The 56,841-nt window shown below is 52.5% G+C and carries 60 protein-coding genes (2 of these 60 running past the window's edge); 27 read left to right on the top strand and 33 right to left on the bottom strand.

The genetic code is table 11. The annotated features are described in order from the left end of the window. Nucleotides 1-187 carry the final stretch of an efflux RND transporter permease subunit gene (locus tag RT52_RS09105; protein WP_034805287.1) on the top strand. The gene continues 2,963 nt to the left of window position 1, outside the view, so 187 of the gene's 3,150 nt are visible here — the last part of the coding sequence; its start codon lies off the left edge, out of view; the stop codon is at nt 185-187. A gap of 47 nt (nt 188-234) precedes the next feature. Here RT52_RS09105 and RT52_RS09110 read toward each other — a convergent pair whose 3' ends face one another. After that, nucleotides 235-972 (bottom strand): YwqG family protein, encoded by a 738-nt coding sequence (locus RT52_RS09110; protein ID WP_034816841.1) that lies wholly within the window; start codon nt 970-972, stop codon nt 235-237. Between the two features lie 151 nt (nt 973-1,123). Between RT52_RS09110 and RT52_RS09115 the strand changes: the two genes are divergently transcribed. The 7 genes from RT52_RS09115 (at nt 1,124) to RT52_RS09145 (ending at nt 7,713) form a co-directional block, all read left to right on the top strand. After that, on the top strand, nt 1,124-1,480 hold the full coding sequence (locus tag RT52_RS09115; protein ID WP_034816842.1) for a CidA/LrgA family protein: 357 nt from the start codon (nt 1,124-1,126) through the stop codon (nt 1,478-1,480). Next, nucleotides 1,477-2,151: an LrgB family protein gene (locus RT52_RS09120; protein ID WP_034816843.1), complete on the top strand. Its 675-nt coding sequence runs from the start codon at nt 1,477-1,479 to the stop codon at nt 2,149-2,151. Before RT52_RS09115 ends, RT52_RS09120 begins: the two co-directional genes overlap by 4 nt. Before the next feature lie 97 nt (nt 2,152-2,248). Continuing rightward, a complete protein-coding gene (gene pepT / locus RT52_RS09125; protein WP_034816844.1) occupies nt 2,249-3,487 on the top strand; it encodes a peptidase T in 1,239 nt (412 codons plus the stop codon). A gap of 56 nt (nt 3,488-3,543) precedes the next feature. Then, nucleotides 3,544-3,990 carry an SACOL1771 family peroxiredoxin gene (locus tag RT52_RS09130; RefSeq protein ID WP_034816845.1) on the top strand — a complete coding sequence of 149 codons (447 nt, stop codon included), beginning with the start codon at nt 3,544-3,546 and terminating at the stop codon, nt 3,988-3,990. Between the two features lie 112 nt (nt 3,991-4,102). Continuing rightward, nucleotides 4,103-4,978, top strand: a complete 876-nt coding sequence (locus RT52_RS09135) for a DNA-methyltransferase (protein ID WP_245175512.1) — start codon at nt 4,103-4,105, stop codon at nt 4,976-4,978. Next, on the top strand, nt 4,962-5,816 hold the full coding sequence (locus tag RT52_RS09140; protein ID WP_034816846.1) for a hypothetical protein: 855 nt from the start codon (nt 4,962-4,964) through the stop codon (nt 5,814-5,816). Before RT52_RS09135 ends, RT52_RS09140 begins: the two co-directional genes overlap by 17 nt. After that, nucleotides 5,767-7,713: an Eco57I restriction-modification methylase domain-containing protein gene (locus tag RT52_RS09145; RefSeq protein ID WP_081852685.1), complete on the top strand. Its 1,947-nt coding sequence runs from the start codon at nt 5,767-5,769 to the stop codon at nt 7,711-7,713. Before RT52_RS09140 ends, RT52_RS09145 begins: the two co-directional genes overlap by 50 nt. Nucleotides 7,714-7,896: 183 nt before the next feature. Here RT52_RS09145 and RT52_RS09150 read toward each other — a convergent pair whose 3' ends face one another. After that, entirely contained in the window at nt 7,897-8,508 is a 612-nt protein-coding gene (locus RT52_RS09150; RefSeq protein ID WP_034816848.1) for a stage II sporulation protein M, read from the bottom strand. 132 nt (nt 8,509-8,640) lie between these two features. Between RT52_RS09150 and RT52_RS09155 the strand changes: the two genes are divergently transcribed. Then, complete coding sequence (locus tag RT52_RS09155) at nt 8,641-10,266, top strand: ABC-F family ATP-binding cassette domain-containing protein (RefSeq protein WP_034816849.1); 1,626 nt, start codon at nt 8,641-8,643, stop codon at nt 10,264-10,266. A gap of 33 nt (nt 10,267-10,299) precedes the next feature. Here RT52_RS09155 and RT52_RS09160 read toward each other — a convergent pair whose 3' ends face one another. Next, a complete protein-coding gene (locus RT52_RS09160) occupies nt 10,300-11,046 on the bottom strand; it encodes a FixH family protein (protein WP_034808066.1) in 747 nt (248 codons plus the stop codon). A 275-nt stretch (nt 11,047-11,321) separates the two neighbouring features. Here RT52_RS09160 and RT52_RS16020 point away from each other — a divergent pair, with 275 nt between their 5' ends. Next, nucleotides 11,322-12,338, top strand: a complete 1,017-nt coding sequence (locus RT52_RS16020) for a polysaccharide deacetylase family protein (RefSeq protein WP_051690323.1) — start codon at nt 11,322-11,324, stop codon at nt 12,336-12,338. Between the two features lie 43 nt (nt 12,339-12,381). On the opposite strand, the gene aceA is transcribed toward RT52_RS16020, so the two are convergent. From aceA to RT52_RS09180, 3 genes are all read right to left on the bottom strand, one after another. Continuing rightward, nucleotides 12,382-13,656, bottom strand: coding sequence for an isocitrate lyase (gene aceA / locus RT52_RS09170; protein WP_034808062.1), 1,275 nt, complete (start codon nt 13,654-13,656; stop codon nt 12,382-12,384). Between the two features lie 68 nt (nt 13,657-13,724). Continuing rightward, nucleotides 13,725-14,021, bottom strand: coding sequence for a hypothetical protein (locus tag RT52_RS09175; protein WP_034816850.1), 297 nt, complete (start codon nt 14,019-14,021; stop codon nt 13,725-13,727). Further along, the gene (locus RT52_RS09180) at nt 14,018-16,204 is read right to left on the bottom strand and encodes a malate synthase G (RefSeq protein ID WP_081852687.1); all 2,187 of its coding nucleotides are present in this window, start codon (nt 16,202-16,204) and stop codon (nt 14,018-14,020) included. The genes RT52_RS09175 and RT52_RS09180 overlap by 4 nt, the downstream gene beginning before the upstream one ends. 179 nt (nt 16,205-16,383) lie before the next feature. Between RT52_RS09180 and RT52_RS09185 the strand changes: the two genes are divergently transcribed. Both RT52_RS09185 and RT52_RS09190 read left to right on the top strand, forming a co-directional pair. After that, nucleotides 16,384-16,830, top strand: a complete 447-nt coding sequence (locus RT52_RS09185) for a MarR family winged helix-turn-helix transcriptional regulator (RefSeq protein ID WP_034816852.1) — start codon at nt 16,384-16,386, stop codon at nt 16,828-16,830. Further along, a complete protein-coding gene (locus RT52_RS09190) occupies nt 16,827-17,462 on the top strand; it encodes a nitroreductase family protein (RefSeq protein ID WP_034816853.1) in 636 nt (211 codons plus the stop codon). The genes RT52_RS09185 and RT52_RS09190 overlap by 4 nt, the downstream gene beginning before the upstream one ends. Nucleotides 17,463-17,500: 38 nt before the next feature. Here the strand turns inward: RT52_RS09190 and RT52_RS09195 are convergent, their stop codons facing one another. Genes RT52_RS09195 through RT52_RS09210 form a run of 4 tightly spaced genes read right to left on the bottom strand, consistent with a single transcriptional unit; the run spans nt 17,501 to nt 20,466 of the window. After that, nucleotides 17,501-18,163 carry an NAD(P)H-dependent oxidoreductase gene (locus RT52_RS09195; protein ID WP_034816854.1) on the bottom strand — a complete coding sequence of 221 codons (663 nt, stop codon included), beginning with the start codon at nt 18,161-18,163 and terminating at the stop codon, nt 17,501-17,503. 16 nt (nt 18,164-18,179) lie between these two features. Then, nucleotides 18,180-18,791 (bottom strand): class I SAM-dependent methyltransferase, encoded by a 612-nt coding sequence (locus RT52_RS09200; RefSeq protein ID WP_034816855.1) that lies wholly within the window; start codon nt 18,789-18,791, stop codon nt 18,180-18,182. Then, nucleotides 18,791-19,795, bottom strand: coding sequence for an ABC transporter permease (locus RT52_RS09205; RefSeq protein ID WP_034816856.1), 1,005 nt, complete (start codon nt 19,793-19,795; stop codon nt 18,791-18,793). Before RT52_RS09205 ends, RT52_RS09200 begins: the two co-directional genes overlap by 1 nt. Then, a complete protein-coding gene (locus RT52_RS09210) occupies nt 19,792-20,466 on the bottom strand; it encodes an ABC transporter ATP-binding protein (RefSeq protein WP_156028804.1) in 675 nt (224 codons plus the stop codon). The genes RT52_RS09205 and RT52_RS09210 overlap by 4 nt, the downstream gene beginning before the upstream one ends. A gap of 112 nt (nt 20,467-20,578) precedes the next feature. Here RT52_RS09210 and RT52_RS09215 point away from each other — a divergent pair, with 112 nt between their 5' ends. Then, nucleotides 20,579-21,451 (top strand): ROK family protein, encoded by an 873-nt coding sequence (locus RT52_RS09215; RefSeq protein WP_034816858.1) that lies wholly within the window; start codon nt 20,579-20,581, stop codon nt 21,449-21,451. 36 nt (nt 21,452-21,487) lie between these two features. Here the strand turns inward: RT52_RS09215 and RT52_RS09220 are convergent, their stop codons facing one another. Together RT52_RS09220 and RT52_RS16025 are read right to left on the bottom strand one after the other, a co-directional pair. Further along, complete coding sequence (locus RT52_RS09220) at nt 21,488-21,982, bottom strand: hypothetical protein (RefSeq protein ID WP_034808044.1); 495 nt, start codon at nt 21,980-21,982, stop codon at nt 21,488-21,490. After that, nucleotides 21,979-23,496 (bottom strand): GGDEF domain-containing protein, encoded by a 1,518-nt coding sequence (locus tag RT52_RS16025; protein ID WP_051690325.1) that lies wholly within the window; start codon nt 23,494-23,496, stop codon nt 21,979-21,981. Before RT52_RS16025 ends, RT52_RS09220 begins: the two co-directional genes overlap by 4 nt. 221 nt (nt 23,497-23,717) lie before the next feature. Between RT52_RS16025 and RT52_RS16030 the strand changes: the two genes are divergently transcribed. Continuing rightward, nucleotides 23,718-24,155 carry a DUF6188 family protein gene (locus RT52_RS16030; protein ID WP_051690326.1) on the top strand — a complete coding sequence of 146 codons (438 nt, stop codon included), beginning with the start codon at nt 23,718-23,720 and terminating at the stop codon, nt 24,153-24,155. A 119-nt stretch (nt 24,156-24,274) separates the two neighbouring features. Here the strand turns inward: RT52_RS16030 and RT52_RS09235 are convergent, their stop codons facing one another. The 6 genes from RT52_RS09235 to RT52_RS09260 form a co-directional block, all read right to left on the bottom strand. Continuing rightward, on the bottom strand, nt 24,275-25,726 hold the full coding sequence (locus RT52_RS09235) for a glycoside hydrolase family 1 protein (protein WP_034816859.1): 1,452 nt from the start codon (nt 25,724-25,726) through the stop codon (nt 24,275-24,277). A gap of 9 nt (nt 25,727-25,735) precedes the next feature. Continuing rightward, on the bottom strand, nt 25,736-27,586 hold the full coding sequence (locus RT52_RS09240) for a beta-glucoside-specific PTS transporter subunit IIABC (RefSeq protein WP_034816860.1): 1,851 nt from the start codon (nt 27,584-27,586) through the stop codon (nt 25,736-25,738). 100 nt (nt 27,587-27,686) lie between these two features. Then, a complete protein-coding gene (gene licT / locus RT52_RS09245) occupies nt 27,687-28,538 on the bottom strand; it encodes a BglG family transcription antiterminator LicT (protein WP_034816862.1) in 852 nt (283 codons plus the stop codon). Nucleotides 28,539-28,748: 210 nt separating this feature from the next. Then, a complete protein-coding gene (locus tag RT52_RS09250; protein ID WP_200871114.1) occupies nt 28,749-29,489 on the bottom strand; it encodes an AAA family ATPase in 741 nt (246 codons plus the stop codon). After that, nucleotides 29,480-30,748, bottom strand: a complete 1,269-nt coding sequence (locus RT52_RS09255) for a HAMP domain-containing sensor histidine kinase (protein ID WP_034816864.1) — start codon at nt 30,746-30,748, stop codon at nt 29,480-29,482. The genes RT52_RS09250 and RT52_RS09255 overlap by 10 nt, the downstream gene beginning before the upstream one ends. Continuing rightward, on the bottom strand, nt 30,745-31,395 hold the full coding sequence (locus RT52_RS09260; RefSeq protein WP_034816866.1) for a response regulator transcription factor: 651 nt from the start codon (nt 31,393-31,395) through the stop codon (nt 30,745-30,747). The genes RT52_RS09255 and RT52_RS09260 overlap by 4 nt, the downstream gene beginning before the upstream one ends. Before the next feature lie 143 nt (nt 31,396-31,538). Here RT52_RS09260 and RT52_RS09265 point away from each other — a divergent pair, with 143 nt between their 5' ends. Next, complete coding sequence (locus tag RT52_RS09265) at nt 31,539-32,102, top strand: hypothetical protein (protein ID WP_034816868.1); 564 nt, start codon at nt 31,539-31,541, stop codon at nt 32,100-32,102. A gap of 31 nt (nt 32,103-32,133) precedes the next feature. On the opposite strand, the gene RT52_RS09270 is transcribed toward RT52_RS09265, so the two are convergent. Together RT52_RS09270 and RT52_RS09275 are read right to left on the bottom strand one after the other, a co-directional pair. Beyond that, nucleotides 32,134-32,841: a membrane protein gene (locus RT52_RS09270; RefSeq protein WP_034816869.1), complete on the bottom strand. Its 708-nt coding sequence runs from the start codon at nt 32,839-32,841 to the stop codon at nt 32,134-32,136. Between the two features lie 88 nt (nt 32,842-32,929). Next, a complete protein-coding gene (locus RT52_RS09275; RefSeq protein WP_034816871.1) occupies nt 32,930-34,840 on the bottom strand; it encodes an endonuclease MutS2 in 1,911 nt (636 codons plus the stop codon). A gap of 458 nt (nt 34,841-35,298) precedes the next feature. Between RT52_RS09275 and RT52_RS09280 the strand changes: the two genes are divergently transcribed. The 3 genes from RT52_RS09280 to nagE are packed head-to-tail and all read left to right on the top strand — an operon-like array spanning nt 35,299 to nt 38,139. Further along, the gene (locus tag RT52_RS09280) at nt 35,299-35,787 is read left to right on the top strand and encodes a PTS sugar transporter subunit IIA (RefSeq protein ID WP_034816872.1); all 489 of its coding nucleotides are present in this window, start codon (nt 35,299-35,301) and stop codon (nt 35,785-35,787) included. A gap of 19 nt (nt 35,788-35,806) precedes the next feature. Beyond that, nucleotides 35,807-36,655 (top strand): PRD domain-containing protein, encoded by an 849-nt coding sequence (locus RT52_RS09285; protein WP_034816874.1) that lies wholly within the window; start codon nt 35,807-35,809, stop codon nt 36,653-36,655. Continuing rightward, nucleotides 36,652-38,139 (top strand): N-acetylglucosamine-specific PTS transporter subunit IIBC, encoded by a 1,488-nt coding sequence (nagE, locus tag RT52_RS09290; RefSeq protein ID WP_034816876.1) that lies wholly within the window; start codon nt 36,652-36,654, stop codon nt 38,137-38,139. The genes RT52_RS09285 and nagE overlap by 4 nt, the downstream gene beginning before the upstream one ends. 67 nt (nt 38,140-38,206) lie before the next feature. On the opposite strand, the gene htpX is transcribed toward nagE, so the two are convergent. Together htpX and RT52_RS09300 are read right to left on the bottom strand one after the other, a co-directional pair. Then, nucleotides 38,207-39,091 carry a zinc metalloprotease HtpX gene (gene htpX / locus RT52_RS09295; protein WP_034816878.1) on the bottom strand — a complete coding sequence of 295 codons (885 nt, stop codon included), beginning with the start codon at nt 39,089-39,091 and terminating at the stop codon, nt 38,207-38,209. Between the two features lie 15 nt (nt 39,092-39,106). After that, nucleotides 39,107-39,652 carry a LemA family protein gene (locus tag RT52_RS09300; RefSeq protein ID WP_034808016.1) on the bottom strand — a complete coding sequence of 182 codons (546 nt, stop codon included), beginning with the start codon at nt 39,650-39,652 and terminating at the stop codon, nt 39,107-39,109. A 230-nt stretch (nt 39,653-39,882) separates the two neighbouring features. Here RT52_RS09300 and RT52_RS09305 point away from each other — a divergent pair, with 230 nt between their 5' ends. Further along, nucleotides 39,883-41,064 (top strand): amidohydrolase, encoded by a 1,182-nt coding sequence (locus RT52_RS09305; protein ID WP_034816880.1) that lies wholly within the window; start codon nt 39,883-39,885, stop codon nt 41,062-41,064. A gap of 12 nt (nt 41,065-41,076) precedes the next feature. Here RT52_RS09305 and RT52_RS09310 read toward each other — a convergent pair whose 3' ends face one another. From RT52_RS09310 to RT52_RS09330, 5 genes are all read right to left on the bottom strand, one after another. Next, entirely contained in the window at nt 41,077-42,399 is a 1,323-nt protein-coding gene (locus RT52_RS09310; protein ID WP_034816882.1) for a hemolysin family protein, read from the bottom strand. Between the two features lie 78 nt (nt 42,400-42,477). Further along, entirely contained in the window at nt 42,478-42,948 is a 471-nt protein-coding gene (locus RT52_RS09315) for a DMT family transporter (RefSeq protein ID WP_034816884.1), read from the bottom strand. 11 nt (nt 42,949-42,959) lie between these two features. Then, nucleotides 42,960-43,631, bottom strand: coding sequence for a Crp/Fnr family transcriptional regulator (locus RT52_RS09320; protein ID WP_081852689.1), 672 nt, complete (start codon nt 43,629-43,631; stop codon nt 42,960-42,962). A gap of 13 nt (nt 43,632-43,644) precedes the next feature. Continuing rightward, nucleotides 43,645-44,070, bottom strand: coding sequence for a DMT family transporter (locus tag RT52_RS09325; RefSeq protein WP_034808008.1), 426 nt, complete (start codon nt 44,068-44,070; stop codon nt 43,645-43,647). 111 nt (nt 44,071-44,181) lie between these two features. Next, nucleotides 44,182-44,841 carry a type 1 glutamine amidotransferase domain-containing protein gene (locus RT52_RS09330; protein WP_034808006.1) on the bottom strand — a complete coding sequence of 220 codons (660 nt, stop codon included), beginning with the start codon at nt 44,839-44,841 and terminating at the stop codon, nt 44,182-44,184. A gap of 381 nt (nt 44,842-45,222) precedes the next feature. On the opposite strand from RT52_RS09330, the gene RT52_RS09335 reads away from it, so the two are divergent. After that, complete coding sequence (locus RT52_RS09335) at nt 45,223-46,329, top strand: glycerol dehydrogenase (RefSeq protein WP_034816886.1); 1,107 nt, start codon at nt 45,223-45,225, stop codon at nt 46,327-46,329. 12 nt (nt 46,330-46,341) lie between these two features. On the opposite strand, the gene RT52_RS09340 is transcribed toward RT52_RS09335, so the two are convergent. Both RT52_RS09340 and RT52_RS09345 read right to left on the bottom strand, forming a co-directional pair. Continuing rightward, nucleotides 46,342-46,818, bottom strand: a complete 477-nt coding sequence (locus RT52_RS09340) for a hypothetical protein (protein WP_034808003.1) — start codon at nt 46,816-46,818, stop codon at nt 46,342-46,344. Nucleotides 46,819-46,876: 58 nt separating this feature from the next. After that, entirely contained in the window at nt 46,877-47,095 is a 219-nt protein-coding gene (locus RT52_RS09345; RefSeq protein ID WP_034808001.1) for a hypothetical protein, read from the bottom strand. Between the two features lie 290 nt (nt 47,096-47,385). Here RT52_RS09345 and RT52_RS09350 point away from each other — a divergent pair, with 290 nt between their 5' ends. Beyond that, nucleotides 47,386-47,721, top strand: a complete 336-nt coding sequence (locus RT52_RS09350; RefSeq protein ID WP_034816887.1) for an antibiotic biosynthesis monooxygenase — start codon at nt 47,386-47,388, stop codon at nt 47,719-47,721. Here RT52_RS09350 and RT52_RS09355 read toward each other — a convergent pair. Next, nucleotides 47,704-48,405 carry a CBS domain-containing protein gene (locus RT52_RS09355; protein ID WP_034816888.1) on the bottom strand — a complete coding sequence of 234 codons (702 nt, stop codon included), beginning with the start codon at nt 48,403-48,405 and terminating at the stop codon, nt 47,704-47,706. The genes RT52_RS09350 and RT52_RS09355 overlap by 18 nt on opposite strands. A 113-nt stretch (nt 48,406-48,518) precedes the next feature. On the opposite strand from RT52_RS09355, the gene RT52_RS09360 reads away from it, so the two are divergent. Both RT52_RS09360 and RT52_RS09365 read left to right on the top strand, forming a co-directional pair. After that, nucleotides 48,519-49,250: an AzlC family ABC transporter permease gene (locus tag RT52_RS09360; RefSeq protein ID WP_034807996.1), complete on the top strand. Its 732-nt coding sequence runs from the start codon at nt 48,519-48,521 to the stop codon at nt 49,248-49,250. Further along, complete coding sequence (locus tag RT52_RS09365) at nt 49,247-49,546, top strand: AzlD domain-containing protein (RefSeq protein ID WP_034807995.1); 300 nt, start codon at nt 49,247-49,249, stop codon at nt 49,544-49,546. Before RT52_RS09360 ends, RT52_RS09365 begins: the two co-directional genes overlap by 4 nt. Nucleotides 49,547-49,585: 39 nt before the next feature. On the opposite strand, the gene RT52_RS09370 is transcribed toward RT52_RS09365, so the two are convergent. Together RT52_RS09370 and RT52_RS09375 are read right to left on the bottom strand one after the other, a co-directional pair. Continuing rightward, a complete protein-coding gene (locus tag RT52_RS09370) occupies nt 49,586-51,064 on the bottom strand; it encodes an HD-GYP domain-containing protein (RefSeq protein WP_034816890.1) in 1,479 nt (492 codons plus the stop codon). A 114-nt stretch (nt 51,065-51,178) separates the two neighbouring features. Further along, nucleotides 51,179-52,960: a mechanosensitive ion channel gene (locus tag RT52_RS09375; protein WP_034816892.1), complete on the bottom strand. Its 1,782-nt coding sequence runs from the start codon at nt 52,958-52,960 to the stop codon at nt 51,179-51,181. A 212-nt stretch (nt 52,961-53,172) separates the two neighbouring features. On the opposite strand from RT52_RS09375, the gene RT52_RS09380 reads away from it, so the two are divergent. From RT52_RS09380 to RT52_RS09395, 4 genes are all read left to right on the top strand, one after another. Continuing rightward, complete coding sequence (locus RT52_RS09380) at nt 53,173-53,586, top strand: methylglyoxal synthase (protein WP_034816894.1); 414 nt, start codon at nt 53,173-53,175, stop codon at nt 53,584-53,586. Between the two features lie 95 nt (nt 53,587-53,681). Beyond that, the gene (locus RT52_RS09385; RefSeq protein WP_245175513.1) at nt 53,682-54,491 is read left to right on the top strand and encodes a hypothetical protein; all 810 of its coding nucleotides are present in this window, start codon (nt 53,682-53,684) and stop codon (nt 54,489-54,491) included. A 118-nt stretch (nt 54,492-54,609) separates the two neighbouring features. Beyond that, the gene (locus RT52_RS09390; RefSeq protein ID WP_034816897.1) at nt 54,610-55,125 is read left to right on the top strand and encodes a YflT domain-containing protein; all 516 of its coding nucleotides are present in this window, start codon (nt 54,610-54,612) and stop codon (nt 55,123-55,125) included. 18 nt (nt 55,126-55,143) lie between these two features. Further along, nucleotides 55,144-55,755 (top strand): YflT domain-containing protein, encoded by a 612-nt coding sequence (locus RT52_RS09395; RefSeq protein WP_034816899.1) that lies wholly within the window; start codon nt 55,144-55,146, stop codon nt 55,753-55,755. A gap of 343 nt (nt 55,756-56,098) precedes the next feature. Here the strand turns inward: RT52_RS09395 and RT52_RS09400 are convergent, their stop codons facing one another. After that, a protein-coding gene (locus tag RT52_RS09400; protein WP_034816900.1) for a 2-hydroxyacid dehydrogenase crosses the window boundary here: on the bottom strand, nt 56,099-56,841 show its 3' portion. The gene runs 220 nt beyond the window's last position; 743 of the gene's 963 nt are visible here — the last part of the coding sequence; its start codon lies beyond the right edge, outside the window; its stop codon occupies nt 56,099-56,101.

Here is a 56,841-nt window from a genome sequence, read left to right on the forward strand (position 1 = left end):
GACGGCGCTCGCGACGATTGGGGCGCTTTCCCCACTCGCCCTCGGGCTCGAGGGTGGCGCACTCATCTCGAAAGGGCTCGGTGTGACCGTCATCGGTGGACTCACAAGTTCGACGCTGTTGACGCTTCTCATCGTCCCAATCGTGTATGAGTTCTTCGCACGGTTCCGTAAGACAAAACAAGTTTAACCAAAAAGAGAGTCGACCCGATGTTGGGGTCGACTCTCTTTTGGCGTTCAGTAGCATTGCATGATAATTTCCGCTTCTTCGAAATGTTTGGCTCGGAGCGCTTCGGTCGGGATGAGGAAGTAAAGGATGCCGGCATCACCGAACATGATGTCGAGCTCTTCTGTCGAGTCCATTTGAAAGAGTAGGAACGGATTGGAGAAGCGTTCGCCGTGCGTGTCCTCAATCTCTTCGAACACGTCGTTTTGGACCGCATCCGGATGTCCGCCGATCGCATGCACTTCGCCTTCATCGAACAGTTCTTCCATCGCGACGAAATCGTCCTCCGTCATGAGTTCGAGCAACGAATCGACAATCGGGGCATAGCTCTCCTCGAACACGACGGCACGTTCGTTGAGCGCCTCACCGATTCGAACACGCTCGAGCGTCGTCTCACTCGTGTAGACAACGCGCCACAAATGTCGTTCGTCCGCATCGCCCCATGGCTGTTCGTCCAAATCGTAAAAGAAAGACAACAACCCTTCTTTCGGGAGCGGCTCGACCGATTCGCATCCAGCGAAATCGCTCAACCGGAACTGGGCCAAGAACGTCAAATTCTCCCCTGGATGATGTGCCGGACTCGGCAAATCCGGATAGCCCCCAAACTTAGAGTGTCCGATTGCGACTTCTTCCCGTGACGTCCGTGGGACAAGCTTCAAATGGATGCGTTGCTTGAACGCTTCCAAAATTTCGTTTCCATGTTCAAGCTCGCGTGATTCAATCAACCGCTTTACCGATTGTAGTTCCATCTTGCCACCTCATTCGTTTAAGATGAATGTAGTGTACCATACCGAACGTATGTACCCCTCATCTTTTTTTGACTAGCCTTTATCTTGACCAAGGCGTGAAAACTTGAGAAAATGCATACGTTTTGAATGGAATCGCGAAAGGATGTCAGTTATGCAACTTCTTATCAAATGGATGATCGGCCTTTCGCTCTTGTTCGGGCTGAGCTGGCTCGGCAATTGGATCGTCGCGACACTCGCGTGGAACGTACCCGGAAACGTCATCGGGATGGTGCTCCTTCTCGTCCTCCTGCTGACGAAGGTGATTCGCGTCGAATGGATTGAGGACAGTGCCGGCTTTTTGACGAAGCACCTCGCCTTCTTCTTCATCCCAATCGCGGTCGGTCTCATGTCGTATGGCGGACTCTTGAAAGCCGAAGGTGTCCCTCTCTTTCTTGCATTGTTAACGAGCCTCGCGGTCGGTTTGACCGTCACCGCCTTGATTGCCGGGAGACGAGGTGATGCGTCATGACACTCGTCTGGATTGCTATCACCATCGGCGTCTATGTGATCAGCCGAAAGCTGTCATTCAAATGGGCCTCACCGTTCACGAACGTCGTCTTCTTAAGCACCACAATTTTGATTGTGACGCTTCTTTTATCCGGTCAATCGTATGACGTGTATGAACCGGCGAAAGACGTCATCACCATCCTGCTCGGCCCGGCGACCGTCGCGCTCGGCCTGCCGCTCTATCGCAACTTGCCGACACTGCTCGCTCGGGCAAGACGTGCACTCGGTGCCATCGTCATCGGGACGCTCTCGACCATCGTCGTCGCCGTCTTACTCGGAAGCGTACTGAAACTGACCGATCACGTATTGATCGCCTTGTCGGTCAAATCAGTCACGTCCCCAATCGCCCTCGAATTGGCACGGCAACTACAAGGTGACGCAGCGCTCGCCGCTTCGGTCGCGGTCGCATGCGGCATTCTCGGCGCGATGCTCGGTCCGTTTGTTTTGAACACGTTCGGTGTGACCGACCCGTTCACGCGCGGCCTCGCGCTCGGGACGATCAGTCACGGTATCGGGACGGCCCAAGCCGCAACAGAGCATCCACTCTCCGGTGCGACAGGTGGGGCTGCGATGGGCTTAGCGGCGATCTTCACGTCGTTTTTGCTTCCATATTTGCTTCCATTCCTCATTTAACAATGCGAGGACCGTTTTCAAACAATTTTGATACTTCCTCAATCGCCTCCCGTGCTACACTTAAACGGATGAGAAACGATTTGGGGAGGTATTTTTTATGCAATCAAAATTAATCGAACGACTGATGACATACGCCAAAATTGACACGCAATCGGACTTCACGAGTGAAACGACACCGTCGACCGCCAAGCAATGGGATTTGATTCGTCATCTCGAAGCCGAGTTAAAGACGCTCGGACTTGAAGATGTGGCGACGGACGAGTACGGTTACTTGTTCGCGACGCTTCCGAGTAACGTTGACTTTGCCGTGCCGACGATCGGCCTACTCGCCCACGTCGACACGGCGACGGACTTCACCGGGACGAACGTCAAGCCGCAGCTCGTCGAGCATTACGCAGGGGGCGATATCGTCTTGAACGAATCGCTCGGTGTCGTCTTGTCACCGAAAGACTTCCCCGAGCTTGACGGGTACGTCGGACATACGCTCATGACGACCGACGGAACGACCCTCCTAGGTGCCGATGACAAAGCGGGCATCGCTGAGATCGTCACCGCGGTCGAGTATTTACTCGCCCACCCGGAGATTCCTCACGGACCGGTCCGCATCGCCTTCACACCGGACGAAGAAATCGGACGTGGCCCGCACAAATTCGATGTCGAGCGCTTCAACGCCGACTTCGCCTATACGATGGACGGCGGTCCGCTCGGGGAGCTTCAATATGAAAGTTTCAACGCTGCCGGTGCGGCCGTCACGTTCCACGGCACGAACGTTCACCCAGGAAGCGCCAAGAACAAGATGGTCAACTCGATGAAGCTGGCGATGGCGTTCCATAACCGCCTCCCGGCCGATGAGGCACCGGAGCATACGAGCGAGTACGAAGGGTTCTTCCACTTGAACGGGTTCTCAGGGGATGTCGAGACGACGACGCTCCAATACATCATCCGTGACCACGACAAGGCGAAGTTCGAGGCGCGCAAGGCGTTACTTGAAAAGCTCGTCGCCGAGTGGAAACAGAAGTACGGCGCAGCGCGCGTCGACTTGAAGATGGACGATCAATATTACAACATGGCCGAGAAAATCGTCCCGGTCAAACAGATCGTCGACACGGTCGCCGACGTCATGCGCGAACTCGGGATTGAACCGAAGATTGAGCCGATTCGCGGCGGTACCGATGGCTCCCAACTGTCTTACATGGGCCTTCCGACGCCGAACATCTTCACAGGCGGTGAGAACTATCATGGGAAGTTCGAGTACATTTCCGTCAACAACATGGAAAAAGCGACACACGTCATCATCGAAACGCTCCGCACATTCGCCGAGCGGGCTCGAGCATAATTTATGCGCCTCCACTGATTCTCTTCTACACTAGAGACATTGGAGGCGATTTTTTTATGAAGCATACCTTTCACATGAACCTCGACTGGACCGGTGGACGCAACGACGTCGGGACGATTGAGGCGGAACGACTGAAGACACAGATTTCGATTCCCCCGGAAATGGACGGCCCCGGCATCGGGACGAACCCGGACGAGATGCTGCTCGGAGCGGCGGCGACGTGTTACATCATCACGCTCGCGGCGATGCTCGGCCGAAGTGAGTTGACGCATCAAGGCATCACGATTGACGCTGAAGGCATCGTCGATGTGACGAACGGCGTGTTCACGTATGAGACGATTCGATACGCGACGCGCATCCTGATGCCCCAGACGGCGACCGACCGCGACATCTCGCTCGTGGAACGCATCGCGAAAAAGGCGAAGGACGGGTGCATGATTTCTCGTGCTTTGGCCGGAAATGTCACGTTCGAGCTTTCGACGACGGTCACGCGCCTCGACTGACGATGATTCATTTTGAAAGAAAACATATGTTTCATTTCAGTGTATAATGAAAAAAAGTAGTAAAGTTATTTAGAGTTTGTTACTGGTAAGTTTTTTTAAAGGAGAAATTTTCTTGAATACAATTAATGAGGTTTACGAAAACGACTTAATAAATGGTGTTTTTGAAGCAGACTGTTTAGAAAAAATGAAAGAGATTCCTGCTAAGTCCGTGGATATGATACTTTGTGATTTACCATATGGAACTACCCAAAATAAATGGGATTCTGTAATTCCATTAGATTTGCTTTGGGAAGAATACAATAGAATCATTAAAGATAATGGAGCGATCGTATTGACTTCTAATGGTATTTTTACCGCAAAACTCATTTTAAGTAACTCCAAAAACTTTAAATACAAATGGGTTTGGGAGAAATCCAAAGCAACTAATTTTTTGAACTCCAAAAAGCAACCTTTAAGAAAACACGAAGATATCTGTGTTTTTTATAAAAAACAACCAACATATAATCCCCAAATGACAGCAGGAGAAGCATATAGCAAAGGTGTGCGGAAAAATCAACTCACTGGTAGTTATGGAGACTTTCAACCTGTTCTTGTTCAAAGTGAGGGTGAACGCTATCCGACAGATATCATTTACGTTAAGACAGCTGAATCTGAAGGAAAAGTTTACCATCCTACTCAAAAACCTGTAGAATTAGGGAGATACTTAATTCGGACATATACAAACGAGGGTGACGTAGTTTTAGATAACACTTGTGGAAGCGGCTCTTTTTTAGTTGCAGCCATTCTTGAGGGAAGAAACTTTATTGGCATCGAAAAGAATGCAGATTCAGAGCTGTTTAAGAAAGATGCGATTGATTATGTCGAATTAAGTAAGCGTAGAGTTAAAGAAGCTTGGCTTTCACTAAGTAACGAAAAAAGAAAATTTATTTACCTTAAAAACGTCATCCAAGAAACAGAAGGAGTTGTTATCCTTGGCAAAGATAGTTAAAAACGAACGCAGTTGGGCAATTGATTTGATTTCTATGCTCAATATATTTCTTCAAAATAAGACTCTTAATATCAAAAAAGTTGGTGGAGAAGCTACAATCAATACTGGAAAAAAAACTATGTTTCCTGATCTTCTAATGTATGGAGATGAAAGCCAAACTCAAATACTTCAGGGATGTGAGATAAAGTTACCTGATACTCTAATTACAGATGAAGAATTCATAAAAGATGCTCAAAGAAAATCTGATACGTTAGGACTAAATAGCTGCTTGTTGTGGAATTTCACTTCGGCAGCTTTTTATGTAAAAGATGAATCTGGAATATACAATATTGAAAAACAATGGAATGATACTTCTTTTATCAAAACCAGAGAAGACGTAGAACAGTACAAAAAGGATTGGCAATCTTTAATAGAATCCATAATTTTAGAGATAAATAATTATTTTTTAAGTGGCGAATTAAAGGCGTCAAGGCTAGGAGAAGTCATTTCAGATTCTGTAATGGATACTATCATTTCAAGGAACAAAGTTTTAGTAGCCAATTATTTGGAGACAGAAAGTGTTAAGAATCGAACTTTGGCTAGTCATTTGAGCATTTGGTGGAATGAGGTTAAAAGCGAATATTTATCGGACGAGCCCAATCAATTTACGGCTTTTTCTAAACATATTCTTTTAAACTGGATAAATAAGTTCAGTTTTGCTCATGCCATAAAAAAATATCATTCCCCCGCTTTTCAAGTAGAAAGCATAAATTATTCTACCAATCCTCAAACAGGTAGTTTAATTTTTGATGAAATCAGCAGCAAATGTGATTTTTACAATATTTTTAAAAAAAATTGATTATGGTAACTATCTACCACGTGACACTTGGCATGACTTAGTAGAGTACAATTTATTTTTAAGTGAAAACGGCGTAGCTAATTTTGATCAAAGATCTCTTCAACAAGTATTAGAACAAAGCGTAAGAAATGCCAAAAGAGAAATAATTGGACAATTTACAACACCTCCCGTACTTGCAGATTTTTTAGCTAGAATTACAGTTGAAGATTTAACCTGGAACACTTTAGACCCTTGTTGTGGAACAGGAACTATCCCTAAAGCAATATTAGATTTAAAAAAAACAGGAATAGCTATTGAAAATGCTCACGTTTCTACGTGGGCCTCGGATAAATTTTCGTTCCCTCTTCAGATAACAAATTTAAATTTAACTGATATTGAATCTATAAATATTCCAAGTAGAATTTTCCAGTCAAATGTTTTTGATTTAGAACTCGGTCGCGATATTTCTATTGTTGATCCGAAGAACGGTAATATACTAAATTTAAGTCTACCTCAGTATGATGCGATTCTTTCAAATCTTCCTTTCGTTGCATTTGAGGTAATTAGTGATGATGAAAAAGTTCATTTATTAAATACGATTCGTAAATTGGAAGAAAAATGGGATATGTCTTTAGGTGCTAGAAGTGACCTCTATACATATATTGTTATTAAGTTATGGAGTTTGTTGAAAGAAGGCGGCACACTAGGGATAATTACTTCAAATGCTTGGCTAGGAACTGAGTCAGGTAAACAATTCTATCAAGTAATGCGTAAACTTTATAAAATAGAGAAGGTTATCATTAGTGGAGAGAAACGCTGGTTCTTAAACGCAAATGTTGTAACAACTATAATTATTTTAAAGAAAAAAGAAAACCTCAAAGAAATTTCAGAGTACGCAACTACCTTTATAAAATTAAATGTTCCTATCCATAGATTAGAAAATTTAGAAACGATGAGTCATGTAACAGATTCTATACTTACGAGTGCGGCGATTGATGAACGCTTTGCAAAAACAATTAATTATAATCAAGAGACAATAGATAACATATTAAATTGTAAAGTTTCGATGAATACACTTTTCCATGACGTAAATTGGCTATTAGACTTAAAAAATAAAATGATAAAAATAACTGATTTATTTAAAATCAATAGAGGCGAGAGAAGAGGCTGGGACAAACTATTCTATCCAAATGAAGCGCATTCAATAGAGCCACTATACATTAAAAAAGTTTTAAAAAGTTCTAAAACATTGACGTATCTTAAAGCTGACCCAGATGCTGACGCGTTTTGCTGCTCACCCTCTTTGGAGGAACTTCAAAACAATAATCATCAGGGAGCAATGAATTGGATTAAAAAATTCGAAAATGAGGTCAATGGAAAAGGTAAACCTCTTCCGGAAGTATTGAGAAAACCAAATCTACAATGGTATGAGATGAGTGATAATGCTACGGCAGACTTAATTACTTCTCTGAATCCTGATAAAAGATTATTTTATGCAAAATTTGCAGAATCAACTTTTATTAATCAGAGATTAATTGGTTTAAAAGCCAGAAGTGAGCACGTTGATATTGATATAGCTCATATTTTACTAAACTCCATTGTAGGTATGTTTTATCTGGAAGCGACTGGGTTTGGGAGAGGCCTGGGTGCTTTAGATATCAGTAAAAACAATTTAGAGCAAACGTTTATGTTGAATCCAAACTTATTATCTGATTTTCAGAAGCAAGAGATTAAAACTGCTTTTGAACCAATCTTAGAACGAGAAATTTTGACTACTTTTGAAGAGTTTGAAAATGAGGACCGTATAAATTTTGAAAAAATCGTTCTAAGAGCATATGAACTAGAAGATTATTATGAACGAATTAAAAACTCATTACTTTCGATGCAGAAAACTAGATTAACAGCGAAAGAAAAATAATGCATAAATAACGCTTACTCCGAAAAGAAATTAATCGGATAGCGTTATTTTTTGTCTCGTATTTTAAAAAATATTCAAAATGACAATCTCTGCTTTATCATAATCCTTTAAATTAAAACTGAGGAGTGATCCCCTTAAAAATTTAAAGTTTTCAGTTTCTTCGTTACACGTTGAATGCCTATTTTACTGTAACAAGAGCGGCGTCACATACGCCTCGATGACCGCCGAGATGGCGAGGAGCGGGACGACGACGACGAGAAACATCTTCAACCCGACGAAAAAGAGCGCCTTTAACGTGACGTCCGTCTCTTTCCCCTGCATCTTCTGCCAGATGTGCCGATTGAGCGACAACCCCATCGCCGCGCCGAGCAGAATCGCTGAAATCTCCGTGATACCGTGTGGCAAAATGCCGAGCGCAAGCACTCTCAAGACAGATTCACCCGCAAAGGCGACAATCATGGCGACGAGCCCGATGATGGCCGCGTTGATGACGACGAACGCATACGGGATGAAGAGCGGAATCATGCCGAGTACGAAAGCGAGCAAGGCGACGCGCGTGTTGTTCACGAAGAGCGCGACCATCGTGTCGAACGGACTCGTATCGAACGTCAGACCACGTGACTCGAACATGTCGCCGATTTGGATCAAGATTTCGTCGATTTGATCGCTCGTGACGAACGAGCGGAAGATGAAGTAAGACGCGATGCTCGTCACGATGAAAAGGACGAGCAGGCGAAAAAAGTCTTTCCGATAATGGTTGTTCCACGCTTCACGAAGCGAGATTGATGTTTTCATGGTCATTCCCCCTATAGCAAGGTATACGAATTGCGTCAACTTTTGTTTCATATTTACCCATGCCTGCGCGTTTTCAAAAAACGTGATACAATACACGTCGTAAACTAATCAGAAAAACGAGGGATCCTATACATGATTACAGTAAATAACGTAAGTCTCCAATTCGGTGGACGCAAGTTGTTCGAAGACGTGAACATCAAGTTCACACCAGGCAACTGTTACGGCTTGATCGGCGCAAACGGCGCCGGGAAGTCAACATTCTTGAAAATTCTTGCCGGCGAGCAAGAGACGACAACAGGTGACGTCAGCTTCTCACCAGGCGAACGCCTCGCCGTCCTCAAACAGGACCATTATGCGTACGAAGACCAAGCGGTACTCGAGACGGTCATCATGGGCCACGAGCGTTTGTATCAAGTCATGAAAGAGAAAGACGCCATCTATATGAAGGAAGATTTCTCTGACGAAGACGGCATGCGTGCAGCCGAACTCGAAGGCGAATTCGCCGAGATGAACGGTTGGGAAGCTGAATCAGAAGCTGCGATGGTCCTTCAAGGACTCGGCATCACGGACGCGTCCCACCACAAGCTCATGAGCGAGCTCACAGGGGGCGAGAAAGTCAAAGTCCTCCTTGCGCAAGCACTCTTTGGCAAACCTGACATTCTTCTCCTCGATGAGCCGACGAACGGTCTTGACCTCAAGGCGATCCAATGGCTCGAAGAGTTCTTGATCAACTTCGAGAACACGGTCATCGTCGTATCCCACGACCGTCACTTCTTGAACAAAGTGTGTACACACATGGCCGACCTCGATTTCGGGAAAATCCAGTTGTACGTCGGAAACTACGATTTCTGGTACGAGTCGAGCCAACTCGCTTCACGCATGGCCAACGACCAGAACAAGAAAAAAGAAGAAAAGATCAAAGAGCTTCAAAACTTCATCGCCCGTTTCAGCTCGAACGCCTCGAAGGCGCGTCAAGCGACGTCGCGTAAGAAGTTGCTCGATAAAATCACGCTCGACGATATCCGTCCGTCATCACGTCGCTACCCGTTCGTCGGGTTCTCGATGGAACGTGAAATCGGGAACGACGTGCTCTACGTCGACAACGTCTCGAAGACGGTTGACGGTGTGAAAGTACTTGACAACGTCACGTTCTCATTGAACAAGACGGACAAAGTCGCATTCGTCGGCCGTTCGGACGTCGCCATCACGACGCTCTTCAAAATCATCATGGGTGAGATGGAGCCAGACACAGGTACGGTCAAATGGGGCGTGACGACGACACAGTCGTACTTCCCGAAAGACAACTCAGAATACTTCGAAGGCTCGGATAAGAGCATCTTGGATTGGTTACGCCAATTCTCACCAGCAGACGAGTCGGACACGTTCCTTCGCGGCTTCCTCGGACGCATGCTCTTCTCAGGCGAAGAAGTCATGAAGAAAGCATCGGTCCTCTCAGGGGGCGAGAAAGTGCGCTGCATGCTCTCGAAAATGATGCTCTCGAACTCGAACGTCCTCGTCCTCGACGATCCGACGAACCACTTGGACCTCGAGTCGATCACAGCGCTCAACAACGGCCTCGAGTCGTTCAAAGGCGTGCTCCTCTTCAGCTCGCATGACCATCAGCTCATCTCGACGATTGCGACGCGCATCATCGAAGTGACGCCGAACGGGATTGTCGACAAGGAAGCGACGTACGATGAGTTCCTCGAGAACGAATCGCTGCAACAGCAAGTCGAGTCACTCTATCAGAACGCATAAGAAAAATCGATCGGCCGCGGCCGATCGATTTTTTTATTTGACCTCGATGGTCTCCATGATGTGTTCATGGATGTCATGTCCTTTCGTCACATGGACTTGGACGTTGTATGGGCCCGCCTCGGTGAACGTGTGCTCCCCTGTGTACACACCGTCCGCTTCCTCAAGTTTCACCCATTCATGCTTTTCAGCCCCGTCTTTGAATACCTCGAGTTGGACGTCAGCCCCTGTCAGCATCTCGTGATCAATCTCCACGTTCACGTTGAACGGTTGCGGTTCGTTCACCGTCGCTTGTTTCGGTTCAAGCACAATCTCAGCGCCGGCGTGGTGATGATGATCGCTCGTTTCTTCGGCTTCAGCCGCCGTTTCCGGATGACCGACCGTCACGTTCGTCGTCGGCATCGTGTGCATCGACCGCGCCGTCACATGGACTTGCACCGTATAGACCGCTTCGTCAGCGAACGTCGTCTCGACTTCGTATACCCCGTCTTCCGTCAGGGATGCCTTCATCATCTCGCTGTCTTCTTTCGCCCCGTTCTTCCATACCTCGAATTTGATTTCGTCGGCATCGTCGACCGCCTCGCCGTCTTGCGTGACACGAACCGACAAGGTGACGGTTTCCTCCTTGTCAGCTGTCGCCGGTACGTTCAATTCGGCTTCGACAGGCTCCATGGATTGAACGGTTTCAGATGCGTGATCCACCTCTTCCGTCCCACAAGCCCCGAGCATCAAAACACCAGCAAGACCAGTCGCTAAACTCAGTTTCATCATTGTCCGTTTCATCATACATCCCCCTATTTAATCGCTTACATGGTTCACACTTTGTTCATGATACCATCCTTTTTCAGGAAATGTGTGAGGATTGTGTGATATTTGCGACGTCCTCCGCTCATAAATTACACACATATTTTGAGAGATGGACGCCAAAAATTCCTTTGTCTAAATTTAGGTTTTTTGATGGAATCATCTGAAATGGGGTATATAAAATATATATACAGCTCAATATTTGGAAAGCCTTGACACCAAGATACATACACCATGAATGGAGGCGAAGGAAAATGAAGAGCAGGATCGTACGTGTACTCATGGCCTTGTTGATCATGCTGGCACCGTTAGTCACTTATCCAAAATCGGCGGATGCCGCCGCTTCGAAATTCATCACGAGCGTGAATACCACCAGTAAAGTCGTGGCGTTGACGTTTGACGACGGGGCGGATGGCGCGAACACGAACAAGATTTTGGACATACTTGCCAAGAACAACGTCAAAGCCACTTTCTTCTTGACTGGATCGGGCGCCAACCACCATCCCCAATACATTAAAAACATCGCAGCCAAAGGTCACCAACTCGGTAACCATTCCTACACCCATCCGGACTTCACAAAATTGACCGCCACCCAAATGAAGTCGGAACTCGACCGGACAGAAGCGCTCGTCAAATCCATTACCGGCAAAACGACGAAACCGATCTTCCGAGCCCCGTTCGGCGCCGTCAATAGCGCTGTCTTGAACGGAGTCGGTGCTGCCGGCTACGGTTACACGATTCAATGGAACATCGACACAATCGACTGGAAAGGGCTCACCGCCAGTCAAATCAATACGAAAGTCCAAACGAACATCAAACCTGGCTCAATCGTCTTGATGCACACAGGCGCCGGCGCACCGGGTACACCACTCGCCTTGCCGACGATGATCTCGCAATTGAAAGCGAAAGGGTACAAGTTCGTCACCGTCTCGCAATTGCTTGCTCTCCAGTCGACCTCGACCGCTAAAACGTATACCGTCAAATCGGGGGATACCCTTTATAGCATCGCCCGGGCTTACGGTGTCACCGTCTCTGCCCTCGCTGCTGCCAACAAAATCACGAACTATAACTTGATTTACGTCGGTCAAAAATTAATCATCCCAGGTACGACAACGACTCCGACAACCGTGAAATACACCGTCAAGTCGGGTGATACGCTTTATAAGATCGCAACAGCCTATAACACGACCGTCGCCAAGATTGCCGCTGCCAACAACATCACGAATGTCAATTTAATCAGTGTCGGACAAGTGCTCACGATTCCTCGTTAACTACAAAAAGATGGCGCCCGTCGCGGCGCCATCTTTTTTAATGTCATTTCACCTCAAACTGTTCGGCCTCGGTCGAGCCGGCGAGTGCCGTCGTTGACGACTCCCCGCCCGAGATGACAAGCGACACTTCGTCGAAGTAACCGGTCCCGACTTCGCGTTGGTGACGCGTCGCCGTGTAGCCATGCTGTTCAGCACTGAACTCCGCTTGTTGCAACTCGGAATAAGCCGCCATACCCCGGTCTTTATAGCCGCGGGCGAGCTCGAACATGCCGAAGTTGAGTGAGTGGAAACCGGCGAGTGTGACGAACTGGAACTTATACCCCATCGCCCCAATCTCTTGTTGGAACGTGGCGATTTCGTCATCCGACAGCTTCTTCTTCCAGTTGAACGACGGTGAGCAGTTGTAGGCGAGCAGTTTTCCCGGATACTTGGCGTGAATCGCGTCTGCGAATTGGCGCGCCTCGTCCAAATCCGGCTCCGACGTCTCGCACCAGACGAGGTCGGCGTAAGGTGCGTAGGCGAGACCACGGGCGATGGCTTGTTCGATGCCCGCTTCGGTCCGATAGAATCCTTCCGGTGTCCGGTCACCGACGATGAACGGGTGGTCGACCGGATCGATATCACTCGTGATCAAGTTCGCCGCATGTGCATCTGTCCGGGCGACGATAATTGTCGACACACCCATGACGTCGGCCGCAAGCCGTGCCGCAATCAAGTTCTTCACGGCCGTCTGTGTCGGCAGCAACACTTTTCCGCCGAGGTGTCCGCACTTCTTCTCCGAAGACAGTTGGTCTTCGAGGTGGACACCGGCCGCTCCCGCCTCAATCATCGCTTTCGTCAGTTCAAAAACGTTCAACACGCCGCCGAACCCGGCTTCCATATCGGCGACGATTGGCGCGAACCAATGTGTATCGCCTTTCCCTTCTGCCGTTTGAATTTGGTCGGCACGCTGAAGCGCCTGATTGATTCGTTTGACGACGCTCGGTACCGAGTTGGCCGGATACAGGCTTTGGTCTGGATACATATGCCCGGAAAGGTTCGCGTCGGCAGCGACTTGCCAGCCGCTTAAGTAAATCGCTTCTAATCCGGCTTTCACTTGTTGAATCGCTTGATTCCCTGTCAAAGCGCCAAGGGCATGCACGTAATCGCGCTGATGGAGCAGTTCCCATAAACGTTCCGCTCCTTTTGTCGCGAGGGTGTGTTCAATCAACACTGACCCTCGCAGCTTCATGACGTCATCGACGCTATAGGGGCGTTCGACTCCTTCAAACCGTTCTGACTGAAAAATCCCTTCAAGTTGCATCCGCTGTTCATTCATATTTCCATTCCTCCTGTTTTATATTAGTTGTTTTTATTATCATTTGTTATATAACAGATAGTGCGCGCTTAATCCAAATAAGCACAACATTCGAGCGCCGCTTTGAACGTCGAATGTTCCATCCCGCAACAGCGGCAGACGTTCTCCTCGTCCCGCTCCTCTGGCTTTCGGAAGACGACAACCTCCTCGACCGGTTCCCTCATGATTTGGAGTGAGCCGTCTGTGCGATCGAGGATGAGGCGCATCAAATCATTGCCATAGACGAAAGCCGTATTGGCGAGCGTCGCGGTCGATTCTCCCGAGACGATGCGGCGGACGACCCAGCGTTCAATCAATTGTTCACTTTCAAGTTTTTTCGTTGTCATGATGATGCTCCTCCTTTTACATTTTCCAGTGTCGACTGTTCGATGAATTCACGACGGCGCCGATGTAAGATCGGCTCCGTATACCCGCTCGGCGAATCCTTACCTTGGAACACCAAGTCTCTCGCGGCCTGATAGGCAAGCGAGCGTTCCACGTCAGGCGTCATCGGACGATAATGCGGATCTCCCGCATTTTGCGCGTCGACGACCTCGGCCATACGCCGGAGCGTCGCTTCGACTTGTTCTTTCGTACAGACACCGTGGTACAGCCAATTGGCTACGTGTTGGCTCGAGATGCGAAGCGTCGCCCGGTCTTCCATCAACCCAATATGATGAATGTCCGGCACTTTGGAGCAACCGACCCCTTGTTCGACCCAGCGGACGACGTAACCGAGCAATCCTTGTAAGTTGTTTTCGAGTTCCTCGTTCACTTCTTCTGCCGCATATACGTCCGTCGCCAACGGGATCTCGAGGAGACGGCACTGTTCACGCGCTGTGTCGAACGGTGCGTCCAATAGCTCACGTTGGACACCGGATGCATCGACTTGATGGTAATGGAGCGCATGTAGTGTCGCCGCTGTCGGTGACGGCACCCAGGCTGTCGTGGCGCCTGACCGCACATGATTGACCTTGTCCCGCATCATGTCTTTCATCTGGTCCGGCATCGCCCACATCCCTTTGCCGATTTGGCCGCGGCGGTGAAAACCTGCTCCAAGTCCGACGCGGACGTTCAAACGTTCGTAGGCGTCAAGCCACTCTGACGTCTTCATTTCACCTTTTCGGCGCATCGGTCCAAGCGTGAGCGACGTGTGAATCTCGTCCCCGGTCCGGTCGAGGAATCCGGTATTGATGAAGACAATACGTCCTTTCACACGCTCAATACAATTCTTCAAGTTGAGCGACGTCCGCCGCTCCTCATCCATCACCCCGACCTTGATTGTTTGGCGCGGCACATCAATCAAGTCCTCGATTGCATCGAACAGGTCGTTCGTGAAGGCGACTTCTTGCGACCCGTGCATCTTCGGTTTGACGATATAAATGGAACGTTCACGGGAGTTAAGCTTGGCCTCAAGCTGACGGCTCGCAATGAGCGCCGTGAAGATGCCATCTAAGATGCCTTCCGGTACTTCACGTCCCACGTCGTCGAGCATCAAGTCCGTCGTCATCAAATGCCCGACGTTTCGAATAAAGAGCAAGGCTCGTCCTGGCAACACGACTTCGCGTCCGTCCGTCCCGACATAATACCGGTCGGGGTTCAACGTCCTCGTGAGCGCGCGGTCCCCTTTTTTGAACGTCGCTTCGAGCGTGCCGTCCATCAATCCGAGCCAGTTTTCGTAAAGGTGAACTTTGTCTTCAGCCCGGACGGCTGCGACCGAGTCCTCGCAGTCGACAATCGCCGATAGTGCCGATTCGAGTTCAATGTCGACGAGCCCTGCCGGATCGCTTTTTCCGACCGGATGATGGCGATTGAATCTCAGCTCGGCATGGAGGCCGTTATGGACGAGCAGCAGACGGTCCGGAGACTCCGGAGCGCCGGTGTAGCCGACGAAACAGTCTTGTCGGAACGGAACCCGTTTCCCGTTCAAGACGGCATAAGCGGCATCACCCTCGACGCTGTATCCTTCCGCCTCACGATGCGTCCCTTCTCGGAGCGGGAACGTATCGTCGAGAAACTGTTTGGCGTAGGCGATGACGGCCGCGCCTCTAATCGGGTTATAACCCCTCGTCTTTTTACCGTCCGACTCATCAATCACGTCCGTTCCGTATAAGGCGTCATAGAGACTTCCCCACCTTGCGTTGGCTGCGTTCAAGGCGTAGCGCGCATTGTCGAGCGGGACAACGAGTTGCGGTCCGGCTTGTTGTGTGATCTCCAAGTCGACGTTCGAAACGTCGATTTGAAAGTCTGGGACGACCGGCTCGATGTAACCGATCGATTGAAGGAAACGTTCGTACTCGTTCACATCGAAATTGTGTTTGTGGTCGCTGTACCAATCCTGTAACAGTCGCTCAAACGATTCACGTTCATGGAGCAGCGCCTCATTTCGAGGAATGAATTCGTCGAGTATGCGCTCGACCCCTTGCCAAAATTGCTGGCGCGTGGCCGCTTCCGGCAATACACGAGCCGAAACGAAGTCGAGCAGCTTCCGATGTACGCGATAAGTTCCTAGTTGCTTATACTGTTCCAAGCCTTCACATCCTCTCGCATTCATTGTTATATATCAATTGACTTTAATATAGACTATTATATAACAGTTTGGCAACAGGTTTTTCAAAACTTTTTATTTGAAATATGTAGGCGAAGGCGGTAGCATTCATTGTGTGACCTATCAATGATTGATGCATCAATGACCAAGGAGGACTGCCGATGCGCGATTCCTGTTCGCTCAGCGACGAGATCCTCTACCAAATCATGACGATTCAAAAAGAACTCGGCCAAGTGTTCGATACCGAAATGGACGGGCTGAGCTTGACTCGATTCGATTTATTGAGCAACCTTTATCACATCGGTCCGCTCAAACAACGCGAGCTGCAACAACGGGTCGACGTCGACCACGCAGCCGTCACACGGCACTTGAAGCAACTCGAGGCAGACGGCCTCATCCGGCGTGACCGTTGCCTGAAAGACAACCGTGTCATCTACGTCGAATTGACGGAACTCGGCCACGAACAAATCGCACATTGGACCGAGCAAAAGAAGTGCTTATCGAATCGACTTTTTGTAAACATGAAGGTAGAAGATCAACACCGCCTACTCGACCACTTAAATACATTACAAACAAACATTCAACATGAAAGGAAGACGTTACTATGAACACAACGACCGAGAAAGACTTTATGGAGATCGTGAAAGGGCGCCGCTCGATTCGCGTCTACGATGAGAACGTCAAAATCTCGAAAGACGAGATGACGCAAATCTTGGAGGAGGCGACAACGGCTCCGTCTTCACTTAACCTACAACCGTGGCGCTTCGTCGTCATCGATAGCGCAGAAGGCAAAGACACGCTCCTCCCACTCGCAAGCTTCAACAAGCGCCAAGTCGAGACGTCTGCGGCCGTCATCGCCATCTTCGCCGATTATCAAATGGCCGACTACACGGAAGAGATTTTTGACACGGCCGTCGAACGTGGCCTCATGCCGCCAGAAGTACGCGACCGTCAAGTCGACATGATTAAAGGCATCTACAAAGATGCACCAAAAGAGGCAATCAAGGACAGCATCTTACTCGACTCCGGCCTCGTCGCGATGCAGCTCATGCTCGTCGCCCGGGCCCACGGCTACGACACGAACCCAATCGGTGGCTACGACAAGAAGAACATCGCCGAGGCGTTCGGTCTCGAGAAAGAGCGTTACCTCCCGGTCATGCTCCTCTCAATCGGAAAAGCCGCGGAAGACGGCTACCAATCGGTCCGCTTCCCAATCGACCGCATCACCGACTGGAAATAAGCAAAGGCTCAATCGCTTCGAGGCGATTGAGCCTTTTTTCATCCGATGTATTTGACGACCTCGTTGAAGTCGCGGCGTGTCTTCGGTGCGAAGTCACGGGCACGATGTCCGAACGCGACCATGACCGAGAGGGACCAGGCGCCCCGTTCCATGACACCTTCTGTGACTAACAACTCGTCCATCTCGGCCTGATTGAACCCTTCGATCGGGCACGAGTCGATCCCGATTTGGGCTGCGGCCGTCATCATGTTACCAAGCGGGATATACGTCTGGCGCTTGATCCACTCTTGGAACGCACGCGCATCGTCAAGGAGACGATAATCGGTTTCTTGGAACGCCTGCACACGCTTGATTCGTTGCGCATACTCCTCCTCCGTCCGCCCTTGGACGTCCGTGACGATGTGACGGATATAGTCCGAGTCGTAGCGCATCGCCTCAGGGGTGCGCGCCAAGATTAAGACGAAATGACTCGCCGTGAGCGCTTGTCCTTGCGCGCCCCAAGCGTGCTGTTTAATCTTTTGCAGCAAGTCTTCGCGGCGGACGACGACGAACTGCCACGGCTCGAAACCGAACGAGCTCGGCGACAGACGGCCCGTCTCTAAGATGAATTCAAAATCGTCTTCCTCGATCTTGCGGTCTGCATCAAACTCTTTCGTCGCTTGACGCCAACGATACGCTTCCAAAATCTCTTTCTTCTTCATCCGATTCACTCCTCAATCACCAAGATGATTCCATCATATCAAATCGATAGATGAGAAACCGCTCATGAAGATTTTTGAGTGGCAATCGCACGCCTTGCACGTATTGAAACGGTGTCTCATCATTTAAAAAATGCAAATACTCGTCTGCCGGGTAATACAAGATGAGATCAACCGGACGTGGCGATCGCTCGACTGACGCGATGATGTTCGAGACGACGTCACGGAACACGTTCACCGAGAACGGGTTGAAGAAGTAAAACCGGTTCGCCTCGGACGGAATCGTAAAGCGTTCGGCGTAGTCATGGATGAGCTGAACGCTGCCTCGGGTATGATGCTTTTTTGAATAGTTGATCCAGTTGTCAAGCGCCGCCTCATGGAAGCCGCCGTCCATCTCGACGCCGATGGCCCGGACACGGAACGTGTAAGCCAGATAAAACGGGAGCCGTCCTTTCCCGGAGCCGAAATCGACGACCGTGTCCGTCGCCGCGAGCGGATAGGCGTCCCGCAACAAGTCGAGCGCCTCGTACGGCGTCGGCTCATAGCGATGATATTCGACCGATGCGGGGAAGCCTTGTTGGGGTTTCGCCGTCTCGATTTGAAGCAAGCGTTCATATTGTTGTTCAGTCATCAGTCTGTCCTTCCTTGGGTCATGCGGAAGAACGGATGACGCTCCATCTCGTTTAAGAAGGCGTCCCGTTCTTGAATCCCGACGTACCCGATATATAACGGGATGAGCAACTTGAACCAGCTCGGCACGAGCAGAAACCCCGTGACCGCGAGCGGGATGAGCCGTAACCACAGATTACGGTGGCTCGGCGTGCGGATGTACAGCAAGAGCGCGAGCGTGCGCCGAACGGACCCGAACCGATTCGGGGTAGGCCGATAGTACGGCCGCTTTCGCGTGTTCGGTTTCTCAAAGGCGCCTGACGTCGATAAGAGCGATCGGTCGAACGCTGTCCGGACACGCGCGGCATGCTCGACCTCGCGGCTGATGAACGGGTGGCGCGAGAGCCAGCCTTCTCCCGAAACAAGCGCCAAGGCGACACTGCCACTGCCGAGGACGACCGCAAGGAGCGGCATGTCTGCGAGGAGCGCGTATGTGCTTGAGAACGTGACGACCGGCACGAGGAGCCGGAGCGACCAATGGGTTCCCTTCATATCAAGCAGATAGCGCAGCCACATGTGCAGCCACGCAACGACGAAGAGCGCGAAACCGAACGCGACGAGCGACACGATCGACCATCCGTGAAGCTTAAGTACCGGTGCCATCAATCCGAGGACGAGCGTATACTTCATGCCCATACCGGCGAGATGATACCCGACCGAATACCGTTTCATGGCCGAGACCAAGTCACGGTTCGCGACTAAAGCGACGTCCGCTCGTTCGATCCATGCGAAGAAGTGATCGTGCAGCTGAATCAACAGGAGGCCGGCCGCCCATGCAAGCATCGGGACGTCCATGAGCCACGGATATGCGCCTTGCCACATCGCTACGTATTGATAGCCGAGAAAGAACGTGAGCGGGATGCCCCCGTAAAGGACAATCGTCCAATCGAACAGTAACCGCCACGTCTTCCATCGTTTGGTCAAGTCGGTCCGGACACGCCGAACCCAGACGTCTCGAACCGTCATCGCATCACCACATCTTCCATCATCTCGAACAACGAGGCACCGTCCGTCCCGAGCTCCGCTCGAATCGCTTGTTTCGTCCCGCTCGCGAGCATGCGCCCGTTATCGATCCAGACGAAACGGTCGCACAATCGTTCGGCCGTGTCGAGCACGTGGGTGACGAGCAACACGCCCGTGCCGCGCCGACGCTCTTCTTCGAGCAGACGAAGCAACTGAATCGTCGTCGTCGCGTCGAGCCCGACGAACGGCTCGTCCACGAGCAAATAGCCCGCTTCTTGAATGAGCGCCAAGAGGATCATCGCCTTTTGCTTCATCCCTTTTGAAAACGAGGCGATGTAATCGTCTTGTACCGATTCAAGCCGAAACATTCGAAGGAGCATCGCCGTCCGCGTCTGATCTGACACGCCGCTCAGTTCGCTGACGAGGGCGATGTGTTCGGCGAGCGTCAAATAATCATAGTAGACCGGCTGTTCCGGGATGTAGGCGTAGCGACCGATGTCCACCGTCCCGCGCATCCATGGAATCGTCCCGGTCAGACAGGAGACCGTCGTACTCTTCCCGGCCCCGTTCGAACCAATCATCCCGACGATTTCTCCGGGCCGGACGTCGAACTCGATTTCTTCAATCACCGCTTGACGTGCCTCATACCCTGCTTGCTGAATGTGAACGTCCACCGAACTCCTCCCCATATCTTGAGATTCTGTGTATTTTTCTTTATCTATCATACCATCCTCTGAAAATATGGCATAATAACGCTTGTCACCCCATATAAAGGAGTAGAAAGCCATGCAACACTATTTAGCCATCGACATTGGTGGTACGAGCATCAAATACGGGATCGTCCACGCGGACGGCACCCTTCACGCGAGCGATCATGTCCCGACCCCAGCGACGTGGGACGCATTCCTCGAACAACTTGACGCCATCGTCAGCGAGATCAAGATGACACAAGCCATCGATGGACTCGCGATTAGCGCGCCCGGCGCGGTCGACTCTACAGCCGGTGTCATCCATGGGATCAGCGCAGTACAATACATCCATGACCGTCCATTCCTCGACGCCCTTCGGGAGCGCTACGCGTTACCGGTCACCGTCTTGAATGACGCCAACGCGGCCGCCCTCGCCGAAGGATGGACCGGGGCCGCCGCCTCGATCGAACGTTATGCGACAGTCGTGATTGGCACAGGCGTCGGTGGCGCGTTCGTCGACAAGCAGGCCGTCATGATTGGATCCCACTTCCACGGAGGCGAGTTCGGCTACTGGATTCTCGACCCGTCGCTCCCTCATCCGGACGGGACGTGGAGCAAGATCGGGGCCACCGCCGCCCTCGTCCAACGCTGCAGCGACCGCCTCGGGCGACCGCTGTCTGGACAAGACATCTTTGCGCTCCAAACCGACGCTGCCATTCAAGAAGAGTTGGAGCGTTTCTATCGTTGGAACGCGATTGGCCTATACAATATCCAATTCAGCCTCGACCCGGAACGCATCTTGATCGGAGGCGGCATCAGCCGTCGCCCGGAAGTTCGCGACGGGATCAAGCGACACCTCGATACATTGTGTGACGCGTTTGGGACGTTCCGAATCGACGTCGAGACGTGCGCGCACTTTAACGAGGCGAACTTGATCGGCGCGGCTCGGTTTCATATGTTGAACGTCTAAAAGGGTTTTGCTCACAGTGCGTGAGCGAAACCCTTTTCATTGTGCAGCCCGGTCCTCATGAAGCTGTTGGTACACTTCCTCACGAATCGCTTGCGCCGTCCGTTCATGAAGGATCATATGGGCCCGAATGATTCGATTCGTTCGTTCATCGATAATCCGTGTCTCCAAATACCGATCCAACAGCGGCAAGCTAAAGTCGTGGAGAGGCAAATACGCAACGGGAATCGTTTCATGCCCCGTCCGAATCGACACTTGGACACCATTCACTTCCGGAAAAAAGTACGACTCGTAATAAGGTTCGATGACCAATTCGTCAATCGAGGCGTCGCGTGCCGTCGGAATCGTCGTCGGCAAGGCGATGAAATACACCATTTGGTCGAACGAGAACGAGACGTCCTGTAAGGAGACGTTGAGACGGGCCGCTTCCCGTTTCGCGATCGAGCGTAAAATCAAACGATAGCAAGGTCGGCTCGTGAACAACAACGTCCCGACGAAGACGACCGCCATGACCATGACACTGAACTCATTCATAGCGGCACTCCTTCCCAGCGGCACACTTGATTTTTCCCACGTGACTTGGCCGCATAGAGCGCTTGGTCGGCGCATTCAATCAACTGCTCGCTCGTCTGGTGACGGAGCGTATGCTTCGAGGCGACCCCGAAGCTGAGCGTCAACCGACCACCGGGCTGTGCTTCCCCGTACGTGAACGACGTCTTCAGCACCGCCGCCCGAATCGTTTCCGCCACGTGCGTCGCCTCGACTTCATCAAACTTCGGTAACAGGACGACGAACTCTTCGCCGCCGAAGCGGTACGCCATCTGTTCATCCGGCACGCTACGGCGAATCACGCTCGCGAGGCGTGTCAACAGTTCGTTGCCCGCTAAGTGTCCGTTCGTATCGTTGTACTGTTTAAAGTGATCGATGTCCATGACGATTAACGATAGCTCCTCGTCCGCACATTCACGGAACAATACGTCCAAGTCTTGTTCGAACGAGCGATGGTTTTTCAAACGGGTCAGGCCGTCGCGCAAGGCGAGCGTCTCGATTCGTTGATAGAGCGTCGTCTGATGCAAGGCGAGCGATGCCTGTTCGGCGATGGGCCGGACGCCGTCAATCTTTTGCGGCGTAATCGGCTTCTTATTGACGACGTTATCGATCACGAGCAGTCCGTATGGAATGCCTTGATGGTGAAGCGGAAAAATCGTACACTCATCCATCTGTAGCTCCGCGTGCAACATCCGGAGCACCGGGTCGTCCGTGATGCTCGCATACACATGAATCGGTCGCCCTGTGTCGAGCGTCTGTCTGAACACGTGCTCGCCGTCGAACGGGATGCGCATCTTACGAATCCGTTCGTTCAACTGTTCGTCATGGCTCGTGCCCGTTTCCTTCTCGTCAATCAGGCTTTGAAGGTCGAAATGTTGGCGCGTGATCTCTTCCCAAATCTGAAACCCTTCCTCAGGGCTCATCGGTCCCGTCCCCATGACCCCATAAATGCTGTCTTTCTCAGGGTCGGCAAAAAAGATGATGGAGCGGTTGAACCCGAGACCATGCCCCGCCGTCACCGACGTCAAAATCGTCTGCAACAACCGGTCCAAATCAAGCGTATCTTGCATCGTGAAACTGACTTCCCGGAACACGTTCAACTGCCGGGAGCTCCCGGTCAGCATATGTAGCCGCTCCGACCGCTCCCGTTTCAGCTGCTTGATGTACCCGAATAAGAGGGCCGCCCCTAGACCGAAGAAAAAATAACTGAACAAGAGGGGGAACGACAGCATCCCCGATTGGCTATAGACGAGAAGCCAGCTCGTGACGATGGCCGCAAACATGCCTCTCCATTCAAAACAGACGAGACCTGTCACGATGAGGAGAAGTACCGACCAATGAAAGTCATAAAAATCAAACAAGACGCCATGCCAAATGACGATGAGACCGCTCGCCCCAACGAGCAACCAGCGATTCAACAACGGGGTCGTCAACAGACGCAGTACGTTGATGACGATCGTGATGAAGACGATACCGCCAAGCCATATCCCGTATACCATCTTGTCCCCTCATTTCTCCAAATTGTTCTCTTCCTCCATTATAGAATGAATCGGGAGAGGTGGGACATCGTTTGCCCAATCACTGACCAAACTTTTAAGTTATTTGAAAGATTTTCCAATCTATTACTTGTTCCCATTTTACATAATGTTTTCGTATACTTTAGTGCGCTACCGTGAAATGATAGAGATACCTAACTAAAAAATAAAAGCGAGGTGGAAGCGTGACCCGTACTACAAATAGTGAAGCTTCGACAATTTTAACGCATCTCTTCAGCACGACGTCGTTCGTTGGGATCGACTTCGGGTCTGGACCGAACCACCACCTGCTTTACTTCAAGCGCGGGGACGACCATGAGGCTTGGCTCTCCATCGAGGGGCCTTGGCACGTCCATACCGCGGACACCTTATTCGATGAGGCGCTACAACTGCAACGTCTCATCGAATTGCGGCGCGAACGGGTGCGTCACGTCCGTCTAGGCGACGAATATCCACATCTCGAGTTGACGTTCGAGTCTGGCCGCACGTTATTCGTCAACGGTTTCCATGAACAGTTCGAGAGCTGGCAGGCAGGGGACGCCCGCCCGCTCGGGGGAGATGAGTACTTGCTCGTCGCCATGCCGCAAGGCGAACTCGCCGTGTTTGTCGAGGAGGAGGCTTGATGGGCATCTGGACTGAAATCGCCACGTATATGCTGATTGCGTTTGGAATCAGCATCGCCATCATCGTCCTGCGTAAAATTACCAAGTCATAACAAAGGAGCGGCCGCGGCCGCTCCTTTTTATTTAACCGTCTCATCTTCGAACAGGCTTGCCCCGTTCGTCTGGATGACGTCTTGATACCAGAAGAACGAATCTTTCCGTGAACGCTCGAGCGTCCCTGACCCGTCGTCGTGCTTGTCGACATAGATGAACCCGTATCGTTTGCTATATTCACCCGTCGACGCACTGACGAGGTCGATACAGCCCCAGCTCGTGTAGCCGATGACGTCGACGCCGTCCTCAATCGCCTCGACCATCGCCTTCAAATGGTCACGCAAGTACCCGATCCGATAATCGTCATGGACCGAACCGTCCGCTTCGACGTTGTCATACGCCCCAAGACCGTTCTCGACGATGAAGAGCGGGAGCGCATAACGCTCATACAGTTTGTTCAAGATGACGCGGAGTCCCATCGGATCGATTTCCCAGCCCCAGTCGCTCGCTTTGAGATACGGGTTTTTCACACCGCTCATGATGTTCCCGGCCGCCTCGGCTTCCGTCTTCTCCGCCTTCTCCGTCCGCGACATGTAGTAACTGAGCGAGAAGAAGTCGACCGTGTTCGCTTTCAACGTATCGAGGTCCCCGTCTTCGATGACGAGTTCAATCCCGTTCTCACGGAAGAAGCGCTTCGCGAACGACGGATATTCGCCGCGCACGTGCACGTCGCCACAGAAAAAGTTCATCATCCGCTCGGCGTCGTGGGCGTACCAGATGTCTTCCGGGTTCGAGCTATACGGATAGACCGGCGCCGCGATGAGCATGCAGCCGACTTGCGCAGCGGGATCAATCTCGCGGGCCGCCTTCGTCGCGAGTGCGCTCGCCACGAGCTGATGGTGAAGTCCTTGGTACGTCAACTGCAACTGGTCGTCCCCTTCACGGATTGCCATCCCTAGGCTGAGCATCGGCATGAACTGGGCGCCGTTGATTTCATTGAACGTGAGCCAATATTTGACCTTGCCTTGATAACGCTCGAACAGGACGCGGCTGTAACGCTCGAAGAACGTCACGAGGCGACGGTCACGCCAACCACCGTATGCTGTCGCCAAGTGGAGGGGCATCTCGTAATGTGAGATCGTGACGAGCGGTTCGATCCCTTGTGCGACGAGTTCATCGATGACGCGGTCATAAAACTGGAGTCCTTCCTCGTTCGGCTCCACTTCATCCCCGTTCGGGAAAATGCGTGACCAGGCGATTGACATCCGGAACGTCTTAAACCCCATCTCCTTGAACAAGGCGATATCCTCTTTATAACGGTGATAGAAGTCGATGCCTTCATGGTTCGGATACGTATAGTCTTCGTGGAGAGCAAAATCGAACGACGGATCGTGAATGATTCGCATCCGGTCTTTCTCACCTGGCATGACGTCCGCGATGGAAAGCCCTTTCCCGCCCTCTTGATATCCACCTTCAAATTGGTTGGCCGCTGTGGCACCGCCCCATAAAAAGTTCTTCGCTACTTGTTTCATGTCCATTTCCTCCTTTTAAGCTAAGACGCGTAAGACGTCATGATTTGGTTCGACGACCCCGATATGTGTCGGTAAGACGTCTAAATAATTTCCTGTGTTCGTGACGATGACCGGCGTAATCGTGTCATAACCGGCTTTTGCAATCGCCTCTAAATCGAACGTGACGAGCACGTCCCCTTCCTTGACACGTTGCCCGTTCTCGACGTGTGACTCGAAATGTTGCCCTTCGAGCTGAACGGTGTCGAGGCCGACGTGGATGAGCACTTCCACGCCGCTGTCCGAGCGTAAGCCAATCGCATGTTTCGACTGGAAAATCGTGACGACTTCTCCGTCAAACGGTGCGTAGACGACGCCTTCACTTGGCATGATGGCGATGCCTTTGCCCATCGCCCCGCTCGAGAACACTTCATCCCGTACCGTGTCGAGTGCGACGACTTCTCCTTTCACGGGTGAAGAGACAGGCGTACCGACGTGATCGGCCAAGACCGGTGCCGGTTCGACGCGCGGCGTTTCTGTCGGTGCCACTTCTCTATGCAACACGAACGTCAAACCGAACGAGACGACCGTCGCGACGACCATGCCGATGAGCGCCCCGTAAAACGTCATGTCGAGGCCGGTCGCCGGAATCATGACCGGGACGCTGAACACACCGAGTCCACCCATCGCGTACGCTGCCGTACCGAGCATCCCGCCGACGACACCACCGGCCGCCCCGCCAATCATCCCAAAGACGAACGGCTTTTTCCGGGGAAGGGTCAAACCGTAAATCGCCGGCTCTGTGATGCCGAACACACCCGCGATGGAAGAGGATGTGCCGAGTCCTTTCGTTTTCGGGTCGCGCGCTTTCAACGTGATGGCGAGCGTCGCCCCGACTTGACCGAACGTCGCCATGAGCACACCGACGACGATCGTATCCATCCCGACGACGGCCAAGTTGTTGATGATGATCGGCACGAGCCCCCAGTGCAGACCGAACATGACGAGCACTTGCCAAAACGCGCCGATGAAGGCGATGGCGACGATCGGGCTTAATCCGTAAAGGAACGAGTACCCGTTCGCAAGCCCTTGGCTCGCATACGTCGCGACCGGACCGATGGCGAGGAACGTGAGTGGTACGACGATGAGGAGCGCCATCATCGGGGTCGTGAAGTTCCGGACCGCCTCATGCGTCCGTTTGTTGAAGAACGTCTCCACTTTTGACGAGACGTACGTCGCCAAAATGATTGGAATGACAGAAGACGCATAACTCATCAACACGACCGGTAAATTGAGGAACGTGAGCGTCTCGCCAGCACCTTGCATCGCGACGATGGCCGGATAGACGAGCGCTCCCCCGATGATCATCCCGATATACGGGTTCCCACCGAACTTCTTCGCAGCCGAGTGTCCGAGGATGACCGGCAGGAAGTAGAAGAGGGCATCGGCCGCTGCGTTCAAGACGATGTACGTCCCCATGTCTTGCGTTAGGAGACCGAGGGCGACGAGAATGGCAAGCAATCCTTTCAACAACCCGCTCCCGGCCATCGGGCCGAGAATCGGGGTGAAGATACCGGCAATCACATCGATCAAGCGATTGAACACGCCCGTCTTCTCTTCTTCCTCATTCGATGACGTTTGAAAACCTCCGGCTGCGACGACGTCTTGATAGACGTACGGTACATTGTTGCCGATGACGACTTGGAACTGGCCGCCGCTTTGGACGACCGTGATGACGCCATCGTGTTGTTTCAGCGTCTCCGGGTCGGCCTTTTTTTCATCTTTCAATTTGAAACGTAACCGTGTCGCACAGTGGAACACGCTTTTGACGTTATCTTTCCCGCCGACGTGACGAATGATATCGTCGGCGAGGGCCTTGTATTGGCTCATCTTGCTCACTCCTTCAGTTTGAGGTAAAAAGAAAAACCTAAATGAACGTCTACATCGCGTAGCGTCATTTAGGTTTGGCCTGCATCATCAGTAACCATCCTTAGGATCGTCTTTCTTTCATTAAATTTTCGATGTGAATCATCATATAGAGCCGTTCATCGGTCGACACCTCATAGTTGTACTTCGAGGCGATCAAGCCCGCGATTTTCTCGACGCATTCATAGGCGTCAGGATAGCGCAGCTTCACCATCTCAAACAGCGTCTCATCGCCTCCGGTCTTCACCGGCTCTTTCGAGGCGAGCCGTTGGACGAAGTATTTGAGATGGGTCAAGAACCGGGAGTAGGCGTGCGACTCTTCATCTAAGTCGATTTGAAAATGGTACGTGATGATTGTCAGGATCGCTTGGGTCGCTTTCGTCATCTCGGTCACAAGGTGTAAGTTCTCACCCTTCGCGCCAGACATCGTCGCATTGACGAGATGAAGGGCGATGGCGACGGCCTCATCTTCATTGAGGACGACGTCGTGTCGCTCGTTGATGAGCGCGACCGCTTCTTTCCCGATTGAAAATTCAGGTCCATAAAACCGTTTCACTTCCCAAACGAGCGGGTTTCGGATGACGATTCCATCGCGATAACGGCTGAGGGCGAAATGAATATGGTCGGCGAGCGTCACATAGAGCGAGTCGTGCACCGTCTTTTCGAGCCTTGTTTCGGCGAGTTTGACGATTTGCTTCACCGTCTCCATTTCCTCACCCGGCATCTCATTTAAAAAATGGACGAACCGTTCGTGGCTCTCTTTACTCTCGAGCGTAAAGATCTTTTCGATTCGCGCTTGATCGATCGCGTCACCAGGTCGTTTTTGGAACGCAATCCCTCGTCCCATGACGACTTGTTCTTGACCGTTCGCTTGAATGGCCACGACGTTGTTGTTGAACACTTTTGAAATGTGCATGGAATCTTGTCACCTCCGCTCAGGGTCGATTGAAAAGAAAAAAACCTAAATTCACGCCGGTCCCCTAAAGTTGGATGGACGGCATCAATTTAGGTTTTGCCTGCATGACCAGTAACAATCCCAAAGTGGATTTTCTTCTTCTCGTCCTTAGCATACTCCGTTGATATCTTGACGTCAACATAAAAATAAAACGCTTACACGATGACCGTTTTATTCGAACAAGATGCGTTGCATCCGTTCCGGGGCCGCCAAAAAGTCACGCATGACCCGAACGTGCTCGAGTTCATCGAACGACGTCGGTTCGAGTCCCGTTTCGACTTGGAGAATGTCGGCGTCAGGATACGACATAAGAATCGGCGAATGGGTCGCGATGATGAACTGGCTCCCCGACTGCACGAGTTCATGCATCCGAGCGAGCATCGTCAACTGTCGCATCGGGGACAAAGCGGCCTCAGGCTCGTCCAATATATAAAGCCCCTTACCCCGGAAACGGTGGAGCATGAGCGACAGAAACGCCTCGCCATGTGACTGCTCATGGAGCGACCGACCGCCGTAGGACGAATAGAACCGTTCCGGATCGGGAGACGTCCGTGCAATCTCATCCACATAACTCGACAGTTGATACGCCGTCTCGGCACGAAGGAAAAATCCGTCTTTTGGCCGGTAAGCGCCACGGATTGGCCGTAGCGCTTCAAACAACGAACTATGTGTCGAATCGGTTTCGAATCGGAACGTCGTCGCCCCACCTTCCGGATTGAACCCGGCGGCGACGGCCATTCCTTCAATCAGTGTCGATTTTCCGCTCCCGTTCTCCCCGACGAGAAACGTGACCGGCTTCGTGAGCGTCAGTTCATCAAACCTATCAAAAATCGGTAGCGAGAACGGATAATCGGGTTGTTCGATGCGATCCCGTTCCAAGCGCACGCCGCGCAAAAATAAGTTTAGTCCCACATGATCCAAAACAGCGCCCCCTCTCTCGACTCAATCCCGTACGACAGCCCTTGCGCCTCGAGCAACAACTTGTTGATAGCAAGACCGAGCCCGTGCCCATCCGACTGGTCCCCTTTCACGTACATGTTCCAAATGTTGGCGTGCATCGATTCCGGGATGCCCGGTCCCTCATCCTCGATTTCGAGTCGTCGCTCGGTGAGCCGGACCGTGATCATGCCGCCGACCGGGCTGGCATGATAGGCGTTTTGCAGGAAGTTCGACAAAATGCGTTCCATCGCCAACCGATCCGCCTGCACTGTCACGTCTTCGAGTTCAAGCGCGACCGTCACTTGCTTGTGCTTGAACGACTCTTCCATCCGTGAGACTGTTTCTTCAATCAACTCGTTCAAGTGAACAGGCTCGGTCGTAAGCGTCAGCTTCCCAGCCGATAGTTTCGAATACTCGAGCATCTGTGTGACGAGCCGGTCGATGCGGTCAACTTCCTCGGTCATGCTTCGCCCGGTCGCGGCCACATCTTCTTGTTTGACGATTCCGAGCTCGAGCATCTCTGCCTCGTTTCGCACGATGGCGAGCGGGGTACGAACGTCATGCGTGACCCCCGAGATGAACGTGTTCTGCAGCCGTTCCTTCTCTTCGAGCGATGTGTTCATCTGCCGGACCGCTTCCGTCAAATCACCAATCTCGTCGTCGGTCACCGGTGGCAGCTTGAGTTCGTGCCGACCCGACATGATGGACGCGGTCGCATGTTTCAGCTCGATGAGCGGGGACGTCAAACGCCGCCCCATCCAATACGTGACGCCGACGGCGACAAGAAGCGCAAGCAAAAAGCCACTGCCGAGAATGACGTAAATTTGGCGAAACTGAGGGTTCGACAGCGGGACCGGTGCATACGTCACGATTTGAACATCCCCTTCTTCCCGAAGGAACGTCAAGAAACGCGTCCCGTTCACGCTAACCGTGTCCCGTTCCGACAAAGCATTCGGGTCGAGCATCGGCATCCTCTGACGGTGCATCCTACCTCCGCGCTCAAGATTGATTGGCTCTCCGTCTTGGAACACGAAGACATCGAGCTGTCCAGGGATGCCACGTCCGTCCACGAACGCCTCATAAACAATCTCCGCCTCACGTGCCAGTTGGTCATAGCTCTCCGTCTCGGCGAAACGTCCAATCAACAGTGATGTCAGTGTGAATGTAAGAAGTGCCATGACGACGAGCGGGAGGACCGCGGTCCAAAGCAATTTCTTCATCAACCGGCTCATCGCACCTCCTCCAATCGATACCCGACGCGGTGCACGGTCTTCAATTGCCGCTTCATCGTCGGCAACTTGTCACGCAACTGTTTGACGTGCGTATCGACCGTGCGCGTGTCCCCGGCGAACGTATAGTCCCACACCTCATCAAGTAGCCGATTCCGGTCGATGGCTTCTCCGCTATGCTTCAAAAAGTAGAGCAACAACTCATACTCTTTATTCGTCATGCGAATCGAACGGCCGTCATCGGTCACCGTCCGGGAGCGAGCATCCACCGTCATGTCGCCGAACGAGATTTCATCCGTCTGTTTGACGAGACGCTTCAGGCGGATTTCGAGTTCTTTCAATACAATCGGTTTGACCAAATAATCGTCAGCCCCGAGCTCAAGTCCGAACACACGGTCATCCGCCTCGCCCCGTGCCGTCGCCAAGATGATGACAGGAGCAGGCCGCAACGCCTTCAATTTCGGAATGAGCGTCCACCCTTCCCCGTCCGGCAAGCGCACGTCGAGGAGGACCGCATCGAACGGTTGCTCAAGCTGTCGCTTCGCCTCGGCGAGCGTACCGGCCACACGAACGTGAAAACCAGCATACGTCAGAAAGCGGGCAAGTCCGTCCGCTAATTTGGGTTCATCTTCGACCACGAGTACGTTCATCTCTATCGCCTCCACTTTGATTATATCGTATCGGGAAACAGACCCCATCGTTTCCCAAAGACAATTTGCAAAAACCTTGCAACTCCCTCACAACTTTTGAACGGTCGCGCCCTACACTTGAGGTAGTAAAGGAGGAGATTGACATGAATAAATTAGCAATCGCCCTGGCCGGCCTACTTGTCGTCTCAGGCACAGGCGTCTATGCCGCCACGAACGATACGACAACGACTGACGGAACGGAAACGACGACACAATGTGAGCGCGGCGAACGCGGGGAGCGCGGGATGTTCGGTGACCGGGCAGCCGGACAAGCCGCCTTACTCGAGGCGCTCGGGTTGACCGAGGACGAAGTGGCAGCAGCACGTGAGGAAGGGCAGTCACTTCCTGAGTTGGCCGAATCGAAAGGAATCACCATCGAACAGTTCATCGAGGCGATGATCGCGTCTCATGAAGCCAAACTCGACGCAGCGGTCGAATCCGGTGATTTGACGCAAGAAGAGGCCGATTCAATCCTTGCCGAGCATGAGGCGCGCTTCGCCGACGTCACGAGTTATGACGACCTAGACGAGATACGCGGTTTTGGCGGAGGACGTCATCGGGGCGGACACGGCCCACATCACGGTGGTCCATTCGGCGGGTCGAACACAGATGAGGATACACCTTCAAACGATGACAACGTAGACGACCAGAGCACGAATTCATTGTAAGCAAAAAGGCAACCGCGCGGCGGTTGCCTTTTCATATGGCCAACAATAAGAGCGAATAACCGACGAGCCCGACGGCGAAGGCTCGAAAACTGCTGTCCCGTTCCTCTGGCAGCTCTTCTTTCATGACGTTCAAGATGATGCCCCCGGCCAAAAACGCGACGATGATGGACAACGTCAATTCATCGAGCGCCGAGAACGCGCCGACGCCCCACCCAGCGAGCACCGAAAGGGACAATAAGAGCCGTCCTTCCCGATCATACATCGCTTTGTGATGGTGTCTCAGCCCTTGGTCGACCGTGATGAAATGAATCCCTAGCGCAAAGAAGTAAAGCGTCATCGTCCATGCATTATCGAACGCACTCTCGGCGAGCACATAGCCGATGCTGAAGTTATAGAAAACGAACAGCGCCATATGAATCCAGAACACGCTGCCGCTCCCGCGCCGACTCATCTGTGTGGCGAGTCGCTCGAGCCCGTAAAACGCGGCCAGGCCAATCATGCTGACGACGAGAATATGATTCTCAACCGACGCGAAAAGCCCGTCCTCTAAATGACCTTCCAACTGTTCTTGATATTCATTCAACTCCGGTAAGAGGTGCAAGAAGACATAAGCCACCGCGACGCCGCCAGCGAGCGATAAAAAACGACTGCGCGGCGTCTCACGCACATGAATCAAGTTTCCCGAGAAATAATGGATCAAGGCAAACCCGATGGCAAACAATAAGCTCAACCAAAACATTCCATCCACCTCCGACACTTACCCGTCAGCCGAACGATTAGACGACTCCCGGTCCTTGTTCCTTACCCGAGTGCTTTGCCGAATACTCTCATTCGCCTCGTTCGGCTCGTTGCCGTGCTCGAATCTCTTTCTCGACGCGACGGAGCGCCTTTTTTGAACCGCGGGCAAAGTCATGGGCTTCCTTGCGGTCCCGGTAATCGACGAACAACGTCTCGAGGTCATAACCATCCGGATACAAGTCGAGCGCTTTCGCCTCAAGCCGGACACGACGGAGCGGATAATCGTTAGACACGCCGTCGACATACACGATGACTTGGCGTAACGATTCGTCCATCGCATAGACGAGACCAACTTGATCCGTCTCGAGCAGGCGGACCCGATCCCCTTTCTCGAAGCGTTCATCCGGTTCGATGACCGGTCGGACGAGTTCTTGCGCGAGTCGTGATGAATCGACGAGCGACTGATCATACGTTTTATCATGCATGTAGCGTTCCGCCTGCTTCAAAATGCTCACGGGCAGTTTCATTTTTCGGGCGATGAACAAGGCGTTACTGTCGCCGGACTGTCCAATCAACAGTCGATACTTCGGCTCGAGCGTGTCCGGGTCGAACTGCATCGCTGCATTCATGAAGTCCGGGTGCATCTCCGAGTACGCTTTGATCTCCCCGTAATGGGTCGAAGCGACGACGAGGCAGCCTCGCTTGTATGCCTCTTCTAAAATCGCGATGGCGAGGGCCGCTCCCTCGTTCGGTTCCGTCCCGCTTCCGATTTCATCGAATAATAGTAATGATCGCTTCCCTGCCTTCTGCATGATGCTCGCCACGTTATGCATATGGGCCGAGAACGTGCTGAGCGCCGACCCCATATCCTGGTTGTCCCCGATATCGACGAATACGTCGTCAAACGTCGAGATGTCCGTGTCCGGATGTGCCGGGATATGAAGCCCGCTCATCGTCATCAAACTGAGCAGACCGATCGTCTTCAAGACGACCGTCTTCCCGCCGGCGTTCGGTCCAGTGATGATGAGACCGCGATACGTCTCACCGAGCGAGAAGTCGAGGGGGACCGCTCGTTCGAGAAGCGGGTGGCGGACTTGTTTCAAACGGATTTTTCCGATGGCGTTCACGCGCGGGGCGATGCCGTCGATGGCTTGGCTATACTTCCCTTTCGCGAACACCATGTCGTATTGGGCGATGACGTCGAGTGTCGCCTCGATGGTCGGTAACGCCTCGGCCACCATGCCGGTGAGCGTGGCGAGCACTTGGTAGATTTCGACCGCCTCCTCGGTCCGTTTGACGACGAGTTCTGCGTTCAGTTTTGCTACCGCTTCGGGCTCGATGAAGACAGTCGTGCCACGGCTCGACGTGTCGATGATCGTCCCGGCGATTTTATGCTTATACGAGGCCTTGATCGGAATCGTGAATCGGTCTTGTTTTTTCGTCACGAAACCGTCTTGAATCGCTTCCCGGTTCGCCGCACTCTTCAAAAACTTACTCAATCGCTCCTCGATCCGTCCTTCGAGAATCTCGATTTGCTTACGGACACGCTTCAATTCTTTCGATGCCTCGTCGACGACGCGTCCCCCGCGAATCGACTGGATAATGTCTTCCTCAATCTGACGCCACTCGCTCATCTCACCGGCGTACATGGATAAGAGCGGGGCGAAGAACGCCTGCTCCGTCATGAATCGCTTCAACTTCCGGGCACCGCGGAAAAACTCGGCGACATCTTCTAATTCGCTCGCCTCAAGTTGAATCCCGCGGCTGATTTTCCCGATGAGCGGTTCCATCGCGGACACGCCGATAAATGGGACGTGTGACGTCGCGTCGAGAATCGCGCGCGCCTCTGTCGTCTCTTGCAGTCGTTTTTTCACCGTTTGTAGGTGGCTCGTCGGACGCTGGTTGCATAACAACTTCCGTCCGAATCCGCTGATGCAGTATCGTTCGACGCGTTGGATGAGTTCAGTATATTGTAATTTTTCTAATGTTTGTTCGTTCATGGGAATCTCTCCTTAAATATGATGGAGATACCGCGCAAACAAAAAGCGTCGGCCGATGACGACCAACGCAAAAAGACAGACCGGTGTCTGGCAGTTTATGAAGGGCGGTATCTGTAACAGAACATGAAGGCATGACAAAAACACGCGTCATCCGACATTTTTCAGTTCGTTAGGCAGATACGACCTCACTCATTAACATGCAACACCTTTCTCATTCAGTTTCGCCCTAACTATACAACAGATTTTCGAAGAAGTAAAATTTCTAGAGAACGCTTTCAAATTAGGTCTTGATATCTATATTCGGGCGTGCTATGTTGAGGGTGACGAAACGAATAATGATCACATGTGACTGATTCGATCAGGCATGGGGTAAGACGAAAGGCTCACGCCACCCGTCTATACTCCATGCCTGTTTTGTTTTTTCACAATCATTTTTCGAACGAAAGGATGAATCGAAGATGTTATTGAATAAGTGGATGAAGAGACATACACTGACACTTTATGCACCCATGGAAGGAGACATCATTCCACTTGAGGAGGTGAGCGACCCAGTGTTCAGCGAGAAGATGATGGGCGACGGAATCGCCATCATGCCGACTGACGGGACAGTCGTCGCACCGGCCAAAGGGACCATCGTTCAAGTCGCACCGACGAAGCATGCAATCGGGATTCGCACCGATGACGGCGCTGAAATTTTGATTCATGTCGGGCTCGACACGGTCGAACTTGCAGGTGACCCGTTTACCGTGCATGTGAACGTCGACGATTCGGTCGAGGTCGGTCAACCGCTGCTCACAGCGAACCTCGAACAGATTCATCAAGCCGGAAAAGACACGGTCACGCCGATGATCGTCACGAACGGTGGCGAGCTGAAGGAACCTTACGTCTTCCATACAGGCGGTCCTGCCCTCTCTGGCAAGACGGTCGTCGCTCAAGCGGAACAATGACTCCTCGATAGGAGGAACCATGTTAAAAATCAAAAAAATCTTGAACAACAATGCGGTCATCGTCTCAGACGACGGGGAAGAGAAGATTGCCATCGGGCCGGGCGTCGCGTTTAAGAAGGCGCGCAACGACGTCGTCAATCCGCATAAAATCGAGAAACTGTTCGTCATGTCCGAAGGCGACAAGTTTCAACAACTCTTGAGCCGCATCCCGGTCGAACATTTCACGATTTCTGAAGAGATCATTAGTCACGCGGAAAAGCGGCTCGAGACGACGTTCAACGAACACATCCACGTCGTGTTGACCGACCATATCTCGTTTGCCATCGAACGGGAGCAAGAAGGCATCTCGCTTCGCAACAAGCTGCTGAACGAGATAAAAATTTTGTATCGTAACGAGTATGAGATCGGCCTCTGGGCGATTCAACACATCGAGGACAAGCTCGGGGTGAAGATGCCGAAGGACGAGGCCGCCTTCATCGCGCTCCACATCCATACGCTCAAAGTGAAAGGAGGTGATTTACGCAAGACGGTCAAACAGACGACGATCGTACGAGACATGATTCAATCGATTTCACGACGACTCGACCTCTCTATCGAAGAAGATGACTTATCATACCAACGTTTATTAACACATTTACGATTCGTCATGGATCGGGTCAACCATTACGATCACCACACGATTGACGAGGACATGTTGACGATGATTCAAACGAAATTCTCGTCTGCTTACGCGTGTGCGTCTGATGTCGCAACGGAAATGGAAGACTTATACGGCATCGTCTTGCCCGAATCAGAGCTCGGTTACATCACGCTTCACATTCAACGCCTGCAAGACCAACACCATCAAAAAGGAGGACATTCACAATGATGAACTTTTTACAACGTCTCGGACGTTCCCTCATGTTGCCGGTTGCGGTACTTCCTGCAGCGGCCATCCTCATGGGAATCGGTTACTGGATCGACCCGGTCGGCTGGGGTTCTGAAAACATTGCTGCCGCATTCTTAATTAAAGCCGGTGCAGCCATCATCGATAACATTCCAATCCTCTTCGCCGTCGGGGTCGCCCTCGGGATGGCGAAAAACCGTGACGGCTCGGCCGCCCTTAGTGGTCTTGTCGCTTATCTCACGGTCACGACGCTTCTGTCTGCAGGATCGGTCGCCTTGTTCCAAGGGGTCGACGTCGAAGCCGTCAACCCGGCGTTCGGACGCATCGGTAACGCGTTCGTCGGTATTCTCTCGGGTATCGTCGCCGCTCAAATGTATAACCGCTTCAGCCACGTGAAATTGCCTGACGCCCTCGCCTTCTTCAGCGGCAAGCGTCTCGTTCCAATCATGACGGCGTTCTCCATGATTCTCGTCTCGGTCGCGCTCTACTTCATTTGGCCGGTCGTCTACACTGGACTCGTCGGATTCGGTGAATCGATTTCACGTCTCGGCGCGTTCGGTGCCGGCCTTTACGGCTTCTTTAACCGTCTGTTGATTCCGACCGGTCTTCACCACGCCTTGAACTCGGTGTTCTGGTTCGACGTGGCCGGTATCAACGACATCGGAAACTTCTGGTCGGGTGAAGGCGAGAAAGGGATCACGGGACGTTACCAAGCCGGCTTCTTCCCAATCATGATGTTCGGTCTCCCGGCAGCAGCACTCGCGATGTATCACACAGCGAAAACGAAACGGAAAAAACAAGCGGCTTCACTCCTTCTCGCCGCAGCGTTCGCCTCATTCTTCACAGGGGTCACAGAACCGCTCGAGTTCTCGTTCATGTTCCTCGCGCCAGTCCTTTACCTCGTGCATGCAGTGTTGACAGGTGTCTCGCTCTTCATCGCAGCGACGTTCCAATGGACGGCCGGATTCGGGTTCAGCGCCGGGCTAGTCGACTTCGTGCTCAGCTCACGGTTGCCGCTCGCGAACCAACCGTACATGTTGCTCGTCCAAGGTCTCGTCTTCGGTGCCATCTACTATACGATCTTCCGCTTCATGATCGTCAAACTCAACTTGGCGACACCAGGTCGCGAATCGGATGAGGCGGTCGATGCCGTCGCAACCGAGACAGCGCCTGAAGGCGACACGAAAACAGCTCCAGTCGCAGCCGGCGGACAATACTCGGCCATGGCAGCGATGATTTACGACGGACTCGGTGGCGACCAAAACGTCACAGGCATCGAGTCTTGTGTCACGCGTCTCCGTGTCGACGTGAAAGACATGGACACGGTCGACCAAGCACAAATCAAGAAAGCAGGCATCCCTGGAATCAAGGTTGTCAGCCCGAACCACATTCAAGTCATCGTCGGGACGAACGTCCAGTTCGTCCTCGAAGAAATTGAAAAACTCCGGAGCCACCGCGCCGGATAAATGATGAAAGCCACCTCAAGCGAGGTGGCTTTTCCTATAGTCGACGCATCAAGTGTAACGCAAAACGTTACATTTGGCGCAACCGGTTGATCCGTTCGACCGGATTCGGGTGTGTCGACAACAGCCCGCTAATCTTTTTCTTCAACGGGTCGGAGAAATAAAGCGGGGCCGACGCACTCGACGCTTCTTTCACCGGTGTCTCGACGTTGGCAATCTTCTCGAGCGCCGAAGCGAGCGCTTCCGGGTTACGCGTCAGCTCCGCCCCGCTCGCGTCCGCTAAAAATTCGCGATTTCTTGAAATCGCCAAATTGATGAGCGTCGCGATAATCGGCGCAAGGACGAGCAGGACGAGCCCGACGATCAAAAAAATCGGGTTTTGATTGTTGTCACGCCGTCCGCCGACACTGCGAAAGAATAGCATCCGTGACCCGATATCACTCATGATGGCGATGACCGAGACGAGCGCGAGCGTGACCGTCGATAGACGGACATCGTAATTCTTAATGTGCGCGACCTCGTGGGCGACCACCCCTTCGACCTCTTCCCGCGACAGACGGTCAAGTAGACCCGTCGTGACCGCGACGGCCGCCTTTTCCGGCTTAAGTCCGGTCGCGAACGCGTTCGGGGACGGGTCGTTGATGATGAAGACGCGCGGCATCGGGATGCGGGCGACCATCGCCATGTTCTCGACCGTGTGCCATAAGAAGCGATGCTGTTCGACCGAAGTGATTTCTTTCGCATGGTTCATTCGCATGACGATCCCCGTACTCGACATGATGACGATGCCGACATAAAACAACGAGAAGACCGGTGTGAAAATGAGTCCCGGCAAGGCGTCCCCATAGTTGATATACGAAATCGCTGCTCCAACGAGTAAGACGAATAAGACAAATCCGGTGACGATCAATACCGTCTTCACTTTGTTTTTACGAATCTGTTCATAAAGGAGCATCGCTGGCACCTCGCATTAGAACGAGACGCGAACGTTCTCGCGTTCTTCCTCTCGCGCCTCGAGCATGTCACGCTTCTCAAAATGATGGAGTGAGGCGATGACGTTCGTCGGCACCGATTCGATTTTTGTATTATATTTCATGACCGTATTGTTATAGAGTTGTCTTGAATACGCGACTTTGTTTTCCGTTTGCGTCAACTCTTCTTGGAGCATCTTGAAGTTCTCGTTCGCTTTCAAGTCAGGGTATGCCTCGCGAAGCGCGAATAGATTTTTCAGGGCGCCGCTCAACTGATCGTTTATTTCCATCTGTTCTTGCCGCGTCGACCTTGCTCCCATTTGATTACGGAGTTCGACGACTTTCGCGAGCGTCTCTTCTTCATGTTTGGCGTACCCTTTCACCGTCTCGACCAAGTTCGGAATCAAGTCGTAGCGACGTCTCAGCTGTACGTCGATTTGGGCCCACGCCTCATCGACCCAATTTCGATACTTCACTAATCCGTTATAAGCCGAGAAATAAATGACGGCCAGCAAGATGATGACGCCTAATCCAATCCATAACATATTCCTGCACCTCGTTTCTTAAATTCACTGCTGTTCTAATTCCCTTTCATCGTATACGATAAGCTTATCTTTTACAAAAATAAGGAAAAGACACAGTCTAGGCTGAATCATGTCAACAAATCGTCATCAAAAAGGAAGAGTGGGACCGCCGTGCAACTGTGAAAGGCGACGCCCATGCCGTTTGGCAGCATATTTGACCGACCATTATATGTAGGATTGGAGTGTTCTCGATGTTTGTCACAACGCTTGATGCTAGACTGACCGATTTATATGAAGAGATGGTGACGCTACGCCGTCATTTCCATCAACATCCCGAACTCTCATTCGAGGAACAGGAGACGCCCCGTTTCATCGCGCGTTATTTACGCGACCTCGGCCTTGACGTCCGAGAAGGGGTCGGTGGCAATGGCGTCGTCGGGCGTATCAAAGGTGGGAACGGACCGACGATTGCGTTCCGGGCCGACTTTGATGCCTTGCCGATTCAAGACTTGAAAGACGTTCCGTATCGCTCCAAAGTGAACGGCGCGATGCACGCATGTGGTCATGACGCGCATACGGCGTCGCTCCTCGTGCTCGCCAAAGTGCTCGCCGAGGCCGAGTTGCCAGGAGATGTCGTCTTGATTCACCAGTTCGCCGAAGAACTCGCCCCAGGTGGCGCCAAACCGATGATTGCAGATCGTTGTCTCGACGGTGTCGACTATATATACGGCGTCCACATTTGGACGCCGCTTCCGTTCGGGACGATCGGCATCAAGACCGGCCCGATTATGGCGGCAGCCGACCGTTTCGAACTGACGATTAAAGGCAAAGGCGGTCATGGGGCCATCCCGCACCATACGATTGATTCGCTCATGGTCGGCGTCAACGTCGCGAGCCAACTCCAACAAATCGTGAGTCGCCGCGTCGACCCGCTCGAACCGGCCGTCTTGACCATCGGGACGTTCGAATCGGGACAGGCGTTCAACGTCATCGCAGACGAAGCCCGCCTCTCTGGAACCGTCCGTACGTTTAATCCGGACACGCAAACCCGCATCATGGAAGACATGGAGCGCATCATCGCCACGACATGTGCCGGGGCAGGGGCCGATTACGAGTTGAACTATATTCAAGGCTACCCTGCCGTCATCAATCATCCGATGGAAACAACGCACGTGCGTCATTCGGCCGTGAACGTGGTCGGCAGTGCCGGCGTCATCGAGATGTCCCCGCTCATGGTCGGGGAGGATTTCGCCTATTACTTGCAACACGTCCCGGGCAGCTTCTTTTTCGCCGGCGCCGGTAACCCCGAGCGCGATGCGATTTTCCCGCACCACCACCCTCGCTTTGACATCGACGAACGGGCGATGCTCCTTATGGCCCGCATCTTGATGAACGCCGCGTTTGAGACGTGGGAAGAGACAAAAGAGGAATGACGCGACGTCGCGTCATTCCTCTTTTTCTTCTGGCAAAATTGAGATGAGGACTTGGTCGACCCGTTTCCCATCCATGTCGACGACTTCAAAACGTAGGCCATACGCCTCGACGATGTCTCCGCGTTTCGGAAAGTCACCAAGCGTGTAGATGACGAGTCCGGCGAGCGTATGATACGCGTTGCGTCCTTCGTCAAATCGCGCGTCACGGATGCCGAGCGTCCGCTTCAAGTCCTCGATGCTGAGGAGTCCATCGGCTAAATACGTGCCGTCTTCCCGACGAACGACGTCAGGCGCCTCTTCTTCAATCATCACTTCCCCGACAATCTCTTCAAGAATATCAAACAACGTGACCAGTCCGAGGAACCCGCCATACTCATCTAAGACGAAGGCGATGGGCGATCCGGTCTGTTGCATCATTTGAAGGACTTGGCTCGCTTCGCGTTGCTTCGGGACGATCAGTGGCTGTTTGATTTGTTTTAAAATGTCCGACGGCGCCGCGAGTTCCGGCAACATCAACACGTCACGGACATCAACGTATCCGACGAACTCATCGAGCGTCCCGCGTCCGACGGGGAGTTTGTTATGTCTACTTTCATATACAGCGGCTTTGATGTCGGCCATCGAGTCTTCGATATCAATCCATTCAAGTGTCGTCCGCGGTTGCATCAGTTCATAAATCAATTGGTCATGAAACGCAAACACGCGCTCGACTTGCTGCACTTCTTCATGCGCAAACTGTCCTTGTTGCGCTCCTTCGAATAACAGTTGCTTGATTTCAAGTTCTGTCTCCCCATCTGTCCGTTCTGCCTTCAACCCGAGCAATTTGAACAAGAACAGCGTCGATTTCGATAGAATCCAAATGAATGGACGCATCACTTTACTGAACAAGTCGAGCGCCGGGATAATCGCCATCGTCACCCGTTCCGGTGCGACGAGCGCGATTCGCTTCGGGACGAGCTCCCCGATGATGAGGGAGAGGTACGTGATCACGGTGACGACGAGCACATATCCGACTGTCGACGCCGACTGTGCGCTCATGCCGAGCTGTTCAAACGCGTTCCCGACCGGAGTCGAAAACCTGGCACCCCCGTATGCCCCGTTGATGATCCCAATCAACGTGATTCCGACTTGGACGGTCGAGAGCAGGTCTGTCGGGTCTTTTGAATACTTCAATGCGATTTGCGCGCTCCGCTTCCCTCGATTCGCCTCGACTTCGAGCTTCGACGGCTTCGACGAGATGAGCGCGATTTCGGTCATTGCGAAGATCCCGTTCAACACAATCAAAAACAAGACGATCATTAAGTCAATCCATATGGAAGAGCCCACCGTATTCATCACCTCTATAGTTATTTCAGTTCACTTTATCCATCATACGTCTCTGTACCCGTTTTGTGCACGAAAAAAGCCACTCCTTCAAGCGGCTTCCTTCATCGACTCACGCGCGAGCGCCGTCGCTTGTGACTGTTTGAAAATCACGACGCCGAGGAGCAAGATCATCAAGCCGATGACTTGTCCAGGTGCCAACGTAAGTTGCGGCATGCCGAACGCACCGAATAAGTCGACGCCGAGCGCCCAAATCAATTGCGACACGAGGATGACCGACACCGACAACGTCGGACCGAGCAGCTGGATGCTGCGCATGACACAAAAGACGACGCCCACCCCGAGCAGCCCGCCAAGTGCATAGATGGGTGAGACGTCCCGAATGCCCGCAAGGTCTCCACCGAACAGAAGGAGCGGTACGAGCGACCCAACGAGCCCGACGATAAAGACGAGCACCGTCGTCGCCCACGCCCCGAGATGGACGTTCATTTTCGCATTGACGGCCGCTTGTACACTGATGAACGCACCCGCGATGGCCGAACAGATGATTCCAATTACCATGAAGATTCTCCTTATTCATAGAGCATGCCATTGGCACGCTGCTTTAATCGTTCCATATCCAAAATCTTGACTTGCTTCCGTGTCCGTTCGACGAGTCCTTCGTCCGCGAACGCCTGGAGCGTCCGGTTCAGATGTCGATAGCTCGTCCCGAGCCATTCGGCCACTTCTTTTCGCTTCAATTGACTCATCTCGGATTGAAACAAGTCGTTCCCGGCCTCGCTGAGCGAGACGAGATAGCCGGCGAGTCGTTCCTCGAGCGTCGACATCAAATGGTTCGACGAGGCGTTCGCTTCGATAAATAGCTTCTCTGACACGCCACGAAGCAAATGTTCGGTAAATTCGATCGTCCGGTTGTATGTTTTCAATACCTCAAACGGGATGCGCAGACAGACGACCGTCCCGACCGCTTCGACGGTATGGAGCACGTGACGTCCGCTTGCGTATTCGATATCGCCAATCAACGTCGGTGCGGCTTTCAAGCGGAGGAGCCGCAACTTGCCTTCCTCACTGAGCGTATAGATTTTGACGCGTCCTTCTAAGACGACGAACAACGAATCGATCACGCCGTCGTTCGCGCAAAGCATCGCTCCCGAAGGAAACGTGACGATCGAGGAAGCAGCGAGTGTCTGTCCCGAGAACAAATGGTGCCAACCGAGCCGATGTAGCGCAGCCTCTACTTTCATCTCCATCTCCTCCTCATGTGAACGTGTAGACGCCAATCCCGATGACCATCAGGCCGAGCCCGATGACCTGCCCTCCGGTGACCGGTTTTTTCGCGACACCGAACCATCCGTTCGAATCAATGATAAACGCTCCCATCAACTGCGCGACGAGTAAGACACAAATCGCCCACGTCACCCCGAGTTGTTGAATCGCCGTCAATTCACCAAAGACGACAAAGACACCGAACAACCCGCCTAGACTGTAGTACCAAGGCACGCGACGAAACGCGGTCAAATCGCCATCACGCTTGAACGCGTAGATGAATAACGCCAGCACCAATCCGACGAGGTGGACGATGGTGACCGACAACCATGCCCCGACCGCATAGCCGAGTTTGGCGTTGAAGATGCCCTGCAACGCGATGAACGTGCCCGAGAGCAACGCAAAAATGATTCCCATCCCTATTCCCCCTGTCTCTTCGTCTGACTGTACGGGAGAATGAATCGTTTGAAAAGGACATATGTCCGAAAAAAAAGACAATCTAGGCGATTGCCCAGATTGTCCATGTCGTTAGTTGAGTAATTTGACGACTTCTTCTGCTACGCGTTCAGACGATTGTGGGTTTTGTCCCGTGACGAGACGTTCGTCGACCGCGACGTTGACCGCCCAGTTGTCGGCCCCATCGAACTTGCCGCCCTTTTCACGCAGTGCCGATTCAAGCAAGAACGGCACAGCGGATTCAAGTTGCATTTCCCGCTCTTCGGCGTCGGTGAAGCCGGTCACTTGTTTGTCTTTGACGAGCGGTTCCCCGTTGCTCAACGTGACGTTGACGAGGCCGATTGGGCCGTGACAAACGGCGGCGACGACGTTCCCACTCTCATATACGTCACGGACGACACGTTGAAGCGTCTCACTGTCCGGGAAATCGACGACCGTTCCATGTCCACCAGGAAGGAACACGGCATCATACGAATCATCCGCGACTTGGTCAAGTCGGACCGTATTTTTCAACAAGGTTTGTGTATCTAAAATCTCTTGTGACAAGCCGTCCTCGAGACTGTTCGCATCGATTGGCACGTCTCCGCCCTCGATACTCGCGACCGTCACTTTGTATCCTTGTTTCTCAAATTGAAGATATGGTGCGGCGAACTCCTCGAGCCAAAGCCCGGTAGCATGACCGTTCTCTAGTTTATCGGCAGACGTCGCAATGATCAATACATGTTTAGCCATCGTTCATTCCTCCTTCAGAAAGTTACATACGACATAGTTGTTCCCCGTCTCCTCTCGTTCAAACCATCAAACGCGTTAGGAAATCGGGACGTGTCTCTTTTTTCGACCAGGTCATTTTTTACGGACGGGCCCTCCGTATCGGGCGGCTATACTGTACCCATCAGCTCATAGGAGGGGTCATCGTGACGAAATCGATACTCGAATGGGGATTTGTTGCCGTCGCCGCTTTGATTGTGCTACTCATCGTCCTCGGAAGTACACTATGCACGCTGTGACGCTCGTTCACGGAGCTGTCACGCGAATATCCGTTTACCGTACGCCTGAAATCGGGAACATCTTTACTGTTGTCCATCGCCATTTCACTTCGAAAGGATGTTGATTATGTCAGAACGCGTTTTCATCAGTCCAGCCAAGTATGTGCAAGGGAAGAACACGATTGACCAGCTCGGGAAGCATGTGGGCCATTTCGGCTCGAAAGCGCTGTTGATTGCCGACGATATCGTCTGGCGCATCATCGGGGACCGCGTGACGACCGCTCTTTCCGCAAGCGACGTCGAGACGGAGAAGGCCGACTTTGTCGGCGAGGCGTCTCGTCATGAAATCGAACGGATTGCCGCTTCCGCAAAAGAGAATCATGTGTCGTTCGTCATCGGCATGGGTGGCGGCAAGACGCTCGATACGGCAAAAGCGGTCGCCGATGAGCTTAACGCTCGCATCGTCATCGTTCCGACGATTGCCTCGACGGATGCACCGACGAGCGCCTTATCCGTCATCTATACGGATGAAGGGAATTTCGAGACGTATCGTTTTTATAAGAAGAATCCAGACCTCGTGCTCGTCGACACGAAGTTGATTGCCGAGGCACCGGCCCGCTTCCTCGCCTCAGGCATTGCGGACGCCCTCGCGACGTGGGTCGAAGTGCGGAGCGTCCTCGCATTTGGCGGGAAGACGATGGCCGGCGGTGTCCCGACCATCGCGGCCGAAGCGATTGCGAAACGCTGTGAAGAAGTGCTGTTCGACTATGGGATCCTAGCGTACGAGTCGGTGCAGGCGAAAGTCGTCACGCCGGCGCTCGAAGCTGTCGTCGAGGCGAACACGTTACTCAGCGGCCTCGGCTTCGAAAGCGGCGGTCTGGCGGCGGCCCATGCCATCCATAACGGGTTCACGGCACTCGACGGGGACATCCACCATTTGACCCACGGCGAAAAAGTCGCGTTCGGCACACTCGTGCAGCTCGCGCTCGAAGGACGGACACAAGAAGAGTTTGAGCGGTACGTCGCCCTATACATGGCGCTTGATTTACCGGTCACGCTCGAGGATGTGAAATTGAAGGACGCCTCACGAGAAGATATCCTGAAAGTCGGACAAGCGGCCACCGCAGAAGGCGAGACGATTCATAGCGGCTTTGACGTCACACCAGAAGAAGTCGCGGACGCCATCATCGCGGCCGATCGGTACGCCCGTTTGTATCAAGCGAAACAGCGATAACAAAAACGAGGATCAGCGCACGGGCTGTTCCTCGTTCTTTTGTTTCGGGGAGGCGATGAACGTCAACAGGATGCCGACGACCATGCAACTGACGGTCAATATGAAAAACGTCAGTTGGTTCGCGTAAATGATGTTCGTGAACTGATTCCAACCTGTCGCATAGGCCGCATTCGTCGACTCCTGAATCCCATCACGGAGTGCGTTCGCCTGATCCATATTGACCGTCAGCGCGAACGCTGCCATGGCGATGCCGCCGATGATGAGCCCGATTCGCCCGAGCGGATGGACCGTTTGCACCGTTCGACGCGCGAGCCGAATCGTGATCCAAACGAACAATAGCGCGAACGGCCAGCCGATGAGGAGAACGAGCACGTACGGGTTCCCTTCCCCTGCCGGCTCCGTGTACGATGCCGTCATCGTTTCACCGAGCTTGAATAAAACGAACGTGATCAGCGTGATGATGAACCACGCCTTGATTAACTTTTCCATGACTTCACCTCGCCCTCAGTATAACAAAACACCGCATGCCTCGGCATACGGTGTTCGCTCATGACTTCGGACGAATCGCGTAATAAATCAGGATGACGAGCCACGTCCAAATCCCGGTGAAAATTCCGAGAATCCCGATGATGAAGAATCCAAGCGGAATCATCGACTTCGTACGATTGTAATCTTTCCACATGTCCGATAGCCCTTTGATGTTGAAATACAAAAAGGCAAAGAACAAAATGAGCAATAAAAGCGGTAAGCCGAAAATGAGTTCCATACGATCACTCCTTTCTTGTCCCGACCGTTCTCGTTAGTTCAAGTGTACCGCGCTCATGCGTACGGCGCATCGGGCTGCGGCCGTATGCATCTATGGTCATGAGGCGGATACGCTCGTACTCTATTCCCTAAAAGTTTCTCTTTTCAACATTTGAAATAAAGAGAAAACGAAATAAATGATTGTTTGAAGAGTCACCGTCGATGCGTTGACGGCGAGCAGGAAGCAATAAACCGGAGCCGACTTCACGCTATACTAGAAGATGTACGATACTTGTGAAGGGGGAACCGAGGATGTGGATTGTGATGAACAAGTTGGACGTGGAAAAAGGGAAGGTCGAGGCGGTGAAAGCCCGGTTCGAGACGACAAAGGGAATCGAGTCGATGGATGGGTTCATCCGTATGCAAGTGTTGACCGACACATCGGACGAGACGAAAGACCAAGTCGTCATCATGACGACGTGGCGTGACGCGGCGAGTTTTGAGAACTGGCTCGAGAGCGGAGCTTATAAACATGCCCATAAAAAACGGGACGACGACACGTCGGAAGTGAAGCCGGTCGTCCTCGGGAACACAGTCAGTCAATATGAGGTCGCCATCGAACACGGCGCCTCATCCGATCACGTATAAGATGTCTTGCGGACGAATGATGCCGAGGAGCGGCTCATCCGTATCGCCGGTCGCTGTGACGAGGAGCGCGTCGAGACGTGCTCCTTCTTTCATGTTCACGAAATGATGATGGGCTTCGATGACGGACGTGTTCGCGGCGATGAAGCGATACCGATGGATGTGCGGATCATGATGGAGCACGTGGCTCACGAGCACCCCTTCGAGCGAGACGTGTGACGCGTACGCCGCTTCGGCGAGCCAACTCGTCACGCCTTTTTTCGTCAATAAGCCGAGCCACGATCCGTCGATGCTATAAATCGGGAACTGGGAGTAATTCTCGTTTCGAATCGCCCGCAGCACGTCTTGTAGAGGATCGTCTGCCCGAAATGTTGTCACCTGTTTTTGAAACAGCGGGATGACCAACTTCGGATGCAACAGTTCCCGCTCCACTTCAAGAATCAAGTCGACAATCGAATCGTGCGGCTCTGCGATGATGAAGTCAGGTTCCCGTCGCTCATGCACGATGGCGTTGCGCAACTGGCTCATCTGATGTAAGTCTTCTTTATACCGTTCAATGATTGGATTCTGTTTGGCGAGTCGGTTGACCATGTTGCTGAAACTAAAATGTTTCCCATCGCCCATCTCGCGACTCAAATAATCTTCAATCCGATGATACGACGCGATGAACTCTTCGGCTCTACTCATGTTTCCACTCTCCTTATCGCCTATCTATACCCGATTTTTTCTTCGTTCGAGCAGGATAAGCGCGCCTTATCACGAATGAGAACACATCCTACTAACCGAAAGGAGGAGCGTCGATGGCGACTCCGCTCCAAAACACGGCGCGCCTCTCGAACAAAGACGCGTTTCGTTCCGGCATGCGTGCCGGCATCCCCGTCGCGGTCGGCTACATTCCGATCGCCATCGCGTTCGGTCTGCTCGCGAAATCGTTCGACATGCCGAACGTGATCACACTGGCGATGTCCTTATTCATCTTTGCCGGGGCCAGCCAATTCATCGGGATCCAATTGATTATGGCCGGGGCGATGTATTGGGAGATTGTGCTGACGACGTTCATCTTGAACTTGCGTCACTTCCTCATGTCGGCCTCCTTGTCGCAACGGCTCGAGACGACCTCGAACCGCTTCCTCGCGGCCGTCGCGTTCGGGGTGACCGATGAGACGTTCAGCGTCGCCTCGATTCGCAATGAGGCGACGCGGGGCCATTTCGTCCTCGGATTGAACAGTATCGCTTTTTTGGCCTGGAACGTCGGTACGTGGATTGGCGTGTTTCTCGCGTTCGGCTTACCTATGGAGCTCCAGGCGAGTATGGGCATCGCCTTATACGCCATGTTCATCGGATTGCTCGTCCCGAGCTTGACGCGTAAGCCGGTCCTCGTCGTGGTCGCCGTAGCGGCAGTCGCACAGAGCGTGCTCCATTGGGGCGTGTCCCCGTTCTTCCCGCTCTCGTCCGGCCTCCGTATCATTCTTGCGACGTTCATCGCGGCTGGAGCTGGTGCCATGCTTTACCGAGAGGAGGAGTCACCATGATCAGTCTATTTCTTCTCGTTTTGGCGATGGCGGTTGTGACGTATGTTCCGCGGCTCGTTCCGCTACTTTGGTTAAAAGACGTAGCGTTACCCCCGCTGTTGAAACGATTTCTCCTGTTCACGCCATACGCGGTGCTTGCGAGCCTCATTTTTCCTGGCATCTTGACGGCGACGCACACTGTCTCATCAGCCTTGATTGGTGGGGCTGTGGCCGTGCTCTTGGCAATGCTCCGTGTGAACCTCGTCTTCGTCGTGCTCGGTGGCATCGCTGGTGTGTATGTGCTCGAGGTGTTATGAGAAACGAAAGGACTGTCCCGCAAATCTGGGACAGTCCTTTTATGCAGATATCGTCTGGCGCCGCAATTCGATGAAGACGTCAACAAAGTTGGCGTCCCATTGCGTACCACGACCGCTCTCTAAAATCGCGAGCGCCTTCTCCGTCGGCATCCCTTGTCGATATGGGCGGTCCGACGTCATCGCGTCATATGCATCGGCAATCGCCATGATGCGACCGAACAGCGGGATCGCGTCCCCCGCCAACCGGTCCGGATAGCCATTGCCATCGATTCGTTCATGATGGGAACGCACCCCGGCCAAAATCGGCTGCAGTGAATCCGGCAACGTGATTTGATTCAAAATATGGATGCCGATGGTCGGGTGCTCTTGAATCTGGGCGAACTCGTCGTCCGTCAATCGCCCTTCTTTCAACAAGACGTCATCTCGGACCCCGATCTTTCCGATGTCATGAAGGAGCGCCGACTTGCGAAGCAGTTCGACCTCGTGGACAGGCATCTGGAGCGCCTCGGCCAGTTCGACCGAATAAGCGGCGACCCGTTCCGAGTGACCGGCCGTGTAGGAGTCACGAGCGTCGAGGGTAGCGGCGAAGAGGACGAATAGACTATTCAACAACTGTTCGTTCTCCGTCTCTCGACGCGTCACGTTCTCGACCATATGGTTGAAACCGGTCACGAGCTGACCGAACTCGTCCGCATACGGGTTCGCAATCGGGCGAAGTTGCCCGGCATCTAACGAGGCGACCCCTTCGGTCAAGGCGCCGAGCGGACGCTTGATGCTGTCATAGAGCAAGATGCTACTGAACGTGGCCACGCCGATGATGACGACCAAGATGAGAGCGGCCCATCCCCAATACGCGTCGACTTGTTCGACAGTCGACAATTGGACGCCCGAAGCGAGCATGAACAGCATGACCGGGAACATCCCGATGATGAGCATGCTGACCAATAGCTTCGTCCGGACACTGAGCGAACGTTGTGTCGTCTGAAGCGGTTGTTGATGCAACAATCCGTTCTTTCCTTGGAAATGAAGGAGCATCGGTTCGACCGAGCGGTACGTCAGAAAGAATTCAATTAATGCATGCAAAAGTGCGATCAACACCGCTCCAAGTGCAGCAAGCCCAATCATCCGATACGGCAAATCAATCCAACCGAAGTGAATCGCGGTAGCTGATAAAAGCATCGCCGGAAGCGACAGTCCGAACAAATGCGGTCCCATGATTCGCTTGATGGTGAGCACCGGAAAGCGGCTCGTCTGATCAAACGCCTGCTGAAGCACGGCCTGACTCGGGAACTCGACCACACAAGCCGCACGAATCGGTGCCACATGTCTGCGGTACATGAGTAACTCCAGTCCGGCCATCATGGTCCCCGAGATGGCCATGATGGAAAATAGAATCGTCATTTCAACCGATGACAACTCGAGCGTCTGGAAGATGAATAAACCGCCAACCCCAAAGACGGCGATGCCAGACCCCAATATGTAATTCACTAACAATGTCCGTTGGAACGTTTTGAACATGAAACCCACTCCCGCCTCTGTCGACTGATTACTTACTATATCGACCAATTGCCCTTCACTATTGAGACCAACAAAAAACAGGCCTCTCAAACGAGAGACCTGTTCAACGATTGATTACGGACGGAGCGGTCCTTCATTATCGTCTAACGACCGGTTGTTTTCATCCGGCGTGATATTGTCATGGAACGGGTTCGGTTCTGGACCGTCTACGTTCGTTTGGTTCGGCATATTCGTCCGATCCGCTTCGCGTTTCAATTCTTGTTTCGTTTGATTCGCTTCACGTTTCGATTGATCCAAACCTTGTTTCGCCTCACGCTTCGCAGCTTCGGCTTCTTGGCTCATTTGTGCTTTTTCTTGCTCGAGCCCTTCTTTCGAGACTTCTGTCTCATCGATATTCTTCTCTGCTTTCTTCAGGTAACGGGCCGCTGTTTCACGTCCGCCGAGACCGAAGGCAAGGCCGAACGCGAGGGCGACTGCTCCGAGGATGAGCAAGAACGCCGTGTTGACGATCATCGGTGCGATTCCGAGTTGGCTGATTGCCATGAAGAAGGCGAGTCCGAGAATCGCGTACTTCGCAATGTGACGGAGAGCGCTCGGTTGACCGGCTCCATCGACGAGCACACTGCCGACGAGACGTTCTGCCATGTTCGCGAGCCAGAAACCGACCGCCAAGATGATGATGGCCGCGATGACCATTGGCAAGTAGGCGAAGATGGCTGTCGCGAGCGATGCCATGAATTCAAGGTTCGCTACTTGAAGCGCTTCTGAGACGAACAACAAGATGACGATGATTTGAACGATCGTCCCAATCACTTGCGCGACTGACGTCGATGACGTCGAACGTCCACCGAAGCCCATCTTCTCTGCAAGTGAGTTCACACCTAAGTTTTCAAGGAGTGATACGACGACTCCTTTGAGCCACTTGGCGAGGAACACACCGACGAGAATCAAGACGATGGCGACGATGATGTTCGGAATCATTGCCAAGATGTTATTGAGCATCGAGATGGCCGGATCCGAGATACCACGGATGTTCAACGCTTCAAGCGCTGAAATCGTGACCGGAATCATGATCAAGATGAAGACGATTGTTCCGACAGCCTTCGCGAGGCTTGAGCCTTTGACGTAATCCGCTAAGTGCAACTTCTCAGCAAATCGGTTCAAACCAGCGGCTTCCAAGAACTTCGTCAAGATGTCGCGGACGATTTTCGCCACGACATATCCGATGGCGAAGATGAGTGCGGCTGCGACCAGTCTCGGGATGAACCCTAGGAAACTGTTCAACAAGTCTTCAAACGGTCCGCTGATCCCTTGAAGTCCGAGCGCATCGAGTACGGCCGGAAGCGCCAACAAGAGGACGAGGTAAAAGACGATGTTTGCTACCGTATCCACCCATTGTGTCTGGTTCACACTCGATGAGTCCTGACCTGTCTTCTCCATCAACTTGTTCAAGTTGAGGCGATGACCTGCCATCTGAATCGCTTTTTTCAAGAGTGTCGCGATAATCCAAGCGACGAGCAAGATGAGACCGGCTTTAATGACCCCGGTAATCAATCCTGAGAAGCTCGCATAGATTTGGTTGAACGGCTGCGCGACGCCCGGCACGTTCATGTATTCAAAGACGATCAAGAAAGCAAGGAGCAAAACTCCGAAGAAGACGACTTTCGCAATGATGCGTTCAGGCGTCCACTTTCTCTCTTCACGGCCCGGTTTGGCCGGATCCCCTTCTTTCGTTACCCCGACACGCTCATCAAGTCGTGCTTTGCGAAGCGCTTTACGCGTCACGCCTTCTAACACTTTTGCCAAGATAAAACCGATGACAAGAACTAATAGGACTAGCAAAAGGTCTGGTAGCCACGACATGACTGAGTTGAAATTGTACGTCGTATTGTTCATGCAACAACTTCCTCCTATCTCTTTTTAATTTTTGGTTAACTTTGACTCTCTGTATTAATACCAACATTTTCATGGCGGTAAACCTTGCCGCTTTCATATTGCGGAAAACAGTTATTCGATTGCGATTTTTTGTTTCATTAGAAAGAAGACGTGTCTTTCTTAGCCAAATATGGTACGAATGAGTTGGAAATCTTTTTTGAGGAGGAGTCTCGATGAACATCGCTTTGATTGCCCACGATAAAAAGAAAGATGATTTGATTCGCTTGGTGCGTGCCTATGCGCACATTTTAAAACACCATCACCTATTCGCCACCGGCACGACCGGAAAGCGCGTGGCTGAAGCGACCGGGCTTCCGGTTCACTGTTTCAAATCGGGCCCGCTCGGCGGAGATCAGGAAATCGGAGCCGCCGTCGCGCGTGGTGAAATGGACATGATCCTCTTTTTCCGTGACCCGTTGACGGCACAACCGCATGAGCCTGACGTCAGTGCGTTGATGCGCTTATGTGATGTGTACTCCATCCCGCTCGCGACGAACATGGGCGGCAGTGAGATTTTAGTCCGTAGCATCGAACAAGGCGACTTCGAGGCCCGAATGCTCGACCATAACGACGAGCCCCCTGCCTGAACCGAAACAAACTATAGAAGAGAGGGATTCATCTGAAACAACCTATCTTTACCGACCCCGCCCTCCAAGCGTTTTATGACCAAGTTCGCACTCACTTGTTGGATTTAGTCGATGATGAAGCGGAAGCGGAGCGTCTGCTCGACAGTTTGGCCGGCTACATGAGCCAGGCCGAGAAGAACGGTCAATCGCTCGACGGGCTACTCAGCCAATCCCCGCATGAATACGCCGTGTTTTTAGTTGAAAAGCCGGTGACAAATGAAGAGTTCCGCCGACGCTATCATACGCTCATCGAACAATCGGAAGAGTTGAAGCCACACGAGAAGACGCAAGTCAATCGCGAGTTCGATTGGGCGGTCGATCGATTGAATGATATGAAGCTAAAGCTGCAAGATATCGAGATGCGGGACGTCTCGTTTCTCGCCTATACGAAAATCGAAGCGATGAAATCGTCACGCCGGGCCTGGAACCAGTTCGGCTGGTTGCTCGGGATGATTCTCGCCTTTGCCTACGCCAACCTGCTCCTCGTCATGGACGACGTGTTCAGCCTGCGCCTCTTCACGGCACCGACCGGTATGTATGCCATCGATTACTTCGGCTTCATCCTGCCGGTCCTGTTGACGGGTGCCGTTTTCGGCTTGTTGACGCGATTCCGCCACCACTTCCAGACGCTCGGCCGGCGTGTCTTGTTTGCTATCTTCATCGTGCTCGTCTACATCGGGTTCGTCATTTTGACCCAACCTGTACTCATGGCGCTCGAATGGTCGTTTCTCATTCAATTGACGCCGCTGTATGCACTCGTCCTTCTTGGCCTCAGCGGTTTCATGGCGCTATGGACACTCATCGAGTTCATCTGGCGCAACACGCGTTGCCGGCTCGGCAACGACGACGTCATCCTCTATTACTAATCGACAGACGCCTTTTCGTTAGAGAAGGCGTTTTTTGTTTGAAGTTCGGCAAGAACGGAAATTATTAATACCGTGACGCCAATTTGTACAGCAAAAAATAGATTGAAGGAGGCACACTATGTCGGATCGCAAAATTATCGGACTCTTTTCAAGCGAACAAGAAGTGATGGATCAGGTGGATGAGCTTCGGACAGCCGGGGAAGCTGAGAAGAACATGCACGTCGTCGCGAAGCGGGATGGGGAAATCTCAGCCTTGCGTTACCATACCGATGTGAACGCGGAAGCGGGCATTCGTGACGTCAACTGGCTCGACCGTGTCAAGTCGTTCCTGCACGGGAGTGACCGGATTCGCGACGAGTTGCGCAATATGGGGTTAAGTGACGCGGAGGCAGAAGAGTATTACACGGCCATCGACAACGGCAAACTATTGCTCTATGTCGACAAGCATTCGTATGAGCGTTATCCGAATATGTATAAGAAGGATAGCGAGCTCGACCACGAAAAAGGGGAAGAAGCGGACGGCATCGCGTTCGACGCCAAACCGTTCAACGATCACGATGAAGAGCCGCGCGGGACGAAAGACGACCCGATCGTTCGCGGACATTCCGGTTTAGAAGACCATCGTCGACTATAATCTAAGGAGGAAACAGAGATGAGCGAGAAACAATTCGTCAGTATGTATGACACACAACAATCAGCACTTGGTAAAGTCGAAGAGTTGCGGGCAAAGGGCTACAAAGACTCAGATATTTACGTCGTCGCGAAACACGAAGACAGCGTCTCGATTTTGCGTCGCCAAACGGACGTGCACACCGAGGCGTCCCACGACACCGGCTGGTTCGATAAAGTGCGTGCCTTCTTAAGCGGGAAAGAAGATGTCCATAGCGGTCTCCGCAACATGGGGCTAAGCGAAGAGGAAGTGAATCGCCACTACCGCGACGTCGAGGATGGGAAGATTCTCATCTATGTCGACGAAGACTTCGAACGCCGCCACAACGAAGGTTTGACGGTCGACTCGACCCGTTATAATGAAACGACGCACGGATCAAGCCATCAGGGTCACCATACGGCCGACGGGCTCGAGATCGACTCGACACGGTACAACGAGACGACCGGTGACAACCCAAATCGAGCGGTCGACCCTGAGCAAGACAAACTGGATGAAAAAGCTGAACTGAATGATAAAGAAGCGAAATTGCGCGGTCTCGACGACCGGGCGCTGCGCAACGATTTTGAAGACCCGGACAACGTCCGCCGCTTCTAAAGCAAAAGGAGTCTGACCTATGCGTCAGACTCCTTTTGCTGTTGACGAACCAAATCACCCGTCACGATTTGGTTCGTCTTCTTTTCGATTCAATAGTCTCGAGGCGCTCGGTGAACGACATAAAAAAGACGAGAGGCCACCCAAGGGCGGCCTCTCGCGGCGTTCATCCGACGGCGCCGTAGACTCCTTAGGGGTCAGCGAGCGAAGGGAGACCCAGCAGCGACAACGTCGCGATGCGGCTCCCTGCTCGCCCCTAGGAAAGCGGAGGCGCCAAGCGGATGAGCGAAAACATTCTGTTAGTCAACAATCTGAGGAGTCTGACCTATGCGTCAGACTCCTTTTTTCACGTCAATCGATTTTTCGGTTCTTCTCCTTCGAGCACGTTCACAATCGCTTGGCGATTCAGTTCCATCATGGCGAGACGCGTCTTGATCGAGGCGCTGCCGATATGTGGCAGCGTCGTCACGTTCGGGAGCGTCAAGAGCGGATGATCCATCGACACCGGCTCTTTCGCGAACACGTCGAGTCCAGCCGCCCAAATCCGTTTCTCATGTAACGCGTCATAAAGCGCTTCCTCATCGACAATCTCACCGCGGGCGACGTTGATGAACACGGCCGTCGATTTCATCTTCGCGAGCGCTTTCGCATCGATGAGACCTCTCGTTTCCTCGGTGAGCGGGGCCAAGACGACGACGAAGTCGGACTCGGCGAGCAGTTTATCTAGTTCCGCATAGACGAACCCATACATCGACTCGGATTCGTGCCGCCTTGTCCGATTATGATACAGCACATCCATATCAAAACCACGCGCGCGACGGGCCACCGCCTCGCCGATACGACCCATCCCGATGATTCCGAGCTTGGCCCGGTACAAGTCCATGCCGACATACCCCATCGGTGTCCAGGACTTCCACTCGCCGGCGCGAAGGTCGCGCTCGGCCTCTCCGAGCCGGCGTGCCGTCATCATCATGAGACCGAACGCCAAATCCGCCGTCGTCTCTGTCAAGACGTCCGGTGTGTTCGTCACGATGATGCCGTTCGCTTTCGCCGTTTCGATGTCGATGTTGTTGTAGCCGACCGCCAAAT

It is taken from the genome of Exiguobacterium alkaliphilum 12/1 (assembly GCF_000714435.1).
GTDB classification, from domain to species: domain Bacteria; phylum Bacillota; class Bacilli; order Exiguobacteriales; family Exiguobacteriaceae; genus Exiguobacterium; species Exiguobacterium alkaliphilum.

Bases quoted from the DNA above. Each gene is read 5' to 3' on its own strand.
- RT52_RS09265 (WP_034816868.1), top strand. From the start codon at position 31,539: ATGAATAAATTAGCAATCGCCCTGGCCGGCCTACTTGTCGTCTCAGGC.
- RT52_RS09130 (WP_034816845.1), top strand. From the start codon at position 3,544: ATGAAGCATACCTTTCACATGAACCTCGACTGGACCGGTGGACGCAAC.
- RT52_RS09240 (WP_034816860.1), bottom strand. From the start codon at position 27,586: ATGAGCCAATACAAGGCCCTCGCCGACGATATCATTCGTCACGTCGGC.
- RT52_RS09360 (WP_034807996.1), top strand. From the start codon at position 48,519: ATGGCGACTCCGCTCCAAAACACGGCGCGCCTCTCGAACAAAGACGCG.
- RT52_RS09275 (WP_034816871.1), bottom strand. From the start codon at position 34,840: ATGAACGAACAAACATTAGAAAAATTACAATATACTGAACTCATCCAA.
- RT52_RS09315 (WP_034816884.1), bottom strand. From the start codon at position 42,948: ATGGTAATTGGAATCATCTGTTCGGCCATCGCGGGTGCGTTCATCAGT.
- RT52_RS09330 (WP_034808006.1), bottom strand. From the start codon at position 44,841: ATGGCTAAACATGTATTGATCATTGCGACGTCTGCCGATAAACTAGAG.
- licT (WP_034816862.1), bottom strand. From the start codon at position 28,538: ATGCACATTTCAAAAGTGTTCAACAACAACGTCGTGGCCATTCAAGCG.
- RT52_RS09375 (WP_034816892.1), bottom strand. From the start codon at position 52,960: ATGAACAATACGACGTACAATTTCAACTCAGTCATGTCGTGGCTACCA.
- RT52_RS09195 (WP_034816854.1), bottom strand. From the start codon at position 18,163: ATGAAGAAGAAAGAGATTTTGGAAGCGTATCGTTGGCGTCAAGCGACG.
- RT52_RS09335 (WP_034816886.1), top strand. From the start codon at position 45,223: ATGTCAGAACGCGTTTTCATCAGTCCAGCCAAGTATGTGCAAGGGAAG.
- pepT (WP_034816844.1), top strand. From the start codon at position 2,249: ATGCAATCAAAATTAATCGAACGACTGATGACATACGCCAAAATTGAC.
- RT52_RS09150 (WP_034816848.1), bottom strand. From the start codon at position 8,508: ATGAAAACATCAATCTCGCTTCGTGAAGCGTGGAACAACCATTATCGG.
- RT52_RS09115 (WP_034816842.1), top strand. From the start codon at position 1,124: ATGCAACTTCTTATCAAATGGATGATCGGCCTTTCGCTCTTGTTCGGG.
- RT52_RS09120 (WP_034816843.1), top strand. From the start codon at position 1,477: ATGACACTCGTCTGGATTGCTATCACCATCGGCGTCTATGTGATCAGC.
- RT52_RS09220 (WP_034808044.1), bottom strand. From the start codon at position 21,982: ATGAATGAGTTCAGTGTCATGGTCATGGCGGTCGTCTTCGTCGGGACG.
- RT52_RS09280 (WP_034816872.1), top strand. From the start codon at position 35,299: ATGTTATTGAATAAGTGGATGAAGAGACATACACTGACACTTTATGCA.
- RT52_RS09270 (WP_034816869.1), bottom strand. From the start codon at position 32,841: ATGTTTTGGTTGAGCTTATTGTTTGCCATCGGGTTTGCCTTGATCCAT.
- RT52_RS09300 (WP_034808016.1), bottom strand. From the start codon at position 39,652: ATGTTATGGATTGGATTAGGCGTCATCATCTTGCTGGCCGTCATTTAT.
- RT52_RS09370 (WP_034816890.1), bottom strand. From the start codon at position 51,064: ATGTTCAAAACGTTCCAACGGACATTGTTAGTGAATTACATATTGGGG.
- RT52_RS09355 (WP_034816888.1), bottom strand. From the start codon at position 48,405: ATGAGTAGAGCCGAAGAGTTCATCGCGTCGTATCATCGGATTGAAGAT.
- RT52_RS09200 (WP_034816855.1), bottom strand. From the start codon at position 18,791: ATGACTGAACAACAATATGAACGCTTGCTTCAAATCGAGACGGCGAAA.
- RT52_RS09110 (WP_034816841.1), bottom strand. From the start codon at position 972: ATGGAACTACAATCGGTAAAGCGGTTGATTGAATCACGCGAGCTTGAA.
- RT52_RS09185 (WP_034816852.1), top strand. From the start codon at position 16,384: ATGCGCGATTCCTGTTCGCTCAGCGACGAGATCCTCTACCAAATCATG.
- RT52_RS09160 (WP_034808066.1), bottom strand. From the start codon at position 11,046: ATGAAACGGACAATGATGAAACTGAGTTTAGCGACTGGTCTTGCTGGT.
- nagE (WP_034816876.1), top strand. From the start codon at position 36,652: ATGATGAACTTTTTACAACGTCTCGGACGTTCCCTCATGTTGCCGGTT.
- RT52_RS09190 (WP_034816853.1), top strand. From the start codon at position 16,827: ATGAACACAACGACCGAGAAAGACTTTATGGAGATCGTGAAAGGGCGC.
- RT52_RS09145 (WP_081852685.1), top strand. From the start codon at position 5,767: ATGAAATCAGCAGCAAATGTGATTTTTACAATATTTTTAAAAAAAATT.
- RT52_RS16020 (WP_051690323.1), top strand. From the start codon at position 11,322: ATGAAGAGCAGGATCGTACGTGTACTCATGGCCTTGTTGATCATGCTG.
- RT52_RS09345 (WP_034808001.1), bottom strand. From the start codon at position 47,095: ATGGAACTCATTTTCGGCTTACCGCTTTTATTGCTCATTTTGTTCTTT.
- aceA (WP_034808062.1), bottom strand. From the start codon at position 13,656: ATGAATGAACAGCGGATGCAACTTGAAGGGATTTTTCAGTCAGAACGG.
- RT52_RS09305 (WP_034816880.1), top strand. From the start codon at position 39,883: ATGTTTGTCACAACGCTTGATGCTAGACTGACCGATTTATATGAAGAG.
- RT52_RS09340 (WP_034808003.1), bottom strand. From the start codon at position 46,818: ATGGAAAAGTTAATCAAGGCGTGGTTCATCATCACGCTGATCACGTTC.
- RT52_RS09255 (WP_034816864.1), bottom strand. From the start codon at position 30,748: ATGAGCCGGTTGATGAAGAAATTGCTTTGGACCGCGGTCCTCCCGCTC.
- RT52_RS09215 (WP_034816858.1), top strand. From the start codon at position 20,579: ATGCAACACTATTTAGCCATCGACATTGGTGGTACGAGCATCAAATAC.
- RT52_RS09365 (WP_034807995.1), top strand. From the start codon at position 49,247: ATGATCAGTCTATTTCTTCTCGTTTTGGCGATGGCGGTTGTGACGTAT.
- htpX (WP_034816878.1), bottom strand. From the start codon at position 39,091: ATGCTCCTTTATGAACAGATTCGTAAAAACAAAGTGAAGACGGTATTG.
- RT52_RS09320 (WP_081852689.1), bottom strand. From the start codon at position 43,631: ATGAAAGTAGAGGCTGCGCTACATCGGCTCGGTTGGCACCATTTGTTC.
- RT52_RS09260 (WP_034816866.1), bottom strand. From the start codon at position 31,395: ATGAACGTACTCGTGGTCGAAGATGAACCCAAATTAGCGGACGGACTT.
- RT52_RS09285 (WP_034816874.1), top strand. From the start codon at position 35,807: ATGTTAAAAATCAAAAAAATCTTGAACAACAATGCGGTCATCGTCTCA.
- RT52_RS09235 (WP_034816859.1), bottom strand. From the start codon at position 25,726: ATGGACATGAAACAAGTAGCGAAGAACTTTTTATGGGGCGGTGCCACA.
- RT52_RS09325 (WP_034808008.1), bottom strand. From the start codon at position 44,070: ATGGGAATCATTTTTGCGTTGCTCTCGGGCACGTTCATCGCGTTGCAG.
- RT52_RS16025 (WP_051690325.1), bottom strand. From the start codon at position 23,496: ATGGTATACGGGATATGGCTTGGCGGTATCGTCTTCATCACGATCGTC.
- RT52_RS09205 (WP_034816856.1), bottom strand. From the start codon at position 19,795: ATGACGGTTCGAGACGTCTGGGTTCGGCGTGTCCGGACCGACTTGACC.
- RT52_RS09155 (WP_034816849.1), top strand. From the start codon at position 8,641: ATGATTACAGTAAATAACGTAAGTCTCCAATTCGGTGGACGCAAGTTG.
- RT52_RS09380 (WP_034816894.1), top strand. From the start codon at position 53,173: ATGAACATCGCTTTGATTGCCCACGATAAAAAGAAAGATGATTTGATT.
- RT52_RS09310 (WP_034816882.1), bottom strand. From the start codon at position 42,399: ATGAATACGGTGGGCTCTTCCATATGGATTGACTTAATGATCGTCTTG.
- RT52_RS09350 (WP_034816887.1), top strand. From the start codon at position 47,386: ATGTGGATTGTGATGAACAAGTTGGACGTGGAAAAAGGGAAGGTCGAG.
- RT52_RS09175 (WP_034816850.1), bottom strand. From the start codon at position 14,021: ATGACAACGAAAAAACTTGAAAGTGAACAATTGATTGAACGCTGGGTC.
- RT52_RS09395 (WP_034816899.1), top strand. From the start codon at position 55,144: ATGAGCGAGAAACAATTCGTCAGTATGTATGACACACAACAATCAGCA.
- RT52_RS09390 (WP_034816897.1), top strand. From the start codon at position 54,610: ATGTCGGATCGCAAAATTATCGGACTCTTTTCAAGCGAACAAGAAGTG.